The sequence below is a fragment of the Exiguobacterium sp. B2(2022) genome, from assembly GCF_028823655.1.
GTDB lineage: Bacteria > Bacillota > Bacilli > Exiguobacteriales > Exiguobacteriaceae > Exiguobacterium > Exiguobacterium aestuarii_A.
Genome location: NZ_JAPEHX010000011.1, coordinates 1 through 48,701, shown reverse-complemented (window position 1 = coordinate 48,701; position 48,701 = coordinate 1). Strand labels below are relative to the sequence as shown.

General features: G+C 49.4%; 45 protein-coding genes, 1 pseudogene and 1 riboswitch. Of the genes and pseudogenes, 35 read left to right on the top strand and 11 right to left on the bottom strand.

From position 1 onward, the window contains the following. Positions 1-476 precede the first annotated feature (476 nt). Together ON063_RS03585 and ON063_RS03580 are read right to left on the bottom strand one after the other, a co-directional pair. A complete protein-coding gene (locus tag ON063_RS03585) occupies positions 477-977 on the bottom strand; it encodes a hypothetical protein (RefSeq protein WP_274664265.1) in 501 nt (166 codons plus the stop codon). An 81-nt stretch (positions 978-1,058) separates the two neighbouring features. Continuing rightward, complete coding sequence (locus tag ON063_RS03580) at positions 1,059-1,247, bottom strand: hypothetical protein (RefSeq protein WP_214785813.1); 189 nt, start codon at positions 1,245-1,247, stop codon at positions 1,059-1,061. Positions 1,248-1,382: 135 nt separating this feature from the next. Between ON063_RS03580 and ON063_RS03575 the strand changes: the two genes are divergently transcribed. Beyond that, complete coding sequence (locus ON063_RS03575) at positions 1,383-2,795, top strand: NAD-dependent epimerase/dehydratase family protein (RefSeq protein ID WP_274664264.1); 1,413 nt, start codon at positions 1,383-1,385, stop codon at positions 2,793-2,795. Positions 2,796-2,823: 28 nt separating this feature from the next. Here ON063_RS03575 and ON063_RS03570 read toward each other — a convergent pair whose 3' ends face one another. Continuing rightward, complete coding sequence (locus ON063_RS03570; protein ID WP_274664263.1) at positions 2,824-3,477, bottom strand: hypothetical protein; 654 nt, start codon at positions 3,475-3,477, stop codon at positions 2,824-2,826. Positions 3,478-3,671: 194 nt separating this feature from the next. Between ON063_RS03570 and ON063_RS03565 the strand changes: the two genes are divergently transcribed. Continuing rightward, entirely contained in the window at positions 3,672-5,228 is a 1,557-nt protein-coding gene (locus tag ON063_RS03565; RefSeq protein WP_274664262.1) for a SulP family inorganic anion transporter, read from the top strand. Here ON063_RS03565 and ON063_RS03560 read toward each other — a convergent pair. Both ON063_RS03560 and ON063_RS03555 read right to left on the bottom strand, forming a co-directional pair. Further along, on the bottom strand, positions 5,225-5,554 hold the full coding sequence (locus ON063_RS03560; protein ID WP_274664261.1) for a YolD-like family protein: 330 nt from the start codon (positions 5,552-5,554) through the stop codon (positions 5,225-5,227). The two genes, ON063_RS03565 and ON063_RS03560, sit on opposite strands and share 4 nt — an antisense overlap. Continuing rightward, the gene (locus tag ON063_RS03555) at positions 5,551-6,846 is read right to left on the bottom strand and encodes a Y-family DNA polymerase (protein WP_274664260.1); all 1,296 of its coding nucleotides are present in this window, start codon (positions 6,844-6,846) and stop codon (positions 5,551-5,553) included. Before ON063_RS03555 ends, ON063_RS03560 begins: the two co-directional genes overlap by 4 nt. A 252-nt stretch (positions 6,847-7,098) precedes the next feature. Here ON063_RS03555 and secA2 point away from each other — a divergent pair, with 252 nt between their 5' ends. The 6 genes from secA2 to ON063_RS03525 all read left to right on the top strand — a co-directional run bounded on the left by secA2 (position 7,099) and on the right by ON063_RS03525 (position 16,637). After that, a complete protein-coding gene (secA2, locus tag ON063_RS03550; protein ID WP_274664259.1) occupies positions 7,099-9,465 on the top strand; it encodes an accessory Sec system translocase SecA2 in 2,367 nt (788 codons plus the stop codon). After that, positions 9,465-10,271, top strand: a complete 807-nt coding sequence (locus ON063_RS03545; RefSeq protein WP_274664258.1) for an SLAP domain-containing protein — start codon at positions 9,465-9,467, stop codon at positions 10,269-10,271. Before secA2 ends, ON063_RS03545 begins: the two co-directional genes overlap by 1 nt. Positions 10,272-10,401: 130 nt before the next feature. Next, positions 10,402-13,152 (top strand): bifunctional 2',3'-cyclic-nucleotide 2'-phosphodiesterase/3'-nucleotidase, encoded by a 2,751-nt coding sequence (locus tag ON063_RS03540; protein WP_274664257.1) that lies wholly within the window; start codon positions 10,402-10,404, stop codon positions 13,150-13,152. A 142-nt stretch (positions 13,153-13,294) separates the two neighbouring features. Further along, positions 13,295-14,737 carry a carbon starvation CstA family protein gene (locus tag ON063_RS03535; RefSeq protein ID WP_214820573.1) on the top strand — a complete coding sequence of 481 codons (1,443 nt, stop codon included), beginning with the start codon at positions 13,295-13,297 and terminating at the stop codon, positions 14,735-14,737. A gap of 95 nt (positions 14,738-14,832) precedes the next feature. Continuing rightward, entirely contained in the window at positions 14,833-15,504 is a 672-nt protein-coding gene (gene trhA, locus ON063_RS03530; RefSeq protein WP_051829405.1) for a PAQR family membrane homeostasis protein TrhA, read from the top strand. A gap of 215 nt (positions 15,505-15,719) precedes the next feature. Continuing rightward, positions 15,720-16,637, top strand: a complete 918-nt coding sequence (locus ON063_RS03525; protein WP_274664256.1) for a proline dehydrogenase — start codon at positions 15,720-15,722, stop codon at positions 16,635-16,637. A 15-nt stretch (positions 16,638-16,652) separates the two neighbouring features. Here ON063_RS03525 and ON063_RS03520 read toward each other — a convergent pair whose 3' ends face one another. The 3 genes from ON063_RS03520 to ON063_RS03510 all read right to left on the bottom strand — a co-directional run bounded on the left by ON063_RS03520 (position 16,653) and on the right by ON063_RS03510 (position 18,870). Beyond that, positions 16,653-17,225 (bottom strand): YcxB family protein, encoded by a 573-nt coding sequence (locus ON063_RS03520; RefSeq protein WP_274664255.1) that lies wholly within the window; start codon positions 17,223-17,225, stop codon positions 16,653-16,655. 70 nt (positions 17,226-17,295) lie between these two features. After that, complete coding sequence (locus ON063_RS03515; RefSeq protein ID WP_274664254.1) at positions 17,296-17,844, bottom strand: YcxB family protein; 549 nt, start codon at positions 17,842-17,844, stop codon at positions 17,296-17,298. Between the two features lie 123 nt (positions 17,845-17,967). Then, on the bottom strand, positions 17,968-18,870 hold the full coding sequence (locus ON063_RS03510; protein ID WP_214820570.1) for an SDR family oxidoreductase: 903 nt from the start codon (positions 18,868-18,870) through the stop codon (positions 17,968-17,970). 214 nt (positions 18,871-19,084) lie between these two features. Between ON063_RS03510 and ON063_RS03505 the strand changes: the two genes are divergently transcribed. From ON063_RS03505 to gcvH, 6 genes are all read left to right on the top strand, one after another. Continuing rightward, a complete protein-coding gene (locus tag ON063_RS03505) occupies positions 19,085-21,496 on the top strand; it encodes a 3-hydroxyacyl-CoA dehydrogenase/enoyl-CoA hydratase family protein (protein ID WP_274664253.1) in 2,412 nt (803 codons plus the stop codon). A gap of 18 nt (positions 21,497-21,514) precedes the next feature. Beyond that, complete coding sequence (locus ON063_RS03500; protein ID WP_274664252.1) at positions 21,515-22,687, top strand: acetyl-CoA C-acetyltransferase; 1,173 nt, start codon at positions 21,515-21,517, stop codon at positions 22,685-22,687. A gap of 13 nt (positions 22,688-22,700) precedes the next feature. Continuing rightward, positions 22,701-24,485, top strand: coding sequence for an acyl-CoA dehydrogenase family protein (locus ON063_RS03495; protein WP_274664251.1), 1,785 nt, complete (start codon positions 22,701-22,703; stop codon positions 24,483-24,485). A gap of 89 nt (positions 24,486-24,574) precedes the next feature. After that, positions 24,575-25,306, top strand: coding sequence for a hypothetical protein (locus tag ON063_RS03490; RefSeq protein WP_274664250.1), 732 nt, complete (start codon positions 24,575-24,577; stop codon positions 25,304-25,306). Positions 25,307-25,353: 47 nt separating this feature from the next. Next, on the top strand, positions 25,354-25,707 hold the full coding sequence (locus tag ON063_RS03485) for an arsenate reductase family protein (protein ID WP_214693491.1): 354 nt from the start codon (positions 25,354-25,356) through the stop codon (positions 25,705-25,707). A gap of 48 nt (positions 25,708-25,755) precedes the next feature. Then, positions 25,756-26,139 (top strand): glycine cleavage system protein GcvH, encoded by a 384-nt coding sequence (gcvH, locus tag ON063_RS03480; RefSeq protein WP_012726861.1) that lies wholly within the window; start codon positions 25,756-25,758, stop codon positions 26,137-26,139. 45 nt (positions 26,140-26,184) lie between these two features. Here the strand turns inward: gcvH and ON063_RS03475 are convergent, their stop codons facing one another. Continuing rightward, positions 26,185-27,240 carry a PTS transporter subunit IIC gene (locus ON063_RS03475; protein ID WP_274664249.1) on the bottom strand — a complete coding sequence of 352 codons (1,056 nt, stop codon included), beginning with the start codon at positions 27,238-27,240 and terminating at the stop codon, positions 26,185-26,187. A 180-nt stretch (positions 27,241-27,420) separates the two neighbouring features. Between ON063_RS03475 and ON063_RS03470 the strand changes: the two genes are divergently transcribed. The 13 genes from ON063_RS03470 to ON063_RS03410 all read left to right on the top strand — a co-directional run bounded on the left by ON063_RS03470 (position 27,421) and on the right by ON063_RS03410 (position 39,982). Next, complete coding sequence (locus ON063_RS03470) at positions 27,421-27,678, top strand: thioredoxin family protein (protein ID WP_214785793.1); 258 nt, start codon at positions 27,421-27,423, stop codon at positions 27,676-27,678. A gap of 450 nt (positions 27,679-28,128) precedes the next feature. Beyond that, positions 28,129-28,235: riboswitch (SAM riboswitch) on the top strand. A gap of 137 nt (positions 28,236-28,372) precedes the next feature. After that, entirely contained in the window at positions 28,373-29,401 is a 1,029-nt protein-coding gene (locus ON063_RS03465; RefSeq protein WP_214693486.1) for a methionine ABC transporter ATP-binding protein, read from the top strand. Further along, positions 29,391-30,053, top strand: a complete 663-nt coding sequence (locus ON063_RS03460) for a methionine ABC transporter permease (RefSeq protein WP_012726857.1) — start codon at positions 29,391-29,393, stop codon at positions 30,051-30,053. The genes ON063_RS03465 and ON063_RS03460 overlap by 11 nt, the downstream gene beginning before the upstream one ends. A 30-nt stretch (positions 30,054-30,083) precedes the next feature. After that, positions 30,084-30,917, top strand: a complete 834-nt coding sequence (locus ON063_RS03455; protein ID WP_274664248.1) for a MetQ/NlpA family ABC transporter substrate-binding protein — start codon at positions 30,084-30,086, stop codon at positions 30,915-30,917. Positions 30,918-31,017: 100 nt separating this feature from the next. Further along, positions 31,018-32,232, top strand: coding sequence for an MDR family MFS transporter (locus ON063_RS03450; protein ID WP_274664247.1), 1,215 nt, complete (start codon positions 31,018-31,020; stop codon positions 32,230-32,232). Between the two features lie 178 nt (positions 32,233-32,410). Next, positions 32,411-33,172, top strand: coding sequence for a Fe-S cluster assembly ATPase SufC (gene sufC / locus ON063_RS03445; RefSeq protein ID WP_143180266.1), 762 nt, complete (start codon positions 32,411-32,413; stop codon positions 33,170-33,172). 12 nt (positions 33,173-33,184) lie between these two features. Further along, the gene (gene sufD / locus ON063_RS03440; RefSeq protein WP_214693478.1) at positions 33,185-34,453 is read left to right on the top strand and encodes a Fe-S cluster assembly protein SufD; all 1,269 of its coding nucleotides are present in this window, start codon (positions 33,185-33,187) and stop codon (positions 34,451-34,453) included. 1 nt (position 34,454) lies between these two features. After that, the gene (locus ON063_RS03435; protein WP_274664246.1) at positions 34,455-35,675 is read left to right on the top strand and encodes a cysteine desulfurase; all 1,221 of its coding nucleotides are present in this window, start codon (positions 34,455-34,457) and stop codon (positions 35,673-35,675) included. Continuing rightward, entirely contained in the window at positions 35,665-36,099 is a 435-nt protein-coding gene (sufU, locus tag ON063_RS03430; protein WP_026825487.1) for a Fe-S cluster assembly sulfur transfer protein SufU, read from the top strand. The genes ON063_RS03435 and sufU overlap by 11 nt, the downstream gene beginning before the upstream one ends. A gap of 19 nt (positions 36,100-36,118) precedes the next feature. Beyond that, positions 36,119-37,516: a Fe-S cluster assembly protein SufB gene (sufB, locus tag ON063_RS03425; protein WP_047795116.1), complete on the top strand. Its 1,398-nt coding sequence runs from the start codon at positions 36,119-36,121 to the stop codon at positions 37,514-37,516. A 69-nt stretch (positions 37,517-37,585) separates the two neighbouring features. Further along, positions 37,586-38,020 (top strand): hypothetical protein, encoded by a 435-nt coding sequence (locus tag ON063_RS03420; RefSeq protein ID WP_274664245.1) that lies wholly within the window; start codon positions 37,586-37,588, stop codon positions 38,018-38,020. Next, complete coding sequence (locus tag ON063_RS03415; RefSeq protein ID WP_251126887.1) at positions 38,017-38,439, top strand: DUF6678 family protein; 423 nt, start codon at positions 38,017-38,019, stop codon at positions 38,437-38,439. Before ON063_RS03420 ends, ON063_RS03415 begins: the two co-directional genes overlap by 4 nt. Before the next feature lie 559 nt (positions 38,440-38,998). After that, positions 38,999-39,982 carry an L-lactate dehydrogenase gene (locus ON063_RS03410; RefSeq protein ID WP_274664244.1) on the top strand — a complete coding sequence of 328 codons (984 nt, stop codon included), beginning with the start codon at positions 38,999-39,001 and terminating at the stop codon, positions 39,980-39,982. A gap of 95 nt (positions 39,983-40,077) precedes the next feature. Here the strand turns inward: ON063_RS03410 and ON063_RS03405 are convergent, their stop codons facing one another. Next, entirely contained in the window at positions 40,078-41,460 is a 1,383-nt protein-coding gene (locus ON063_RS03405; protein ID WP_274664243.1) for an alanine/glycine:cation symporter family protein, read from the bottom strand. Between the two features lie 115 nt (positions 41,461-41,575). Here ON063_RS03405 and ON063_RS03400 point away from each other — a divergent pair. From ON063_RS03400 to ON063_RS03365, 8 genes and pseudogenes are all read left to right on the top strand, one after another. Continuing rightward, positions 41,576-41,791, top strand: a pseudogene (locus ON063_RS03400) (acylphosphatase); the annotation flags it as partial. 204 nt (positions 41,792-41,995) lie between these two features. After that, on the top strand, positions 41,996-43,315 hold the full coding sequence (gene brnQ / locus ON063_RS03395; RefSeq protein WP_214746231.1) for a branched-chain amino acid transport system II carrier protein: 1,320 nt from the start codon (positions 41,996-41,998) through the stop codon (positions 43,313-43,315). 105 nt (positions 43,316-43,420) lie between these two features. Continuing rightward, the gene (locus tag ON063_RS03390) at positions 43,421-44,602 is read left to right on the top strand and encodes an MFS transporter (RefSeq protein ID WP_274664242.1); all 1,182 of its coding nucleotides are present in this window, start codon (positions 43,421-43,423) and stop codon (positions 44,600-44,602) included. Between the two features lie 11 nt (positions 44,603-44,613). After that, on the top strand, positions 44,614-45,459 hold the full coding sequence (locus tag ON063_RS03385; protein ID WP_214746239.1) for a DUF72 domain-containing protein: 846 nt from the start codon (positions 44,614-44,616) through the stop codon (positions 45,457-45,459). 9 nt (positions 45,460-45,468) lie between these two features. After that, the gene (locus ON063_RS03380) at positions 45,469-46,815 is read left to right on the top strand and encodes a bifunctional metallophosphatase/5'-nucleotidase (protein ID WP_274664241.1); all 1,347 of its coding nucleotides are present in this window, start codon (positions 45,469-45,471) and stop codon (positions 46,813-46,815) included. A 48-nt stretch (positions 46,816-46,863) separates the two neighbouring features. After that, positions 46,864-47,232, top strand: coding sequence for a YutD family protein (locus ON063_RS03375; protein WP_074033531.1), 369 nt, complete (start codon positions 46,864-46,866; stop codon positions 47,230-47,232). Positions 47,233-47,387: 155 nt separating this feature from the next. Continuing rightward, positions 47,388-47,693, top strand: coding sequence for a hypothetical protein (locus ON063_RS03370; RefSeq protein WP_074033530.1), 306 nt, complete (start codon positions 47,388-47,390; stop codon positions 47,691-47,693). 103 nt (positions 47,694-47,796) lie between these two features. After that, complete coding sequence (locus ON063_RS03365; protein ID WP_274664240.1) at positions 47,797-48,468, top strand: DUF975 family protein; 672 nt, start codon at positions 47,797-47,799, stop codon at positions 48,466-48,468. A 42-nt stretch (positions 48,469-48,510) separates the two neighbouring features. Here ON063_RS03365 and ON063_RS03360 read toward each other — a convergent pair. Next, positions 48,511-48,701, bottom strand: a 191-nt coding sequence (locus ON063_RS03360) for a fructose-bisphosphatase class II (RefSeq protein ID WP_274664239.1), incomplete at its 5' end; no start/stop codon positions are given.

Genomic DNA, 48,701 nt, shown 5'->3' with positions numbered 1-48,701 from the left:
ATAAAACCTCAACCTTTCCCTTATGTAGATAGTTACTAATATTATTTTACTGAATAATTTACAATTGAACATTATAATTAGTTAAAAATGTAAATAAATTCTGTGAAAGTGTTTATTCGATACGTGATAATTTTATATTTAGATGATAGATGCTTTAGATAGATTCAATCTAACTGCTGTTTTTAATATCGAGAAACTAGAAAGATTTTAGTGTATAAATTGTTAACTCATTATATTGACGGGTTTTGAATTAGTAGAGATAGATAAAATATCCCGACACTTCACCGAGAACTAAAAACCGGGGATGAAGCACTCGTTAGAACATAGATGTCTTCGTGACAAGAGAGTGACTTTTACGTCAGGCTGATATTCGTGTCGACTACACCGCTAAAAACGGAGAAATTTTAGGTGACGGTATTGGTCTAGATTTATCGTCTTAACAATAATTCCACCTTCCAATTGGATAGTGGATTTATTCAATCCAATACTCGGTCGACCCAGCGTTTGAAAAAAGGTTGTTCCGATTGTGTCACACTATGATTATCAAGCTCGACTTCTTCTATTGCCTCATTCGGAGATCTCAATTGAATCGTCATCTCGTCACCAAGCCCAGTCGTTACACCGTTTTGGAATGTAAGATGTCTCGTCACATATGCATTCGCGTATAAGAAACCGCCTTTTTCCTCCACTTGCACATCCTGAATCGTATATTGGAATTGCTCGACCCAATCCCGCTGACCGAGAACGAGTCGGACGAGATCATCTTCGTGCGACAGTTTCGTTCGCTCGATATTTTCAAGAGGAGTATGTGCTTCAATCGCTACTCGTTGTGCGTCTAAGATCTCTTTGAAGTGATGTGTCGCAGCTTCCGTCGTCCATGCAGCGGATCCTGTCTTTGACTCTGTCGCATAGTGGAAAAGAACAAACCCAATCAAGGCGAATAACGCCATGGCACTTACTCGTTTGAACTGTTTCATCGTCGTGTTCCCTCCACATAAATTGAAGTCTGTTGGTTACCAATCTGATAACGGGTGATATCGATTTATTCCACTGCTGGTCTATCGACCCGTGATTTGATCAAACCAACTTGCGACCAAGTCCGCGCTGCCATCTTGGAACATAAATATGGATACTCCGATCATCACAAGCCCGACTAAAATCAATCCACCTTGTTTCGCGCTACTTACAATCCCTCTCACGACGAGGATCATTCCCAATCCAAGCAAAAGAAAATACCAGAATCCCATGAATATTCCTCCTTTTTCTAATTATTCTCATTTTATTACGTATCGAACGGGCAGGCTCTACATACTTAGACTGATTTATTTTTTCGAAAAGACGGGTACATTACCTCTATGTGAAAATGAAGGGGAGTGAGCTTTATGCGGAAAACGATTGTCATTGCGGGAGCGAGCGGCTATATCGGCTCGAATGTGATGGAACAGCTGAAAGAAGAGTACGATATCATCGCGTTGTCGCGATCAACGAAGAATAAAGAAGATGAAGCCCATATCAGATGGCGTGCCTGTGACTTATTTTCATATGAGGCAACCAAAGAAGCATGTGAGGGAGCAGACTACGCCATGTTCCTCGTCCACTCGATGATTCCGGACGGCGGCTTGACGCAGGCGACGTTCGAAGACATGGACGCACTCATTGCGGACAACTTCGCCCGAGCGACGAAGGCGAATGACATTGAGCAGGTCGTCTATTTGAGCGGCATCATTCCGAAACAAGAGAAGACGTTGTCACGTCACTTGAAGAGCCGACTCGAGGTCGAACGTATTCTCGGCGGACAAGGCGTACCGGTAACGACGATTCGGGCGGGGCTCATCATCGGTCCGGAAGGCTCATCGTTCCCGATTTTAGCGAAACTCGTCAAACGGTTGCCGTCGATGATCTTGCCACGATGGACGAAGACGGAGACGCATCCAATCGACATTCGGGAAGCCGTTCAGGCACTCATCTCGGTCGTCGGTGCCGAGTCGCTTTATGATCGTCATATCGACATCGGGGGTCCCGAAGTGATGACGTATCGGAAGATGATCGAACAGACGGCCGAGGTCATGGACAAGCGTCGCGTCCTGATCGACTTCCCGTTCCCGACAATCAAACTGTCGCGTCTGTGGGTCATGGCCGTCACAGGTGAACCGAAGGCAACCGTCTATCCGCTCGTCGAGAGCATGGGGCATGCGATGGTGGCAGAAGATACGGTGGAAGGCATTGGACAAGGTGAGATCCCGTTTAAACAGGCTGTCGAACATGCGCTTGAAGAGGAAGAGAAACAATCCTCAGGCGGCAAGAAGAAAAAGCAGCCAAAGTCATACACCGTCCGCTCGATTCAGCGGTTCGGTCTGCCGGAAGAGAAGTCGGCACTTTGGATGGCGGACACGTACTTTGAGTGGCTCGGTCGTTTTATGTATCCGCTCATTCAGACGACGAAAGAAGACGATGATTGGGAGATCGCGCTGCTCGATCCATCATTCGTCGCACTTCATCTATCCCTTGAACGAGAAGCGACGGACGATATGGCATCCTTTGCGATTGACGGAGGCAAGTTCGTCAAATTGAGTGAAGAGGATAAGACGGGACGTCTCGAGTTTAGACGTTTACCGAAGTCGGATGAAGGACTCGTCGCCATCCATGAGTTCGTACCAGCACTTCCGTGGTGGTTCTATACGAAGACGCAGGCGAAAGCCCATCTCGTCGTCATGTGGTTGTTCGGTCGTCACGTGAAGTTGCTGGCGAAAGACGCGGAAGACGGTGATCAAGTCGTAGAGGCTCCGACGAATTGAAGGGAGACGCATCGAAAGGTGCGTCTTTTTACTTTACTTTGATGATGTTAGAAGCTACCGTCGGAATGTCATCTCCATTTTGAACGATGAGATATACGTGTTTTGCTTTGAATGGAGTGTCGTACATGAACTTTGCTAAGTCCAAGAGAGAGGTATCAAACTCATTGTGAAAGATGACGGAAAATTCAAAAGTAGAAACTTCAAATAATAGAGATGCATGGGTATAATCCTTTTGAGATTTTTTCAGCATGTTCTTTTTTGTTTCTTCAATGTACGTGGCAGCCTGTTCCTTTAGCTGTTCATAACCTTTTAATCTTGAGATCCACATCCCTTGTTCATTTAAAGCTTGTGCAATTTCCACTTCCCGTGGTCCGTTTATGTAAGAACTCACTTCGAACTTTTCTTCGGTCCCGTTTGGATGCAGTATGACAAAGTCATAATTTTGATTCCCGATGATGATTTTCGCTTTAGCGTCTTTTGGGAAATAAGGCGAGAGGGAAAATACATAAGCGGGTACAAACTCCTCTTGAAACTCTTTGAATTCTCCTTTGCGTAACCTCGAAATCTTTAAAGCCATGCGGTCGTCCTTCAGTGCTTGAATCACCTCTTCAAAGTAATTTTTCATTTCAGTCGGTGTACGATATTCAGATAAATCTTTTAATATGGCAAACTGTTTTTCCATAGATTATATCTCCTTTGTTACGGAAGGTAATATCAGTTCAATGATTCTAACTTTTATCAGTGTGTGTCTAATGCCTATTGTACCATCTCGTTCTTTGTACATTCTGTTAACGTTTTTCTCAACCCGTTTACAAGCCTTCTTTCTAGGCGTACACTGAACTCGTTTTTGAACTGATTGGAAAGAAGGAATGTATGATGCAAGACTCACTCTCCACACGTGAGATGTGGCAAAAAGACATCTCGGCCGGAATCACGGTCGGTGTCGTCGCCATCCCGCTCGCCATGGCATTCGCCATCGCCTCAGGGGTCCCGCCGGTGTATGGGCTCTACACGTCCATCTTCGCTGGAATCCTCGTCAGCTTGTTCGGGGGTTCGACGTTCCAAATTGCCGGGCCGACGGGAGCGTTCATCCCGATTGTCTCGGGTGTCGTTCTCGCATACGGATATGAGGGGTTGCTCGTCACGACCGTTCTTGCGGGCATCTTACTGCTCCTCATGAGCGTGCTTCGGGTCGGACGGCTCATCCGTTTCATGCCTCGTGCCGTCACCATCGGCTTCACGGCAGGGATCGCCGTTGTCATCTTCGTCGACCAGCTCGATGAGTTGTTCGGGGTCACGTTTGAGAAGGCGCCGCACTTTCATGAGAATCTGCTTCGTCTCGGTCAGGCGTTGCCCGAAGCATCGATGTGGCCGATTGTCATTGCCGGGATCGGCTTTTTGACGCTTTGGCTCGTGCCGAAGCTGCCGTTTCGTTTACCGCTCTTACTCATGGCGATGCTCGTCCCGACGTTCGTCAGTCTCCTCATCCCAGGTACAGTCGCGACCATCGGAAGTGCATATGGCGGCATCCCGAGCGGACTGCCAGAATTCAACTGGCTCGCCATCGACATCGACTTGATCACGACGCTCCTTCCGTCTGCGTTCGCCATCGCCTTCCTCGGTGCGCTCGAATCACTTTTATCAGGAACGGTCGCCGATGGGATGGCGGGGACGAAGATGAAGCCGGACAAGGAACTGTTCGGGCAAGGGCTCGCGAACGTGATCACGCCGTTCTTCGGCGGAATCCCTTCGACAGGTGCCATCGCTCGGACGGCGACAAACATTCAAGCGGGAGCGGTCAGCCGACGCGCCGGTGTCATTCACGGCATCACGGTCCTCGTTGCGGTGCTCGTCCTCGCGCCGTTCGCGAGTTACGTGCCGCTCGCCGCACTCGCCCCAATCTTGATGCGGGTCGCTTGGAACATGTCCGAGCGTCATCACGTGATGGCGATGTTACGTCATCGTTCATCTGAGTCGCTCGTCCTTCTCGTCACGCTACTGTTGACGGTATTCGTCGACTTGGTCGTCGCCGTTGAGGTCGGGGTCATCTGTGCGCTCGCGCTCTTCGCGAAGCGGATGGCGGATACAATCGACGTGCGTGAACGGACAGAACGGTACGTCACGCGGGACGGACAAATCGTCTTCAGTGTAGAAGGTCCCCTCTTTTTCGGTGCGGTCGAGCTGTTCGAGCACGTCCTCCATCACATTCATCGGGAGCCGAACGTGTTCATCTTCAACTTCCACCGCTGCCCGGTCATCGACGTGACCGCGGTCGAGGAGTTGCGTCGTGTCGTCACCGAACTGAAAGCGGCCGACCGGCACGTCATCTTCGCGCATCTGTCGCCATCGGTCCGTGCGACGTTTGCTCACTATGGGCTACTTGACGGGATTGAGACGTTCGAGACAACACAAGAGGCGATTGAGGCGTCTTAACGAACGGACAAGATGTCACTGAACGGGACGCGCCGTACTTCACCGTCGAACAGTTCGACTTCGCGCTCGGCATAATAGATGGCGTGGACGTAGCCGCGCATGCTTTTCGTCAAGCCGTCCACGAACAAGGTCACCTCGACCTGATCGCCTTCACGAATGGCGCGTTCGAGCTCGGTTTGCCAGAGATAGAGGAGCTGTTCGTCCAAATCGGGTAGCTCGATCTTTTGGATTTGGGCATAATAACGTTTCAGTAGGGCGACGTGTTCGGGCATGAGAAATGGGATCCATTTCAACTCACCTCGGTCACGATAGCGGGTCTTACTCATGAAGAATCGCCTCCTTGTTTATGTCCGCCAATTAAGCGTTGGCGCGTCCGAAGCGGACTATCTTTCAGTAAGCTCGACGCCGGTCGGATCGTGCCGCGACCGAACCGGACGTTCAACCCGTCGATCAAATCGAGGAAGTCGAGCCGTTTCGCCTTCGCCCATTCGTCTTCGAAGAACGACAATTGGACGTGTTCGCTCCGTGGCTCGAGTTTGCCGAGGGCGACTGAGACGTAGCGGACGGCCTCTGTCTCTTCCCAGCCGTCTAAAAATAGTTGCAACAAGATGGGTAAAAACTCTTGCTCGTCCGCTGTGAAGCGGGGGAGCTTTTTTTGTTTGCTGAACCCGCCTCGGTCGCTCGTCCGCGTATAGCGTACCCCGAGATGAATCGTTCCCCCGACGAGTCCCGCTTGCCGGGTCCGCATCCCGACTTCGACCGCGATTGCTTGTAGGACGAGCCGGATCGAGGAGTACGTCGTGTAATCTTTCATGAGGGTGATCCCGTGTCCGATTGACTTCGGTCGCGTCCGTTTCGCCCCGAACAAGGAACTCGCCGGCAAGATGGTGGGGGACTCGTCGATGCCCCAGGCGTGATGCCAGAGTTCGGCACCGATGACGCCGAATTTTTCATGAAGAGACTCGAGCGGATAGCGGGCCAAATCACCAATCGTGAAAATGCCGAGTCGCTGCAAGTGGACCGCCATCTTCGCCCCGACGCCCCACATCTTCTCGATCGGCGCCGGATGGATAAGCCGTTCGACATTGTGGAGGAGACACGTGGCGACACCTTCTTTTTTCGCATGCAAGTCGAGAACGAGCTTGGCGAGGACGTTGTTCGGTCCGATGCCAATCGTCACAGGGATGCCCGTATAGCGAAAAATCGTCGCGCGCATGAGGTGGGCGACGTGCTCGTCACTTCCGAATAGCCGCTCCGTCCCCGTCATGTCGACAAGCGTCTCGTCAATCGAGTAGACGCGAATCGCTTCGGGCGGAGCGAACTGATGGAGGATGTGGATGATTTGGATGGAGACGTTCAAGTAATGACTCATCCGCGCCTCGGCATACAAAACATCCCGCCGTTCGTGCCAAGGAAGACGGTCGATGTGGAAGCGACGCGACCCGGTCTTGATGCCGAGCTGCTTCATCTTCGGGGTCGCCGCCAGGACGAGTGCCCCGCTATCCTGGAGATTCGAGAGGACGACAAGCTTCGTGCGGTAAGGATTTTTGTTGCGCGCGGCACACTCGCAACTGGCATAGAACGAGACGCTGTCGATACAAAAGATTCGTCTGCGCATCGTCACCACTCCTTTTTACGAACAAATGTTCTGTTTTTCTCATCGTAACACGGTCTCACGCCGTCTCAAATAGTGAATTGAAAATATTTTTACAAAGACTTTTTGAAAATTAACCAAAATTTATAGGTTTTTAACATGACAAAAACCAACTTTTAGGAAGTTTTCGTAAAAAAATCTCCGAATTCACTCGATTTTCGTTATAATAGACGAGTATGTAACAGATGAATTGACAGAAAGATGGAGGCTATTAGTGTGATCCAATTTGTAAAACAATTAACGAATGATCAAAGCCGGCGTTTGAAAGCGTACGAACGACGGGTCGCGCGAATCAACGAATTAGAGACAACGATGCAAGCACTCTCGGATGACGAGATGCGTACATATACGGAGACGCTCAAGGCACGTCTCCTAGATGGAAAGAAAGTCGATGACATCGCCGAAGAAGGGTTCGCCCTCGTCCGCGAAGCATCGGTCCGCGTGCTCGGCATGCGTCATTACGACGTCCAGCTCATCGGTGGATTCGCCCTTCTCGAAGGAAACATCTCGGAGATGCCGACAGGGGAAGGAAAGACGCTCGTCGCCGCTTTGCCGAGTTACGTCAAGGCACTTGAAGGAAAAGGCGTCCACGTCATCACCGTGAACGATTATTTGGCGAGACGTGACGCCGAACAAATCGGTAAAATTCATGACTTCCTCGGTTTGACGGTCGGCTTGAACGTGCCGGACATCGAACCAGACGAGAAGCGCGCCGCTTATCAAGCGGATATCACGTACGGGGTCGGGACCGAGTTCGGGTTCGACTATTTGCGTGACCACCTCGTCGGGAAGCCGGAAGAGCGCGTCCAGCGCCCGTTCCATTTCGCCCTCGTCGACGAAGTGGACAGCATCTTGATCGATGAGGCGAAGACGCCACTCATCATCGCGCAAAAGGACCGTTCACACATCCGCTTGAAACAACTCGCACAGCAAGTCATCTCGAACTTTGAAGAGACGGACTATGAAGTCGATTTGGAATCGAAGGCGGCCTCGTTCACCGAAGCGGGAATTACCAAGATCGAAGAGTTGTTCGCCATCGACAACTTATTCAGTGCGTCGCATCAGGTGCTCTATCACTATCTCGTCCAGGCGCTTCGTGCGAACGTGTTGTTCGAGCTCGATGTCGACTATATCGTTCGTGACGACAAGATCGAGCTGATCGACTTGTTCACGGGACGTATCATGGAAGGACGTAGTCTCTCCGAAGGATTGCATCAGGCGCTTGAGGCGAAAGAGGGCGTCACAATCACCGAGGAGAACAAGACGACGGCGGAGATCACGATCCAGCACTACTTCCGCATGTATCCGCTCGTCGGCGGGATGACGGGGACGGCACAGACGTCACGCCAAGAGTTCTTGAAGACGTACAACATGGACGTCGTGCAAGTGCCGACGAACCGTGAACGGAAACGAATCGACCATCCGGACCGCATCTTCATGACGATCGAGCAGAAGTATGCGGCCGTGACGGAAAAAGTCGACGAGTTGCATGCGATGGGACGTCCCGTCTTGATCGGGACGACATCGATCGCGCAATCCGAGGCGATCAGTAAACATTTGAAGAAGAAACGGATCAAACATGACGTGTTGAATGCGAAGACGGTCGCACAAGAAGCCGACATCATCGCCGACGCCGGGCAGTTCGGGAAAGTGACGATCGCGACGAACATGGCCGGACGCGGAACGGACATCATGCTCGATGCAAAATCGAAAGCTGCAGGTGGACTATACGTCGTCGGGACGGAACGTCATGAGTCGCAACGTGTCGACAACCAGCTTCGTGGACGCTCTGGGCGCCAAGGTGACCCAGGGGAGACTGAGTTCTTCGTCTCGCTCGAAGATGAGATTGTGAAACGATATGCCGCACAAAAACTAGAGCGCGTCGAGAAGAAACTGAAACCGAACGCGACAGGTGAGATCTCGTCAAAAGAAGCAATCGATGTGGTGGAATACGCCCAGACGACGATTGAAGGAATCGGCGTATCGATCCGTGACTACTTGTTCAAGCTCGATGACGTCTTGAACGAACAACGGAACATCATCTATACGATTCGCGACCAGGCCGTCAATGCCGATGCGGATGCCATCACGAAAAACGTGCTCAGCATGATGCGTCTCGCTCTTGAGAACAGTATCGACATGCACGTCTCGGACGAACTCGTTCCGGAAGAATGGCCAGTCGCCGAATTGAAAGAAGACTTGCGCTATTTGACGATGCAAGAGCCGACTTGGTCGAACGACATCGCGGATACGTACGAGTTGAAAGAAGCGTTAAAGGATTGGATGGAAGAAATCATCCAAAAAACAGAAGCGCGCCTTACGCGAGAAGACGTCGTCTTATTCACGAAAGAGTCGCTCCTTCGTGCCCTTGATACGAAATGGACGGACCACTTGACGATGATGAGTGGATTGAAAGAAGGAATCGGTCTACGGAGCTATGCCCAAGAAGATCCAAGTCGTCTCTTCAGCAAAGAAGGGTTGGACATCTTCGAACAGACGTATGTCAACATCGCCCGTGACGTGACGGTAGAACTATGCCAGCTCGACCTGTACTTCGTCGAGACGGCAGAGGAGGAAGTGTAATGTTAGGATTTCGTAAGCGAAAACAAATCGAGACAGGCAAAACGGAAGAAGGGCGTCAGTTGACGCTCGTCTTCGATGATGAGATGGGGATCCCGAAAGAAGATGAGTACGTCTTCCGTTATCATGCGAAACGACTCCCGGCACTCCTCGACAACCAGCTCTCAATCGAACTGTTGAGCGCCGAGTCGCTCGGTCAGGACTTGTCGATTGTCGCGTTGTTCCGCAACACGCTCCCGAGTTCGTTTGAAATCAACGAACTTCCGGTCTTATTGCTCGACGCGAACAACATGCCGCTCGGACGAAAAGTGTTGGAACGTTCGGCGCTCCCGAACTTCGAGCCGTGGACGAGTAAGCCCGTTTACCTCGATTTCCTTCAAGATGAATTGTTTGGCGAGATTGACACGTCTGCACCACTTCGTCTCGTCTTCCAAATGAACCCGATCGACGCGATCCAAGCCATCTCACGTGAGGCGATGGAACAGTTCTCGCCAGGGGCGTGGCAACAAGTGATGCGCACGAACGTTGCGACACCACCGGTCGGGGAAGACGAGTTCAACATGATGCTCGTCGCCGTCGAACAAGACGAGACGCGTGTCACGACGACACTCCTTCTCCGAAACGGCTATGCCCACGATTTGAATGTGGAACAACTCCCACTCGAACTCATGAGTGGAGAAGAAGTTGTCGGTCTCACGACAATCCGTCTTGAGAACCCGGTCCACAGCAAACATGCCTACCCGATTTCCGTCACGTTCGAGAACGTGGAAGGGGACGGCCCGTTCACCGTACGGATTAAACGCTCATAAGACGAAAGACCTAATTTCTGTAAAGGAAATTGGGTCTATTTTTATAAAAAATTTTAATGAGAGAGAAAGACAGCTGGTGGTATATTGAATATGGTTAGACATTAATCAACCAGACAAAGGGGACAATCACATGAAAACCGCATTAAAATGGTCGATCGCGACCGCGCTCGTGTTACCAACCGTTTTGCCGCTACAGGCACCAAACGTTTTGGCAGAAGTCGACGAGGATATCGTCAAGCTCCGTTTCTTAGAGACGACAGACTTACATACGAACATCACGAACTATGATTACTTCCAAGACAAGGTCGACAACACGATCGGGTTGACGAAAGTCGCAACACTCATCAATGAACATCGTACAGCCGCTGGGGAATCGAACACGTTCTTGTTCGATAACGGCGATACGATTCAAGGGACACCATTTGGCGACTATGTTCGTGAGCTTCAAGCTGGGAAAAATGAAGCGTTCGAACATCCGATGTATAAAGCGATGGCAGCACTCAACTATGACGCCGTCACACTCGGGAACCACGAGTTCAACTTCGGTCTCGAATTCTTGTACAACGCGATGGAAGGATCGAAAGGGAAGCTCCGTTTCGTCAACTCGAACGTCAAAGACTTAGAAGGCAACCCAATCGTCTCGAAGTTCAACGTGGATGGACAAGAGGTCCAAATCATCGAACGGACGGTCACGGACACAGACGGGGAAACACATACAATCAAAGTCGGTGTGTTCGGTGTCGTGCCGCCGAAAATCATGTCATGGGATTCAGGGAACCTACAAGGTCGTGTGACGGCAGAAGACATCATCCCATCGGCGCGTGAATCAGTTCAAAAGTTAAAAGACCAAGGAGCAGACGTCGTCGTCGCGCTCGCGCACTCAGGCATCGGCGAAAGTGCAGCACTCGCGGACGAACAGCTCGACAGCGAAGAGAACGTCGGATATGCGCTCACGAAGATTGATGGGCTCGACATGGTCATGACGGGGCACCAGCACGGTCGCTTCCCGGATGCGAAAGGTATGTTCGCTTCGTTCCCGAACGTCGATATGGCAAAAGGGACGATCAACGGCAAACCGGTCGTCATGGCGAACAACCAAGGGAAAGACCTCGGTGTCATCGATTTCGAACTCGAACTCGTCGACGGCAAATGGCAGATTCTTGACGCATCAGCTGTGCTCGACACGGTGACAGCCGATACGGCGGTCGACCCGACAATCCAGGCGTTGATCGAAGACGACCACTTGGCGACAATCGACTACATCAACCAACCGGTCGGGCAAATTCAAGACGATATTCAAAGCTACTTCGCGCTCGTCCGTGACGATGCGTCGGTCCAGTTCGTGACGAACGCACAGAAATGGTACGTCGAGAAAGAATTCGAGACGAACCCGGAGCTTTCACCTTATAAAGGTCTGCCACTCTTGTCGGCAGGGGCACCGTTCAAAGCGGGCGGTCGTGAGTTGACGGACGCGAGCTATTACACGAACATCCCGAAAGGTCAAATCGCCTTGAAGAACGTGGCGGATTTATATGTCTATCCGAACACGCTTGAAGTCGTCAAAGTGACAGGGAAGGACGTCATGGACTGGCTCGAGATGTCAGCGGGGGCTTACAATCAGGTCGATTCGGACGGGGATGAAATCCTCAACTTGCAATTCCGTAGCTATAATTTTGATGTTCTTGACGGTTTGACGTATGAGATTGACGTGACGGGACCAGCAAAATATGACGGGAACGGAAAAATCGTCAACGAGTCGGCGAATCGCGTGAAAAACATTGAGTATAACGGAAAAGCAATCACGATGGACCAAGAGTTCTTGGTCGCAACGAACAACTATCGTGCCGGTTCGTCTTCGTTCCCTGGCCTTGGTGGCGGGAAGAACATCGTCTATCGCTCAGCGTATGAGACACGTAACGTCATCTCCGACTATATCGTTGCGAGCGGGGACAAACTCGATTACAAAGCGGACAACAACTGGAAGATTGTCGCGGATGCGAAGCGGACTGTCAAATTCGACACAGCCGATGCAGGCAAACAATATGTGAACCTTTACGAAGGAATCGAAGCGACAGACGCGACTCGTACGGACGCGGCGAGTCGTCTCTTCCGGACGTATACGACGGAGCTCGAAGCGGCATCTGTTGACTTGACGCTCTCGGTCGATGTGATCAAGCCAGGTACAAAAGTCGTGACCGGTAAGACGACTCCATCTGCGAAAGTGACATTGAAAGACGGCAAGACGGTTCTTGCCACAACGACAGCCGATGCAAAAGGCCTTTACCGTTTGACGGTCAAACCGCTCAAACTTCGCCAGACATTAACGATTGTCAGTGAATTGAACGGAAAGTCGTTGACTGAGACAAAAGTGGTTGGAGATGGATTCGTTCGTAAACCGATGTTGTCAGAACGTTACACGTATACGAACACCCATGCGTTTTATGGAAAGACGTCACCAGACGCACTTGTCATTCTTCGTCAGAATGGAAAACGGATTGCTTCAGTCGTGGCAGATCAGAGTGGATCATTTAAGTTTATGAATCGCGCTGGCTTCCAAGCAGGGGACTATGAAGTGACGGCGACGATCGGCAAGGTCACAACGTCACAGAAATTCGCGCTCGATCGACTTGCTGTCGCGTCACCAGAACTTTTACGTGGCGTGAAAGTGAATTCAAAAGCGATTGGTGGTCGTACGACAAGAGGTGCGAAAGTGATTTTGACAGACAGCAAAGGGAAGAAATTAGCTGAAACAACAGCGAACTGGGCTGGCTGGTATACGCTTCAACCGAAGAAAGGGTTGAAAAAAGGAGCCTATCTTGTCGTTGCAAGCGAACAAAATGGAGCAAGTGCCAAACAAAAGCGTCTGTTTTTTGTCGAATAAAAGTGACGGAAATGTGAATGAAAGCCCTTACATTGTCATCTAGTCTTAATGTATAATCAATCATGTAATCGGTTACATGACACATGTAAACCGAAGAGCTGACGGGGATCAGCTACATATGGACGGAAAAGGGGACTGACAGATGATTACATTCTTTGTCGCACTCGCACTACTTTTGGTCGGGTATTTGGTATATGGTCGTTACGTCGAGAAGACGTTCGGCATCAAGGAAGAGCGGACGACGCCCGCTTACGCTTCCCAGGACGGCATCGACTACGTGCCGATGGGTAAAAAACGGAACTCGATGATTCAATTACTGAACATCGCCGGTGTCGGACCAATCTTTGGACCAATCATGGGGGCGCTCTACGGACCGGTCGCATTTCTTTGGATTGTCTTCGGGTCGATTTTTGCCGGGGCGGTACACGACTATTTGACAGGAATGATTTCCCTTCGGAATAACGGGGCACATTTGCCACAACTAGCGGAGAAGTTTCTCGGACGCTCGCTCCGCCATATCGTCAACGGATTCGCGCTTTTACTTCTTCTACTCGTCGGAACAGTATTCGTCACGTCTCCGAGTAACATGATCAACAACTTGTTTGATGGAAACGCATCGACGCTCATGTTCGTCATCTTCGGTGTGTTCGCCTACTATATCTTGGCGACGCTCCTCCCGGTCGATAAAATCATCGGACGCATCTATCCATTCTTCGGGGCATTACTCGTCGTCAGTGCCATCGGGATCGCGGTCAGCTTGTTCGCACAAGGCTACCAAATTCCAGAAATGACATTGACGAACATGCATCCGGACGGCTTGCCAATCTGGCCGCTCCTCTTCTTCACGATTTCGTGTGGGGCGCTCTCTGGCTTCCATGCGACACAGTCGCCGATTATCTCGCGGACGACGATGAAAGAAAGCAACGGCCGTGAAATCTTTTACGGTATGATGATCGCCGAAGCCGTCATCGCCATGATTTGGGCTGGGGCTGCGATGGCCATCTTCGAGCCAGGTGAATTGCTCGGACTCATCAACTCAGGGACGCCGGCACTCGTCGTCCAAGAAGTGGCGACACTCATGCTCGGTAGCATCGGTGGGACGCTCGCGATTCTCGGTGTCATCGTCTTGCCGATCACGTCAGGCGACACGGCATTCCGTAGCGCGCGTATGATCATCGCGGACTACTTGTCGATCGCACAGAAGAAGTTCTCATCACGTCTCTGGATTGCACTGCCACTCTTCGCGATCTCATATGTGCTCACGAACATGGACTTCCAGATGCTCTGGCAGTACTTCAACTGGGCGAACCAGACGACGGCGGTCATCGCACTGTTCGTCGGGGCGATGTACCTGTATATTAAAGGACGCAACCACTACATCGCGCTCCTTCCAGGGACGTTCATGTTGTATGCGGTCTGGTTCTATATTTTGACGGCACCGATTGGCTTCAAGCTGGACGGGGTCCTTCCGTATGTCATTTCGACACTCGGGACATTAACGCTGCTCGTCTTGTTCCACAAACGGGCACGCGCCATGCGGGCTGCACAAATGGAATGTGACATTCCGGTGAAAGAAGTCGCATAATCTCGACACGGGCTAATCGGTAGCCCGTGTTTTCGATTGCGTTTAAATCGGGAAATGTCCATACTAGAGGGAACAGTTATGGAAGGTGGGAGCATATGAAACAAGAACAACTCAAAGAGATGCTCCATGCCGACACGCTCGGGGAAGAGATCGCGAGCGCGATCACGCACGGCTTAGGGGTCATCTTCAGCATCGTCGCCCTCGTCTTACTCGTCATGAGTGCGACGGAAAGTGGGAGCACGTGGAACGTTACGGCGGTCAGCGTGTTCGGGGCATCGATGATTTTACTCTACTTATTCTCGACGCTCATGCACGCCATCCCGCATCCACGAGCGAAGCGGGTGCTACAAGTGTTCGACCACGCGGGGATTTACTTACTCATCGCCGGAAGCTATACGCCGTTCGCCCTTGTGACCCTTCATGGGACGCTCGGCTGGACGTTGTTCGGGATCGTATGGGGTGTGGCGATTCTCGGAATCGTCTGGAAACTGTTTTCGACCGGGAAGTATATGTGGGTGTCGAATGTGACGTATCTCGCACTCGGCTGGATCTGCATCATCGCCATCCGTCCGTTATATGAATCACTCGGTCATCAAGGGTTCATGCTTCTCCTCGCGGGAGGGATCGCTTATTCGGTCGGAATCGTGTTTTATGTGTGGCAAAAACTGCCGTTCAACCATGCGATTTGGCACTTGTTCGTCCTAGCGGGAAGTGTGTTCATTTTCCTCAGTATTTTGCTCTATGTCGCACCTTCGACAAGCCTATAAGACAGCCGTCCTACGGGGCGTCTGTCTTTTTTGAAAAGTTGGGAAGAAAGTGCTGCAAACGGTTACAAAAATACAGACGAATTGACGTTTGTGTGTCATAATAATTGCAGACATCATCAGTTACAAAAATACAGACGAATTGACGTTTGTGTGTCATAATAATTGCAGACATCATCATAGAGATAGATGGGTGTAAAAGTAAGGGGGAAAATCAGATGGAAAAAGTGTTGCGCGATGGATTTATCTACATGTCACAAAACAAAACACTCAACAGTTTGGCAAAGAAATATGGCCTACGATTTGGTGCATCACGCTTTGTAGCAGGGGAAGACTTTAAGGCTTCCGTTCCGACGATTCGCGAATTGAACGCGAAAGGGTTGTCGGTCACGGTCGACCACCTCGGGGAATTTATTAAGACGGTGGAAGAAGCGAATACGAATCGTGACGAAATCATTCGTGCGATTGAAATTATGGCAGAAGAACAATTAGACGCCTATATGTCCCTTAAATTGACGTCACTCGGATTCGACATCTCGAACGAGTTGATTGAAGACAACATGCGTCAAATCCTAACGGTCGCACGAGAAGTAGGGGTCTTTGTGGCCATCGATATGGAAGATGAGCAGCGTTGTGAGAAGACGCTCGAGTTGTTCAAGAAGCTGAAGGGTGAATTTGACGGTCTCGGAACGGTCATCCAGTCGTACTTGTATCGCTCGGAAGATGACATCAATCACCTCGCACCGCTCAAGCCGAACCTCCGGATCGTCAAAGGGGCATATAAAGAACCGGCGACGGTCGCGTTCCCTGAAAAAGAGGACGTGGACCATAACTACGTGAAGCTCGTCAAACTCCATCTTGCGAACGGAAACTACGCATCCATCGCAACACACGATGACCATATGATTGACGCCGTCATCGAGCACGTCAAAGAAAACAACATCCCGCTCGACCAGTTCGAGTTCCAGATGTTATACGGCATCCGCGTCGAGCGTCAACTCGAGCTCGTACGCCAAGGCTATAAAGTCCGCGTCTACGTGCCATACGGCCGTGACTGGTACGGATACTTCATGCGCCGCCTCGCGGAGCGTCCGGCAAACGTGGCGTTCGTGTTAAAAGGAATGGTGAAGAAATAAAACAAGCACACGAGTTCACGTTGAACTTGTGTGCTTTTCTGTGTGTAGATGTTTTTCGAGTATCCGATCGATTTCACTTTGTTCGACTTCGGTAATCCCATCTTTCATTTTCGGGATAATCAAAGCTTCATCCTCTTCATAATAAAGGAAGCGATACGACTCGTCTTGATATACGCGAAGAATAGATGTCCAAGGAACTTGTGTCGTACGGTGGATACTACCGCGAACGGCTTGCATTTCGACGTGAGTTTCAGAAAACTGAAGCTTAATGTCTTTTGGCCAAACGTTCTGTTTTTTGAGGGTGCGACGGATCTGCCAAAGGTAGAGTGGGGCATGTAAATCTTTAAACAGCGGTCTAAGTAATAGGGCGAACAACATCCCAATTCCAAATGTGATCAACAATCGGGTCATCGTCGATTCGAGATTAGGAAATAATAAGATTGTAGCAATGAACCCAAGCGCGAATAGCGGAATATTCATATATTTCAACCATACGCTGCGAATTCGTTTATGTTGATCAGAATGGTGAATCATGTCGTTTTGGAAAGCTGAAAAATCTTCAAGCGTCAGTTCGTACGTGGTGACCATAACATCTGCTCCTTTGTAGTTTGTCATATGCATGTATGTCTAGGGAGTATTGAACCTTGAATATAGTTGCTTAGAGAGTGATATTTAAGTGTTTTTGTAACAAGTGATTGATGGTTGTTTGATTAGTCTCACGCAACTTTCGCTTCGGTATAATAATTGCTTCCGTCGCTTCGATGTATAGATAGTAGTTGGTTTCGTCTTCACTTACTCTTTCAATTGCTTTCCATGAGACTCGAACCTGTTTATTGACGGCGTTGTGGAGAGAGTTGACTTCAATTCCGTTCTCATAAATTGATAATGTCAAGTCACGTGGCCATTTCGATTCCTGTCGAAATATGGAACGCAATAGTTTCAGCCTAATTGTAAAATGCACTTTCTTGAAGAATGGGAACAAGAGAAGCGGTGCTACAACAGCGGTACCGACAGCGAGTATGAGGATGATGGCGGCGGACATTGTTTCAGGTAACAAGGTGATTGCGAGGGCAAATCCATAAAAAGCTGTCAGCAACATGAGTACAATCGTGATAAGTAAAGATTTCCGTTTTTCCGAAACCGAGTTTTCAATAAAATTTTTTTGTAGCATGAAAAAATCATTTTTTGTCAATTGATAATGAATCATCTATCATTAACTCCTTCCTTTCATCTGATTAACGAAGTAATATCTGTTAACCACTGTATCATGTAGTGGATTAATTTCCCATAAAAACAGGCTCAGTACATGATGACTGAGCCTGTTTCAAAATTATCCATTAATCACTGTACCACCATTGACGTGAATGACTTGACCACTGACGTACGTCGAGTCATCGCTTGCAAGATAGACGTATGCAGGTGCGAGTTCAGCCGGTTGCCCCGGACGTTTCATACCGGAAGAATCCCCGAACGATTTCACTTTCTCTGCGTCAAATGTCGACGGGATGAGCGGTGTCCAAATCGGTCCGGGGGCGACCCCGTTGACGCGAATCTTTTTGTCCGCCAAGTTTTTGGCGAGCGAGCGAGTGAAGGCGGTGATGGCACCTTTCGTCGACGCATAGTCGATTAGCTGATCGTTTCCTTCATATGCCGTGATCGAAGTTGTATTGATGATGCTCGCTCCTTCTTTTAAGTAGGGGAGCGCGGCTTTCGTTAAGTAGAACATGCTGAAGATGTTCGTGCGGAACGTCTTCTCGAGCTGTTCGTCCGAGATGTCGAGGAGTGATTCCTGCGGATGCTGCTCGGCGGCGTTATTGACGAGGATGTCGATATGACCGAACGTCTCGAGCGTCTCTTCGACGATTCGTTGACAGAAGGAAGATTCCCCGAGGTCTCCTTGGAGCAAGAGGCAGGCTTGGCCCAAGTCTTCAATCCGTTCTTTCGTCGCTTCCGCGTCTTCGAGCTCGTTTTGATCCTTATAGACGATGACCGAGTTCGCACCTTCATGGGCGAAGAAGATGGCGACCGATTTCCCAATCCCGGAATCCCCGCCGGTGATGATCGCGACCTTGTCTTTTAACTTGTCACTTCCCTTATAGTCTTCCCGTTCATAGATCGGGAAGGGCTCCATCTTCGAATCGATTCCCGGTTGGTGCGCCTGTTCTTGTGCGTCCTTTTTAAACGACTCAAAATCCTTTCGACTACCTGCAGTGTTCAGACGATTATCGCGCATGCGTACATTCCCCTTTCTAAATTTGACTCTTTTTGTCTATACCACATCGATTGAAAACTAATCGTTCAATCAAAAAATGGAATGAAATTGAAAAATGAACGCTTGCGAATGAATGTTCATTCATTTATGATAGAAGAGTAAACACGATGGTGATTGCGATTTTTTTTACGCGTGAAATGAATCACTATTCATTCTCATTTTAGGGGGGAACACTATGACGAGTCACATCGAACAATCAACCGACCTCCGTTTGACGAACTCAATTCGTTTTGCGGTCGTCATCGGTTCAGGAGTAATGGGGGCGGGGATTGCGGCTCACTTGGCGAACGCGGGGATTCGTTCGCTCATGCTCGACATCGTACCACGTGAATTGACAGCAAAAGAGGAAGCGAAAGGGTTGACGCTCGAGTCACCAGAAGTACGAAATCGCATCGCCTCAGAAAACCGTCAGAAGCTATTGAAACAAAATCCGGCACCACTTGCGACAGCCGACCATCTCAACTTCATCGAAGTCGGGAACTTAGAAGATGATTTAGAGCGTTTGAAAGAAGCGGACTGGGTCATCGAAGTCGTCGTCGAGCGCCTCGATGTGAAGCAACAGCTCTTCGAGAAGATTGCACCTTACATCCGTGAAGATGCGATCCTCAGCTCGAACACGTCAGGGATCTCCATCGAAGCGATGGCAAGTGCCCTTCCGGAAGGATTGAAATCACGCTTCCTCGGGACGCACTTCTTCAACCCACCGCGCTACTTGAAGTTGCTCGAACTCATCCCGACGGAGAAGACAGCACGCCCGGTCATCGACTTCATGTCACGCTTCGCGGAAGACCGTCTCGGGAAAGGTGTCGTCGAAGCCAAAGACACGCCGAACTTCATCGGTAACCGCATCGGGACATACGGTCTCCTCGTCACGTTCGAAGAGATGCTCAAGCAAAACGCGTCAATCGGAGAGATGGATTCAATCACAGGTCCACTCATCGGTCGTCCGAAATCAGCGACGTTCCGCACACTCGATGTCGTCGGAATCGACACGTTCGTTCACGTGGCGGGTAACGTCTACGAGACGCTCGAAGCTGGGGAAGAGAAGGACACGTTCGACGTCCCTTCAGAAATGAAGCAACTCGTGGAAAAAGGCTGGATCGGACAGAAGGCCGGTCAAGGCTTCTATAAGAAAGAAGGAAAGGTCATTCAGGAATTGAATCTTCAAACGTTCGAATACGAACAATTGAAAGCGATTACAGGTCCTGAACTCGATCAAATCAAGTCACTTCCAGGCTCAAAAGCGAAGTTGAAAGGTGCCATCTTGAACAAAGGTCGCGTCGGACAACTGCTTTGGCCAATCACGGCGAAGACGCTCGCTTACTCGGCACGTCTTACTGGAGAGATTGCAGACACAATCATTGCGATTGACGATGCGATGAAGTGGGGCTTCGGTTGGAAATTCGGACCGTTCGAAATGTGGGATGCCCTCGGTGTTGAAAAATCAGTCGAGCGTATGAAAGCGGAAGGTTACGACGTCCCGGCATGGATCGATGAGATGCTTGCTGCAGGTAACACGTCATTCTATAAGGGAGACCAGTATTACGATAAAGCGTCGAAGGCGTATGTCGAGAAGACCGTCAACCCGAAAGAATTGAAACTCAAGCCACTCGCAAAATCAAACGGCATCATCTTAGAGAACGGTGGGGCACGCCTCGTCGATATCGGCGATGACGTCGTCGCACTCGAATTCACATCACCAAACAACGCAATCGGTGTCGACATCATGCAGATGATCGAACAGTCGATTGACCGTGTCGAGCAAGATTTCAAAGGAATGGTCCTCGCGAACGACGGCAAGAACTTCTGTGTCGGCGCAAACCTTGCGATGATGCTCATGGAAGCAGAAGACGAAAACTGGTTCGAACTCGATTGGATCATCAACAAGTTCCAACAAGTCGTTCAAAAGATTCGTTATTCAAGTCGTCCGGTCGTCGCCGCACCATACGGCATGACGCTTGGTGGCGGAACAGAAATCAGCTTACCAGCAGCACGTATGCAAGCTGCGCTTGAGACATACATGGGTCTCGTCGAAGTCGGTGTCGGTCTCATCCCAGGTGGGGGCGGAAACGTCAACACGTATCGTCGACTCCTCGAACAGACGCCAAAATCGATGCAAAACATCGAGAAGGCTGCACAACAGACGTTCGAGAACATCGCGATGGCGAAAGTATCGAAGTCGGCATTTGATGCGAAGACACTCGGTTACCACCGTGCGGTCGACGGAATCTCGATGAACCGTGATCACTTGACGTTCGATGCGAAACAGACGGTACTCGAACTTGCCGATGGATACACGGCACCGGTTCGTGAGAAGTTACCGGTCGTCGGTCAAACGGGTAAAGCGACGCTTGAACTCGCGGCATATGAAATGTTCTACGGCGGTTATATTTCAGAGCATGATTTGAAGATTGCGAAGAAACTCGCACATGTCATCAGTGGTGGCGACTTGGCATACGGTACGCTCGTCGACGAACAGTACCTCCTCGACATCGAGCGTGAAGCCTTCTTAAGCCTCATCGGGGAGCCGAAGTCACAACAACGGATGCAACATATGCTCGTGAAAGGCAAACCACTACGGAACTGATAAAGGGGGACATAACAGATGAGGGAAGCAGTCATCGTAGCCGGCGCACGGACGCCGGTCGGAAAAGCAAAACGCGGTTCGTTCCGTAACGTTCGTTCGGACGAGCTCGCGGGATATGCCATCAAGGCAACGCTTGAGCGTTCAGGATATAAAGGCCCGATTGATGACGTCATCATGGGTTGTGCGATGCCAGAAGCGGAACAAGGGATGAACATCGCTCGCTATGCGGCGGTCCGGGGGGGACTGTCGCACGAAGTTCCAGCGATCACCATCAACCGCTACTGCTCGTCAGGTCTTCAAGCCATCGCAGATGCGGCGGCAAAAATCATGATCGGTCAAGCAACGGCCATCATCGCCGGCGGTATGGAATCGATGAGCCAAGTACCGATGGGTGGTCACGTTATCCGTCCAAACCCACACATCATGGAGACGGCGCCTGAGTACTACATGAGCATGGGTCATACGGCAGAGCGTGTCGCGGCCGAATATAACATCTCGCGCGAAGACCAAGATGCGTTCGCTATCAACAGTCACCAAAAAGCGGCTGCAGCCATCGCGGGTGGAAAGTTCCAGGAAGAAATCGTTCCTGTGACGGTCATCGAGCACGTGCTCAGTGAAGACGGTAAAGTCGCAGAAGTGGAGAAAGTCGTGAAGCATGACGAAGGTGTCCGTGCCGATTCGACAATTGAAGCACTCGGTAAACTTCGCCCAGCTTTCAAAATCAAAGGATCGGTCACGGCGGGTAACGCCTCACAAGTGTCAGACGGAGCGGCAGCAGTCCTCGTCATGGACCGTGAAGAAGCAGAACGCCAAGGGTTACAACCGATGGCTAAGTTCCTCTCGTTCGCAGTCGGCGGTGTCCGTCCGGAAGTGATGGGAATCGGTCCAGTCGTCGCCATTCCAAAAGCACTCGAAATGGCTGGCGTGAAGTTAGAAGAAGTCGGATTGTTCGAGTTGAACGAAGCGTTCGCGAGCCAATCACTCGGTGTCATCCGTGAACTCGGAATCGATCCATCGAAGGTGAACGTGAACGGCGGCGCCATCGCCCTCGGTCACCCACTCGGCTGTACAGGAGCAAAACTTTCTGTCTCGATCTTGCATGAGATGAAACGACGCAATGAGAAGTATGGGGTTGTCACGATGTGTATCGGCGGCGGAATGGGCGCGGCTGGTGTCTTCGAATTACTTTAAGGGGGAATCGGATATGGAACGTACAGAACATGAATTGATTAAAGGCGGTAGCTTTGTCATTGACGCACTCGACGCAGAGCGTCTCTTCACACCAGAGGATTTCTCAGATGAGCATAAGATGATTGGGGACACGACGGCAGGATTCGTCGATGACCGCGTCATGCCAGTTCTCGAGCGCATCGAAAAACACGAGTTCGACCTTTCAGTCGAATTGTTGAAAGAAGCAGGCGAACTCGGTCTCCTCGGAGCAGACGTTCCAGAAGAGTACGGCGGCTATCAACTCGATAAAATCTCTTCTTCGATCATCACAGAGCGTTTCGCGAAAGCTCGTTCGTTCGCACTCAGCTACGGCGCACACGTCGGAATCGGGACACTCCCAATCGTCTTCTTCGGATCAGAAGAGCAAAAACACAAGTACTTGCCGAAACTCGCGACAGGTGAATGGATCGCAGCTTACGCGCTCACGGAGCCAGGCTCAGGGTCTGACGCACTCGGTGCGAAAACGACGGCTGTCTTGAATGAAGCGGGCACACACTACGTCTTGAACGGTGAGAAGCAATGGATCACAAACGCTGGCTTCGCGAACGTCTTCGTCGTCTACGCAAAAATCGATGGTGACAAGTTCAGTGCCTTCATCGTTGAGCGTGACTTTAAAGGAGTCTCAACTGGAGCAGAAGAGCAGAAGATGGGAATCAAGGGATCGTCGACACGTACGCTTATCCTTGAAGACGTCGAAGTACCAGTCGACAACCTTCTCGGTGAAATCGGAAAAGGTCACGTCATCGCCTTCAACATCTTGAACGTCGGTCGTTACAAACTTGCAGTCGGAGCAGTTGGGTCTTCAAAACGTGCGTTCGACCTCTCGGTACAATATTCGAACGAGCGCAAGCAGTTCAAGACACCGATCAGCCAATTCCCACTCATCCAAGAGAAATTGGCAACGATGGCAGCCAACATCTATGCGATGGAAAGCTCAGTGTATCGCACGGGTGGCTTGTTCCAAGATAGCTTGGATGCACTTGGTGACGAGAACATGCGTGACGGATCAAAAGTCGCACAAGCGATTGCTGAATATGCGATCGAATGCTCACTCAACAAAGTATTCGCTTCTGAAACGTTTGACTACGTTGTCGATGAAGCGGTCCAAATTCATGGTGGATACGGATTCATGGCAGAGTATGAAGTCGAAAACCTCTATCGTGACTCACGCATCAACCGCATCTTTGAAGGAACGAACGAGATCAACCGTTTGATCGTTCCGGGTACGCTTCTCAAGAAAGCGATGAAAGGTGAATTGCCGCTCCTCGCCGAAGCACAAAAACTTCAAAAAGAGCTCATGAGCTACATGCCACAAGAATTGGACGGCTCACCGCTCGCACGCGAGAAGATGCTCCTTTCGAACATGAAGAAGATCAACTTGATGGTCGCAGGTACAGCGGTTCAGAAGTATCAACAAGACCTTCAAAACGAACAAGAAATCTTGGCGAAGATCGCAGACATGATCAGTGCCATCTACGCGCTTGAAGCAGCCATCGCTCGTACAGACAAAGCGATCGCACGCTCAGGCGAAGAGAAGAACACGCTCAAAGTCCGCTACACAGAAATCTTTGCGGAACAAGTGTTCAAACAAGTCGAACTCATGGCGAAAGAAGTATTGTATGCAGCGGCGTCTGGTGACGAGCAGCGCATGCTTCTCTCGGCAATGAAGAAGTTCAGCCGCTACCAGCCGATCAATGTGATCGGGACGAAGCGTGAAGTTGCTGCGAGCCTCATCAAAGCGAACAAGTTTATCGTGTAATTCAATCGACAGAGAGGGTGGACCGGACGCGGTCGACCCTTTCTTTTTGGTCTGTTCGCCGCGTACAATAGAAACGAGGGGGAGAGACGATGAAAACACGCGATAGATTGCTTGAACGAATGGAACAAATAGGGGAATCGGTTGCCGCACACGAAGGAACGCTGATGTTGCTGGCATTAGGGTCGATCGGACTAGAGACGGAGCGACTGGATGATTATTCGGACCTCGATTTCTTTTTAATTGTCGAGGACGGGCAGAAGGCACGCTTTATCGACCGACTCGACTGGCTTGAAGTCGAGCCGCTTCACTATCAGTTTCAAAACACGAAAGACGGACATAAGATCATGTATCACGATGGCATCTACGGTGAATTCGCCGTCTTTGAAGTACATGAACTCGCAGCGATCGCCTATACATCAGGACGCGTCGTCTGGCGACGGGATGAAGCACTCGACGTGTTCGCGACACCGCGTCTTGAGATCGCGCGTGAAGCGACGGCTTATTACTATGAAGAAGCGTTGACGAACCTATATGTCGGCTTGCTTCGGGAACGCCGGGGCGAGATGCTCGCCGGGTTCGAACTCGTCCAAGTCGCGGCCGTTCAAAACGTCTTGAAGGCGCTCGGTGGACAAGGAGACCCGTTCAACCCGACACGTCGGGTCGAGACGAGACATCCAGAGATGATTCCTTTCCTGTCAGGCGGGGTATTAGGATACGGCAGGTCAAGTGAGGCAGCAGCGGTCATCCTTCGCTTTATGGAAGAGCGACATTCCGTCAATCCGACGATGAAGCGAGAGATTGAACGGTTGCTTGAGACGTGAATTGATTTCTCAAGATGTGCTACATTGATGAAAGAGGTGATGAACAGATGGTGACACTATACGGCTATCCACCATGCAGTACGTGTAAAAAAGCAGAAAAATGGTTGAAAGAGCAAGGGGTCGAGTATACATACGTTCATATCGTCGAATCGACACCGACGAAAGAAGAACTCGCCGAGCTGTGGAAACAATCGGACTTACCGCTTAAGAAATTCTTCAATACGAGCGGGCAAGTCTATCGAAACGAAGGCATCAAAGACAAGCTACCTAATCTATCAGAAGACGAACAACTCGAGCTATTATCAAGCAATGGTATGCTTTTGAAGCGTCCAATCGTCACAAATGGTGAAAAAACGACGGTCGGATTTTCAGAAAAGTCCTTTACGGACGTTTGGGGCTAAGTGCTATAATACAGATGTGAGTCTAATTTATTTGAGGGGGAAGTTAGGATGAGCAAAGTACCAGCAAATTTACGTTATTCAAAAGAACATGAGTGGGTAGAAGTGAACGGAACAAAAGCCCGCATCGGCATCACGGATTTCGCACAAAGCGAACTAGGGGATATCGTGTTTGTGGAACTCCCAGAAGTTGACGGTACGATTTTGCTCGACGAGCCATTCGGTTCAGTCGAATCAGTGAAGACAGTCTCTGAGTTGTATGCGCCAGTATCAGGACGCATCACAGCAGTAAACGAGGACCTTGCCGATTCTCCAGAACTCGTCAACGAGTCACCGTTTGAAAATGCATGGATGATCGAAGTTGAGTTGACGGAAGAGTCAGACCTCGACAAGCTCATGTCTGCAGAAGAATATGAAGCGATGATTCAAGGATAAGTAAAACCGGCCTCTCCTGATTGGAGAAGCCGGTTTTTTATATGTTTACTCGAAATCGAGTCGGTAATGATCCGATTTAACGAGCGTCGCCCGTTCGAACACACGATAGAAGAAAATCCCGAGTCCGACTGGAATAAGCCCGAACAAGACGATCACAAGAAGCACGTTGAACAAGGCGAATCCGCCCGGCATGAGATGTAGCGCATTTACCGGTCCAATGAGTCCAGATACGCCAAACCCTGCACTGATTGGAGTTCCCTCGATTCTTAATATACCAGCGAGCGCACCGAGGATGGCCGCATTCGCCAAAATCGGAAGCATCATAATCGGGCGTCGGACAAAGTTCGCCATTTGAATCTTCGGTGACCCGAGGAAGTGGGCGATCGATGTCCCGGTCGCGTTCGCCTGCCACCCTGCGATGGCGAGACCGAATCCAGCGGCGACGACGCCGAGGTTTGCCGCACCGGCCGCAACGCCTGATAGGCTAATCGCGGTCGCGATTCCGACAGTCGAAATCGGCGAGACGATGATGAGCGAGAACGCCATCGCGATCAAGATGCCCATGAGAACCGGTTGAAGATCCGTCATCGTCATGATGAGGTATCCGATGTATGTCGTGATCTGTGAGATATACGTCAATAAGAAGGCACCGATGCCCCCTGCGACGACAATGACTGTCATCGGCATGACGATGACCGTATACGTCTTCAAGTGGGGAGCGAGCTTCATGACAAGAATCGTAGCGATCGCAGCGGTCACACCGGCTGTGATCACGTCACCGATTTCGGCCATCACGAACGCACCTTCGTTAATTCGAACGGCGCCACTGCCGACATAGGTTGCGATGGCGATTGTTCCAGCCTCTAAAATCGATCGTCCGAACTGCATCGCGACGGCAAGACCGATAATGGCCGGGAGGAGTCGCATCGCAATCGTCGTCGCATCCAATATGAATTGAAGAGACGGAAAATAAGGGAGTATAGCTTTCGTGAGTTCACCGAGCAGCGCGCTCGGGATGAGGGCGATCAGAATCGCCATACTGAGACCGTTTAAGACGTTCATCGTAAATTGCTTTGTCGTACCTGTTGCCTGTTCCGTCATCATTCATTCACCTGTCCTTCTTCTTTGCTGTTATGTACAAAAGCGATAAAGTTAGAACCCATATTATTCCTATCCGACAGAAGAGTCAAGAGAATCATTGAAAAATTCTGAAATTTCACGAGAGCACGATTTTTGAACGGGACTCGAACGACCATTATAATGACAGGAGAGGTGAGAAAAATGATTACAGACGGATTCTTATATATATACGCCCCGATGTGTGGTACATGCGCTGTCGCGGAGAAAATGTTGACGGTCGTCGAGGCGGTCGACCCTGAAATTCAGATTGAAAAACGCGATGCGAACTATATCCCAAACGAGCTTGAAGCTTATCAGGTGATGAGTGTCCCAGCGCTGTTAAAGCTTGAAAATGGCGAGGTTCGGGATCGTCTTTACGCCTTTCAAAACGTTCAACACGTCCTCTCTTTCGTGAAGTGAGAGAGGAACATTAGAATAATCTGAAAATTTTAAATAATCAGTTGACACAGAAAGTTCACGAATGGTATATTCATTACAACATCTTACTTGAACACAAAATAGGACGCGATATTCCCGACATCAAGACGTTTTGGTGAAGCCGCTGCTACCTTTATACGAATACACGTCAGTCTTCCCTTCGATTGTCCCCCAAAAAAATCAAGCGAAGAAAGACGTTCCGTATAATCGCACGGTCCAAGTCAAGATCGAGTGATGATTGGTGAATCTCCCCCATATAAGGATGTAAATCTTGAACGGGCAAAAGATTTTCATCTATGGGCTGTCCTTCCGTGACTCAAGGTGCTACGTTCTGTGTCGTCCTCGGACGGCACCTTTTTTTGATTTTTTTGAAAAAATGATTTGACAGCAGAAAAAGCTGTCGCTATGATAAAGCTAATCGAATACACAACACTCTTATCAAGAGAGGCTGAGGGACTGGCCCTATGACGCCCAGCAACCGCGGAGCAATCCGAAATGGTGCTAATTCCAGCAAGGTGAGAAACCTTGACAGATGAGAGCAATCGTTGTCCGTACGATAAAGTGCGCACGTTTGCTCAAGAAACCTTGACAGATGAGAGCAATCGTTGTCCGTACGATAAAGTGCGCACGTTTGCTCAAACGTGCGCGCTTTTTTTGTTGTCAGGAGGGAAATGTATTGATTCAATTACGAAACGTCGCCAAATGGTTCGATACGAAAAATGGTCGTGTCCAGGCGGTCGATGATGTATCACTAACGATTGATCGCGGTGAAATTTTTGGAATAATCGGATATTCGGGGGCGGGAAAGTCGACGCTCATCCGATTGCTCAACCGTCTCGAATCACCGTCTAGCGGTGAAATCGAGGTCGCCGGGAGTGAGCTCACGAAGCTCAGCCCGAAAGAATTACGAGGGGTTCGCAAGAACGTCTCGATGGTCTTCCAGCACTTTAACCTTCTGTGGTCGCGCACGGTCGCAGAAAACATCAGCTTCCCACTCGAATTGATCGGGGTTCCGGCAAGTGAGCGGAAGCGTCGGGTTCAAGAACTCGTCGAGCTCGTCGGACTATCAGGTCGCGAAGACAGCTATCCGTCACAATTATCGGGCGGTCAAAAACAGCGAGTCGGGATTGCCCGCGCGCTCGCTACAAATCCAGAGGTGCTCCTCTGTGACGAAGCGACAAGCGCGCTCGACCCGAAGACGACGGATTCGATTCTTGAACTGCTCGTCAGCATCAATAAGAAGCTCGGATTGACAATCGTCCTCATCACACATGAGATGCACGTCATCCAAAAGATTTGTCATCGCGTCGCCGTGATGGAGGCAGGGAAAGTCGTTGAGACAGGTCAAGTCTCTGACGTGTTCCAACATCCGGAGCAGCCGATCACGAAAGAATTCGTCAAGCAAATCGGGGCGGTCGACGATCTGTCGCTCACGTTCGAACATTTGAAAGCACGCTATCCGAGTGGGCAAATCGTCAAATTGAAATTCTTGAACGAAACGGCAGAACAGCCGATTTTGTCTGACGTCCTTAAGACGCACGACATCGGATTCAACATCATCGGCGGGAACGTGACTCAGTCACAAGTCGGTGCGCTCGGCACGCTATTCATCCAATTGATTGGGGAAGCACGAGAAATCGAACGCGCCATCGCGTCGATTCGTTCGCAATCAGTAGAAGTGGAGGTGGAAAGCGATGTTTCCTAACGTAGACTGGCAAATCATGATGGAACAGACATGGGAGACGTTATACATGACGCTCGTCGCGGGTGTCGCGACGTTTGTGATTGGACTCGCTTTAGGTTTGATTCTTTATATTACAAACGAATCGCTATTATTGAAGAATCGTCCGATTTACGTCTTCGTCAGCGCGATCGTCAACGTGTTCCGTTCGATCCCGTTCATCATCTTAATCATCTTACTCATCCCGTTCACGTTGTTCCTGCTCGGTACGATGCTCGGTTCGACGGCGGCGCTTCCGGCACTTATCATCGGAGCTGCACCGTTCTACGCCCGTATGGTCGAACTTGCCCTTCGTGAAGTCGACCGCGGTGTCATCGAGGCAGCGGAATCGATGGGCGCGACGAAATGGCAAATCATTTATAAAGTGTTGATTCCGGAAGCACTTCCGGCAATCGTTTCAGGACTCACGGTGACCATTGTGGCAATCGTCGGTTATACGGCGATGGCCGGTGTCGTCGGAGGCGGCGGACTCGGGAACTTGGCCTTCTTGGAAGGGTTCCAACGCTCACAAAACGACGTCACGTTCGTGGCGACGGTGCTCATCTTGATCATCGTGTTCGTCATCCAGTTCATCGGTGACCGACTCGTCACAAAAATTGATAAACGTTCAGCTTAATTACACATACACCATTTGGAGGGATTCATAATGAAAACTTGGAAAACAGTACTCGGATTGACAGCTTTATCAGCATTCACAGTTCTCGCGGCTTGCGGCGGGGAAGAGGCAGAAACAGGTTCTGGCGATGAAAAAACATTGGTTGTCGGTGCGTCGAACGTACCGCACGCTGAGATTTTAGAGCACGTACAAGAAGAATATGAAGCAAAGGGCTACAAACTCGAAATCAAGAAGTTCCAAGACTACGTGCTTCCGAACAAGACGCTCGCAAGTGGTGAGCTTGATGCGAACTACTTCCAACATGAGCCATACCTCAAATCACAAATGGCTGAAAACAAAGACTATAAATTCGCATCTGCGGGTGGCGTTCACATTGAGCCAATCGGTGTCTACTCACAAGACTACAAATCGCTCGACGAACTTCCTGAAGGTGCGGAAATCATCATGAGTTCATCGGTTGCTGACCACGGACGTATCCTCACGATGCTCCAATCAGAAGGTCTCATCACACTTGCTGAAGGCAAGACAGTCGATGCGACAGTCTCTGACATCGTTGATAACCCGAAAAACTTGAAATTTAAGACGGACGTTGAAGCAGCACTTCTTCCGACAGCTTACAACAACGGAGAAGGCGATGCGGTCCTCATCAACACGAACTACGCGATCGATGCAGGCCTCAACCCACTTGAAGATGCCATCGCACTTGAAGGCGAAGACTCACCATACGTCAACTTGATCGTCACACGTGAAGGAGACGAAGAAGATGAGCGCGTCAAGGCACTTCTCGAAGTATTGACTTCTGAAGAGACACAACAGTGGATCTTGGACGAATACAAAGGTGCAGTCGTACCGGTACAACAATAAGCAATCTCGACTCAGGGGTCATCCCCTGGGTCTTTTTTTGTCTAGTGTTCTTTCATAAAGAGAAGTACACTACATATATGAAAGAAAAGGGGGGATTTGGATGAAGCTCAGACAGATTCATCCACTGACGTGGGGCGTCCTGTTCGGGACGTTTTTTGCACGACTGGCGACGTTTTTCGTCATGCCATTTTTTGCGATCTATCTGGCCACGCTCGGCTTTTCGGCGAGTGTGATTGGAACGATCTTTGCCGTGACGGCACTTTCGGGTCTGTTCATGAGCTTCTTTGGAGGAACTCTTTCTGACCGATATGGGCGAAAACAGCTCATGCTGATCGGCATCGTGCTCAATGCCGTCACGTTCGCTGGTCTCGCGCTCGCGACCGAGTTGTTTTGGTTTTATATGTTATCGATGTTGATGGGCATGTCGCGATCTTTCTTAGAACCGGCTTCGCGGGCACTTATCAGTGACACGACGCAGGCAGACCAACGGGTCATCGTCTATAACGTCCGTTACTTCATGATCAATATCGCCGCGGCCATCGGGCCACTCTTGGCGGTCGTCTTATCGCTCACAGGTGTAAAGACCGCATTCTTTGTCGTGACGGCAGTATACATATTGTATGGAATCATCATCTCGATCTTGTTTTATAAGTATCCGTTTGAAGAAGGAGACGGGGTCAAGGCACGGCCACGCTTGACGGAGACGTTTCGCGTTTTACGAGACGACCGGACATTCCGTGCGGTCATCATCGGGATGATTTTCGCGATTATCGGTTACAGTCAGTTCAATTCGACGCTTCCTCAATTCATTGCGTTACGCGACGGACTAGAAGACGGTTCGAGATTGTTCGCTTACTTATTGACGACGAACGCAATCACGGTGCTCATCGTCCAATATCCAATTATGCGTTTCGGGATTCGTGTCTCGCCGATCAAGTCACTCTTCTTCGGCATTTCGACGTTGTCGTTCGGTCTTTTATTGATTGGGTTTGCGACAGTTGAATGGGTGCTCTTTGTGGCAATGGCCATTTTCACGGTCGGCGAAGTGTTGATGTTCACGATGACGGACGTATTGACGGACGAACTGGCGCCCGAACATTTACGGGGAACTTATTTTGGGGCGATGGGATTGACGTCACTCGGTCAGACAATCGGACCGATTATCGGTGGGGTGTTACTCGATACGTTTGGCCAATCATCGCTTCCGGTGTTCGGAAGTTTGGCGCTCTTAACGGGATGTGGTGCCTTCTTCTTCGCGGCCGCAGTACGAGAGCGGAAAGCCGTCCTTGCACTTGTCGAAGAGAATGCCGGATAATGTCTTGATTTCCTACTATTAGCATTCTCAACTTTTATCATTCTATTGAGAATGAATTCTAAGGTGAGTCGCTTGAAATAAAAAAATGACTAGTCTAAGATTAGAATATATCTAATCTACGCCATTCACTATGGCGAGAAAATACGGAAGGGGTATCCGAATGTCTAACGTACCACAAATGAAAATTGATGACCTCCGCGTCTCAATCGAAGGAAAAGAGATTGTCAAAGGTCTTAACCTAGAAATTAAAGGTGGCGAAATTCATGCCATCATGGGTCCTAACGGGACTGGTAAATCAACACTCGCATCAGCACTCATGGGTCATCCACTTTATGAGGTCACTGGGGGAAGCGTCGAATTGAACGGCGAAGATGTCCTCGAGATGGAAGTCGACGAGCGCGCACAAGCAGGAATGTTCCTTGCGATGCAGTACCCGGCTGAAATCAGCGGTGTGACAAACGCAGACTTCTTGCGTTCAGCAATCAACTCACGTCGTGAAGAAGGTCAAGAAATCTCACTCATGAAGTTCATCCGTGAACTCGATGCGAAGATGGAACTTCTCGAAATCCCTTCAGAAATGGCACACCGTTACTTAAACGAAGGATTCTCAGGCGGTGAGAAGAAACGTAACGAAATTCTTCAAATGATGATGATTCAACCGAACATCGCCATCTTGGATGAAATCGACTCAGGTCTTGATATCGATGCGCTCAAAGTTGTCGCAAAAGGCGTTAACGAAATGCGTTCAGAAGAGTTCGGCTGCTTGATCATCACGCACTACCAACGTCTCCTCAACTATATTGAGCCAGACTTCGTACACATCATGATGGACGGGAAAATCGTCATGTCTGGTGGCAAAGAGCTCGCACAGCGACTCGAAGCAGAAGGTTACGACTGGGTGAAGCAAGAACTCGGAATGACAGTAGACACAGAAGCGTAAGGAGGCTGTACGATGACCGTACAATTTGAATTGGATGCACAAGCGTTGTCGGCACGTGCAGAAGCGCTCGGCGGACCAGCATGGATGGTCAACCGTCGTAAAGAGGCAGCAGAACTTGCGCCGACACTTGCTTTGCCAAAAGTTGAAAAGATTAAGATTGATAAGTGGGACTTCGCAGCGGGTGATGTCAATCTCGAACCGAAAGACGGTTTGACAGCTGACATCGAATCACTTCTCGGAGACCACCGGACAAACGTGCTCGTTGAACGCAACGGTCATGTCGTCTATAACGAATTGTCGATGCCAGAAGGCGTCTTATTCATGGGAATCAAAGAAGCGATGGAGCAACATCCTGAGCTCGTTGAGAAATACTTCATGACAGAAGGCGTACGTGTCGATGAAGAACGTCTTTCGGCGTTGAACGCTGCTCTTACAAACGGTGGTGCGTTCATCTACGTACCGAAAAACACACAGTTGAAAGATCCGCTTCAAGCGATCTTTACGATGGAACAGGCGAACGGTGCCCTCTATCACCACACGATTCTCGTCGCTGACGAAGGTAGTGAAGTGACATACATCGAAAACTTCCTTTCTGGTACGAACGAACCGCACACGGTCAACGTCGTGACGGAAGTATTCGCTGGAGAGAACGCAAAAGTCGTCTTCGGTGGTGTCGATCAGCTCGCTGAATCTGCACTCACGTTCATGAACCGTCGCGGTGTCGTCTATGCGAACGGTCGCCTTGACTGGGCGCTCGGTCACATGAACGACGGGAACTCGGTCGTTGAGACGAAGACTCACCTCGTCGGAGACAACACGTATTCGGATACAAAAGCTGTGACAATCGGTCGCGGTGCACAAAAACAAAACTTCAACATCCGTACCGACCACTTCGGAAAAGCATCTGAAGGGTTCATCTTGATTCACGGTGTCCAAAAAGACGCAGCTACTGCGATCTTCAGCGGGACATCGATGATTCACCACGGTGCGTCAAAATCGAACGGTGTTCAAACAGAGCGCGTCTTGATGCTCTCTGAAAAAGCACGTGGAGATGCCAACCCGATTCTTCTCATCGATGAAGATGATGTTATGGCAGGTCACGCGGCATCAGTCGGCCGTGTCGATGATGTTCAATTGTACTACTTGATGAGCCGTGGATTGTCTCGCCAAGAGGCAGAGCGTTTAATCATCCACGGATTCTTGACGCCTGTCGTCGAAGAACTCGCAATCGATTCGGTCAAAGACCGTCTCCGCGAAGTCATCGAAGGGAAAGTACGTTAAGATGTTGAACGCCTCGATTCGTGAACAGTTTCCGATTTTAGATCAGGAAATCAATGGACACCCGCTCGTTTATCTTGATAGCGCGGCGAGCTCACAAAAGCCGCTCGCTGTCATCGAGGCGATCGAGGACTATTATCGTCGCAATCATTCGAACGTGCATCGTGGCGTCCATACGCTCGGGACGCAAGCGACGGATGCGTATGAAGGAGCACGCGAACGCGTCCGCTCGTTCATCCATGCGACGGTTCCTGAAGAAATCATTTTCACACGTGGGACGACGACGGCAATCAACTTGGTCGCGTCGAGCTACGGAGATGCGAATGTCGGTGAAGGCGACGAAATCGTCCTCACTCCGATGGAACACCATGCGAACTTGATTCCATGGCAACAACTCGCTAAGCGGAAAGGCGCGACGCTTCGTTACGTCGAACTCACGCCGGACGGACGTGTCACATTGGATGCCGTTCAAGCCGTCTTATCGGAGCGGACGAAAATCGTCGCGATGAGCCACGTCTCAAACGTGCTCGGTACGATCAACCCGATTGCCGAAGTCGCTCGACTCGCGCATGAGTTTGGCGCCGTCATGGTCGTCGATGCCGCACAAAGTGCACCGCATCGTAAACTGGACGTTCAGGCGCTCGACTGTGACTTCCTTGCCTTTTCTGGACATAAGATGCTCGGACCGACTGGAATCGGTGTCTTATACGGGAAGAAACAACTTCTCAAAAACATGGAGCCGGTCGAGTTCGGTGGCGAGATGATCGACTACGTTGATTTGTATGAATCGACGTGGAAAGACATCCCGTACCGTTTCGAAGCGGGTACGCCAATCATTGCTGGGGCGGTCGGACTTGCGGCAGCCATCGATTTCTTAGAAGAAATCGGGCTTGAGAACGTCGAAGCACACGAACGTGAACTCGCGTCTTACGCGATCGAACAGATGAAAACGATTGAAGGGATCGAGATTTATGGTCCTGAAGATCGCGTCGGTCTCGTCACGTTCAACTTGAAGGACGTGCATGCGCATGACCTCGCGACCGTTCTCGATATGCAAGGCATCGCGGTTCGTGCCGGTCACCACTGTGCACAACCACTCATGCGTCTTTTGAAGCAATCATCGACGGCGCGGGCGAGCTTCTATTTGTACAACACAAAAGAAGAGGTCGACCGTTTCATCGAGGGATTACGTCAAACGAAGGAGTATTTCAATTATGAGTTTTAATAATCTCGACATGTTGTACCGCCAGGTCATCATGGATCACTATAAAAACCCAAGAAACCGTGGCGTCATCGAAGATGGCGTGACGGTGGACTTGAACAACCCGACATGTGGGGATTCGCTTCGTCTTCAACTACAAGTCGAAGACGACATCGTCAAAGATGCGAAGTTCGAAGGAGAAGGCTGCTCGATCAGTCTCGCCTCGGCATCGATGATGACCCAAATCGTCAAAGGAAAAACAGTAGAAGAGGCGCTTCAACTCGCTAACATCTTCTCTGAAATGGTTCAAGGCAAAGAGTACGACACGGATACGTTTGACCTCGGTGATATCGAGGCGCTCTCAGGCGTATCGAAATTCCCGGCTCGAATCAAGTGTGCCACGCTCGCGTGGAAGGCGCTTGAAAAAGGAGTAGACGAGGACGCGTAAGGAGAAGGAGGAGACCGATATGGCAAAGAATATGCCGGAAATTGGCGATTATAAATACGGCTTCCATGATCGGGACGTTTCGATTTTCCGTTCAGGCCGCGGCTTGACGACAGAAATTGTAGAGACGATCTCGCGCATGAAAGAAGAGCCACAATGGATGCTCGACTTCCGTTTGAAGTCGTTGGATCACTTCAATAAGATGGCGATGCCGACATGGGGCGGAGACCTCTCAGCACTTGATTTCGACGAAATCACTTACTATGTCAAACCATCTGAAAAGACAGAACGCTCATGGGATGAGGTACCAGAAGAAATCAAACGTACGTTTGACAAGCTCGGTATCCCAGAAGCAGAGCAAAAATACTTGGCAGGTGTCTCGGCTCAGTATGAGTCTGAGGTTGTCTACCACAGCATGCAAGAAGACTTCGAAGCCAAAGGTGTCATCTTCAAAGATACAGACACAGCACTCAAAGAAGACGAAGAAATCTTCAAAGAGTACTTTGGGAAGTTGATCCCGCCGACAGACAACAAGTTTGCGGCCCTCAACTCAGCTGTTTGGTCGGGTGGCTCGTTCATCTACGTACCAAAAGGTGTGAAACTCGAACAACCGCTCCAAGCTTATTTCCGCATCAACTCGGAAAACATGGGTCAGTTCGAGCGTACGCTCATCATCGTCGACGAAGGCGCATCGGTTCATTATGTCGAAGGATGTACGGCACCGGTTTACACAACGAACTCGCTTCACTCAGCGGTCGTTGAGATCTTCGTCAACAAAGACGCATACTGCCGTTACACGACAATCCAAAACTGGGCGAACAACGTCTACAACTTGGTAACGAAACGTGCAGTCTGTGAAGCGGGTGGATCAATGGAGTGGATCGATGGAAACATCGGATCGAAACTCACGATGAAATACCCAGCTGTCATCTTGAAAGGGGAAGGCGCACGTGGGATGACACTCTCGATCGCCCTCGCTGGTAAAGGACAGCACCAAGACGCTGGAGCGAAAATGATTCACCTCGCGCCGAACACGTCTTCGTCAATCGTCTCGAAATCAATTTCGAAACAAGGCGGAAAAGTATCGTACCGTGGAATCGTCCACTTCGGCCGTAAAGCGAAGGGCGCGCGCTCGAACATCGAGTGTGACACGCTCATCATGGACAACGAGTCAACGTCAGATACAATCCCGTACAACGAAATCTTGAACGACCAAGTGTCGCTCGAGCACGAAGCGAAAGTCTCAAAAGTGTCAGAAGAGCAACTCTTCTACCTCATGAGCCGTGGAATCTCGGAAGAAGAAGCGACAGAAATGATCGTTATGGGCTTCATCGAGCCATTCACAAAAGAATTGCCAATGGAATATGCGGTCGAAATGAACCGTCTCATCAAGTTCGAGATGGAAGGTTCGATTGGATAATCGTGACTTTGAAACCAGCGAAGCTAAGCTTCGCTGGTTTTTTGTATAATGAAATAAGGAGGCGATAACGTGACCCATCGATTTTTAGTAGAGAGCCGAGAGATTTATTCATTCATGAATCCCATGCTTGTCATTTGCCCGAGATGTGGGGGACAGGCTGATGTGTGGGAGAAGAATGATGAGGTGCGCCTCAGTTGTCTTCATTGCGGTCATTTGCAAATGAAAGAGAGCGGTACGAAGTACGTCGGAGAACCAATCGATGTTCATTTTGGTTTGCCGCTATTTTTACAAATAAGTTGCTATGGTCATGTGTTATGGGCTTACAACCGTGAACACCTCAACTATATTAAATATTATATCGAGGCAAAGATTCGGACGAGCGAGGGAACGAAACGTAGTCTCGAAAGTCGATTACCCGCTTGGATGAAACGCAAGCAGAATCGTAAAGAAGTATTACGAACGATTGAAAAATTAGAGCTTATGATAGAAGGTTCAACAGCATGAACCGACGAGAAGAACTGCAATACATAGAGAGACACCAATTGACATCGGTAATGAACGAAACAAAATGGCAACGTCTTAATCGAGCTGTCTCTGAAGCGTTGACGTATGCGCCGCCGTATCAAATGAAATACTTAGGGGAGGATACGTTATTTCCAAGTGATTTGTTATCCGAGTATGAAATATCGTGGGGAGAGTGGGATGAGATTTGGCTGGAATCCCGTTTACGCTCAATCGAATGGATTCGTTTGCGACCAAGCGTACTGCTCTATAAGGGAGTGATTCTTGACCCAGATGTTTGTGATATGTCCACCGAACTCATTTCAATTTTAGAGAGAGAAAAAATTCCGTTCATTCTGGAAAGTGAGACGATTCAAATTTTTGGTTATGTTCGGAATACAGGAATCTTTGAATCGAAGTAGGATATTTAATAAATAAAAGTAGTCATAACGAATATCGTTGCTTATGGAGGTTATATTGAAAAAAAATTTATTTATATTTCTTTCGTTTATTTTTTGGTGGATTTTAATTGATGAGTTAATTTTATTCATTCCAACTAAAAATTTTGCACTACTGTTTCTTTCAGCTCTTTTTTGGGCTCCAGTATTTTCTGTTTTGATTACATTTTTAAGTGTTTATTACTTTGAAAAGCTCAGTAATCCCAAATTGTACTGGAGTATTGTGGCAACATATTCATTTGTCTCATTATGGAGTATATTAAAAATTGTCCGTATATTGTATTTTTAAAAATCTTTGAAGTAAGATCTTAACATTGCTTCAAAACAGTGAAAAACCTCTGACTAAGTTTAGCTTAGAAAAGAGAAAAGGGCAGTGCTGAGTGACCCGATTGATGCTGGGTCACTCGCCTTTTGTACAATAAAATTTAATGTATTCGTGTATTTTTCATGCGGCTTTTGTCATTAAAGATGGAAGAGTCGGGTATGCTAAAAAGAGAATGATATATAGAAAGGAAGGATCTATATGACACGTATTCCGCATAAAGATGATATTGACCCGAAAGACATCACCCGCATCGCCGTCATCGGTGCCGGTTGGGTCGGGGTCAGTTTTGCTTATCAATTGTCAACGGCAGCCCTTTGTGAAGAGCTCGTCTTAATCGACTCGAATCATGCCAAAGCAGAAGGGGAGGCAATGGACCTGAATCACGGCATCTCCTTCGCCCCGACACCGGTCCGAATCTGGGCAGGGGACTATTCGGATTGTAAAGATGCAGATATCGTCGTCATCACGGCAGGCGCGGCGCAAAAACTCGGTCAAACACGGATGGACCTCGTCGAGCAAAACGCGAAAGTCGTCCGCACTGTGACACAAGACTTGATGAAGAGTGGATTTGACGGCATCTTAGTCGTCGCGACGAACCCGGTCGATGTCATGGCACACGTCGCTTGGAAAGCATCGGGTTTACCGAAAGAACGTGTCATCGGGTCAGGGACCGTCCTCGATACGGCGCGACTCCGTTACAAGCTCGGAGACTATTTCGAACTGTCGCCACGAAACTGCCACGCTTATTATATGGGGGAACATGGCGATACGGGATTTGTCGCATGGAACAACGCGCGCATCTATGGAAAGAGTATCGATGAACTGTTGGCAGAGAACGAAAAGTATCAGTTTGAGGACTTGGAATCCATCTATACAGATGTACGCGACGCTGCTTATCAGATTATCGAGTATAAGAGTGCCGCTTATTATGCGATTGGGGTCGGCTTGCTACGCATCATCCGGGCCATCGTTCGAAATGAAAACTCCGTCGTCACGATTGGGGCTCATTTAGACGGCGAGTATGGGGCGAGTGACGTGCATATCGGTGTACCGGCCTTGATTGACCGGAGCGGCATTCGCAAGATCATCGAGATTGAATTGACGGACGAAGAACAACAGAAGTTTGATGCCTCGGTACAGGCCATCAAGGCTGGAATCGAGAAAGTCGAACCAGCATCCTAAAAAAAGATCCGACTGCGTGAGCAGTCGGATTGTTGGTTAAGATGCTTCTTCTTCAGCGATATCTTTCTTATAGTACTTCTCGGACTCATTGTTGGTTAAGATGCTTCTTCTTCAGCGATATCTTTCTTATAGTACTTCTCGGACGTGAAGAATTCGGTCGTTAATCGCTTCACCTCGCTGCTGAGTAACAATACGGCAATCATGTTCGGGATGAGAATCATCGCGAGCATCAAGTCGAGGAAGTTCCAAATCATTTGTGCTCCACCGATTGAACCGATGACGATGGAGACGATATAAACCGCCTTCATGATTTTTCCTGCTGTCAAACCGAACAAGTACTCGGCCTGACGCGAGCCGTAAAAAATAATGACGATGATTGTCGAGAGCACGAAGAAAATGAGGGAGATCGTGACGAGTAAACTTCCCGTATACCCAAAGTATTCACGGAAGGCGATTGTCGTCAATGCTGCTGGGTCTTCCATTGCTCCCTCCGCCGTCCAGACACCTGAAGACAAGACGACGAAGGCTGTCGTGCTACAAATGATCAACGTATCGATGACGATTCCGATGACCGCCCAGAATCCTTGGCGTACCGGATGATCCGTCTGCGCAGCGGCATGGGCGATCGGTGCCGTCCCAAGACCGGCTTCATTCGAGTATAGACCGCGGGCGAAACCCCAACGAATCGTTTCGGCGACTGCGGCTCCGGCGAAACCACCGAACGCGGCCATCGGCTCGAACGCGTAAGAGAAGATAAGACTGAGCACGCTTGGAATCTCAGACAAGTTCATCAACACGATGATGAGCCCGGCCCCGACGTAGACGAGTGCCATCCCAGGAACGACGATCTCGGTCACTTTCGCGATCCGTTTCAGACCACCGAAGACGATGATGCCGACAAGAACGGCAACGATAATGCCGGTGATGAGCGTGTTTCCGTTGAACGTCTCACGGACCGCGGAGCTGACGGCGTTCCCTTGTACCATGATACTCGGGATGAGTTCGATCATGAGGGCGAAGGCGAACCAAGTCGCAAGCCACTTCCAACGAAGGCCTTTTGATATGTAGTAGACAGGTCCACCGACAAATTCGCCGGCGTCATTCTTTTCACGATAATGGACGGCCAGTACGCTCTCCGAGAACTTGATGGCCATGCCGATCATGGCAATGACCCACATCCAGAAGATGGCACCCGGTCCCCCGAACATGATCGCTGCAGGCACACCGATGATGTTCGCGGCCCCGACTGTTGAAGAGAGCGCTGATGTTAAGGCTTGTCTCGGGCTTATGTCGCCTTCACCTTTTGGTTTTTTAAAGATGCTGCCGAATGTTTGCTTAAATATGTAGATTGGATAGCGAAACTGAAAGAAACCAAGTTTGATCGTGAGAAACACACCGGACAGGACGAGTAACGAGATGATCGGCACGCCCCAAAGCCAATTCGAAAAACTCGTGACGATATCGATAACTGCATTCATATAACCACTCCAATTCCATTATTTTACTTAAATACTGTTTCCTAAAGTAAGGACCTCTAAACATCTTTGTCAAAATAAAGGAGGAATATAGAATGAGAGTCGCTACGGATTTCGATACTTTTCCCAAGAGACAGCTCGCCAATACGGAATTAAAGGATGGGTGCGAAACTTGAATGACGGAACGGTCGAACTTCATGTAGAAGGCACAAATGAAGACATCGAGTCATTTCAAAATGCTTTAAAAGACGGAAATCGTTTCGTCGGCGTCGAGCGAATTGACGAAGCGAAAACAGATGATCAAGGATTCCAGAAGTTTGACATTCGTTATTAAACGCTTACATTCTCCTTCGTGCTGAAGGGGGATTTTTTTGTGAAATCTACATTTCAAAAAATTAAACCTCGAATTTTGGAGATGGGGTGGTCAAACGATAGGAAGTGTGTATAATGAAATAGACCAAGCGATATATTGTCAGAAAATTTAGTTATTATTTTTTTGTTAAGTCGTTCGGAATATCAAGTGTATGGAGGTAGTTGTATGAAAAAATCGACATTGTTCCCGTTAGCGTTTACGATTTTTGCTTTATTCTTTGGGGCCGGGAACTTGCTGTTCCCACCAGAGCTCGGCGCCTTGGCGGGGGAAAACCTCGTACCGGCGATGATCGGGTTCGTCATTACGGGTGTCGGTTTACCGCTTCTTGCTTTGTTCGCAGTCGCTCGGGTAGGCGGCGGAACAGACCAAATTGCTCGTTATATTCCAAAACGTCTCGCGCTCGTCTTGACGGGATTGATGTATGTAGCCATCGGGCCATTCTTCGGAATCCCACGTACGGCTGCTGTCACGTATGAAATGGGACTTGTTCCGTTTCTCGATGCACCTTCAACTTTGACACTTGCGATGAGTTCGACCGTCTTTTTCGGGTTGACGTTCTTCTTGACGCTTCGTGCTCAAAAGTTGATTGAAGTCATCGGACGAATCATCACACCTATCCTCTTGTTCTTGCTCGCAGCGATTGGAATCACGAACCTTGTCGCTCCACTCGGAGAGCCAGGAGCTCCAGCAGAAGGGTTTGAGACATGGGTTGGCGCACTTGGCCAAGGTTTCCAACAAGGTTATTTGACGATGGATGTATTCGGGGCCCTCGTCTTTGGGGCAATCGTCCTCGTCACGTTGAAAGCCAATGGATTGAGTGACCAAAAAGAAGCGTCTTCACTCCTTCGCTCTGCAGGGATGCTCGCTGTTACCTGTTTGATGCTCGTCTACATCTCGCTCGGATCGATCGGTGCGAATATGACGGTCGCAGAAGGAACAACGAGTGGTGCAAGCCTTCTCCAAGCGTTCGCTGGTACGTCATACGGCCAAGTCGGAATGCTCGCTCTCGGGTTAGCGGTCTTCCTCGCTTGTTTGACGACAGCGGTCGGACTCATCTCAGAGTTCTCACGCTTCATCAGCAACCAGTTTGATTCACTCAAATACCACCATGTTGTCATCGCGACTACATTGTTCGGCTATTTGATCTCGCTCGTCGGATTGGGCACGTTGATCCAAATCGCGGTCCCACTTCTCACGCTTCTCTATCCGGTCATGATCGCGCTCGTGCTCGTGTCGGTGACAGAACGACTTCAACGCAACCCTGGTGTGGCGATGAAGGCTACGATTTACACGGCACTCGTTCTTTCGTTGTTTGAGACGTGGAATGGCATCCAGCCGTCTGCGGTCACTTCTTGGATCTCAAGCTTGCCAATGGCGGAAATTGGTCTTGCTTGGGCGGTTCCAACGATGATTGTCTATGCGATCACACTCCTTCTTCCGAAGGGTGCATCGCAAGAATCACTTGCTCAGTCACGCATCTCATAAGTCTAGCCCATCCTTTGGTCAAGGATGGGCTTTTTTCTGTCTTATTGTTTGCCCATATGTGAGCTCAAACAGTAAAATGGAAAGATGAAAAGGGAGTGACATGCGTTGACAACAAAACAAAAAAATCAATTGGCGATCCTCATGTTAAATATGTTTATCGCCGTCGCCGGCTTCGGGATCATCATCCCGATTATTCCGGATTACTTAAAGATGATTGGCGAAGGGGGAACCGCCGCCGGGTTGATGATTTCCGTATTTGCGGGTGCTCAGCTCGTCATGTCACCGATTGCGGGGAAATGGGCAGACGTGTACGGTCGTCGCTTGATGATTATTTTAGGTCTCATCGGATTTACCATCTCGATGGGCGTCTTCTACCTATCGGATAATTTAACAATCCTGCTCGTGTCGCGTGCCATTGGGGGAGTCGGGGCCGCGTTATTGATTCCGGCCATCTTTGCCTATGTCGCGGATATCACGACGCTCGAACAGCGAGCGCGAGGAAACAGTTATATTTCCGCGGCAATGTCATTAGGAATTGTCGTCGGACCAGGAATTGGTGGATTTTTTGCCGAGTTCGGGCTAAAGACACCACTACTCGTCTCAGCAATCGTTTCGTTCATTGCTGTCATTTCATCCGTTCTTCTTTTAAAAGAACCGGACCGTGCTCCTTACGTGGCACCGAAAATAAAGGAATCATTACCGACACAATTGGTCATGTCGACACGCAAGCCATACTTCTTCGTGTTATTGATCAACTTAGTCATGGCGTTCGGACTCATGGCGTATGAATCAGTGCTTGGATTATACGTCAGTGAAATGTTCAGCGCGACGCCTCAAGAGATTGCGATTATGGTGACGGGAACGGGCGTTGTCAGTGTCATCGTCCAACTGTTCGCGGTAGACCGTTTAGTCGAGTTGATGGGAGAGGTCAAAGTCGTTCTCGCCTTCATCGCGCTCGCGGCGTTTGGTTTCCTATTATCGCTCTTCGCGGGAACGTATATGTTGTTCTTTGCAGTGACACTCGTCATTTTCTTGTCAACGTCGATCTTGCGCCCGGTATTGAACACGCTCGTCTCAAAACTTGCCGGAAACGAGCAGGGACTCGCGATGGGGATGAACAACGCCTATATGAGCATCGGAAATATTTTAGGACCGACACTCGCGGGTATTGCGTTTGATATTGATATGCGCTATCCGTTCATCATGGGGCTGGTCTTGTTGCTCATTACGTATACAGGCACATGGAACTGGTCGAAACGGAAAACGACCGTCATTTCGGAGTCATAAAGGAGGACGCTATGATTTACGTTGGTGTGACTGGATGGGGTGACCACGATTTGTTATACACGACCCCAGAGGAACGAAAACATAAACTATCGACGTACGCGGGTCATTTCCCGACCGTTGAAGTCGATTCGACATTTTATGCGATACAACCCGTGAAAAATTTCGAGAAGTGGGATGCCGAGACGCCGGACCATTTCCAATTCGTCGTCAAAGTTTCCCGGGAAATGAGCGGACATGACCGTGAACCGAAAACACCACTTATTGAATTGTTTGAGCGTTATCGTGTTTCGGTCGATCCATTGAAACAGGCAGGGAAGTTGCGGGCGGTGCTCGTCCAGCTACCACCTTGGTTCGACGTATCGAAACCACATCTCGACTATTTACGAACACTCCGTGCCGAACTCTCTGATTATGAGATTGCCATCGAGTTTCGTAACCCGACTTGGTTCTCTGAAGCGTTCCGAGACCGTACGCTCCAATTTTTGAAGGAACAGCGATTCATCAATACGATTTGTGACGAGCCACAAACGAAAGAGAGCAGTATTCCGTTCGTGCCGGTCGTGACGCACCCTGAGGTAGCCGTCGTTCGATTACACGGACGTAATACATCAGGTTGGCTCAAGAAACCGGGAATGACGAGTCAAGAATGGCGGCACGTCCGTTGTCTATATCGCTATAGTGAGGAAGAACTTCAGGAACTCGCCGCCTCGCTCCGCGAGATTGACCGTGAAGCGAAAGACGTGTATGTATACTTTAACAACAACTCGGCCGGGGACGCGGCTCCGAACGCCAAACGTTTGATTGAAATTCTTGGGCTCGAATACGAGCTTGCACCTAGACAAATTAGTCTGTTTTAGAAGGAAGGGATGGCCGTGACGAAACTTACTATTTTTCATTACAATGATCTTCACTCAAAGTTCGACCAATGGCCGAAACTTGTTTCATTTCTAGAAGAACGTCGCACGGACGATACCCTCTACTTTGATTTAGGGGATCATGCCGATCGCACACATCCGGCGACTGAAGTGACGCGTGGGAAGTTGAACGTTCGCTTACTCGAGCGACTTCAACCGACGGCCGTCACGATTGGAAACAATGAAGGCATCACGTTTCCACACGATTGGTTAGCCGATCTATATGAAGAGGCGACGTTCCCGATTTTGCTTGGGAATGTGTATGAAGCAGACGGGTCGCGACCAGATTGGGTCGAAGAAACGCTTGTTCTTGAGCGTGATGGGTTGAAAATTGGCTTATTTGGTGTCACAGCCCCTTATGAAGAGTTGTATCCCGAACTTGGTTGGCAAATCGAATCGCCTTACGAAGCGACAAAGCGAGCGCTAGAGCGGTTGGCACATTGTGATGTCATCATCGCACTCAGTCATCTCGGTTTCTTCGGGGATGAACGATTAGCAGACATGTATCCTGACATTGACGTCATCCTCGGGGCCCATACGCATCACGTTTTAGATGAAGGCGTGACGACGAACGGAGTGCTCATTGCACAAGCAGGGAAATATGGAAAGTATGTCGGGGAAGTGACGCTGACGCTCGATGAGTCAGGAGTCGTGTCGAAAGAAGCTCGCCTCCACGAACTGTCACAACAATCAGATAGTCCAGATACGTTGGCTTTGTTAGATACAGAAGGGGCAGATGCCGAACGCCTCCTTGATATCACAATCGCAGAAACAGAAGGATATGCATCTGATTGGTTCGGGCATTCTCCGCTTAGTGAGTTGCTTGTAGAAGGGATGGTCGAATGGTGTGCAGCCGATGTCGGAATCATTCCGTCCGGAGTCGTCCTAGACGGTCTCGCTCCAGGAAAAGTCACGCTGAACATGTTGCATCGGATCTGTCCACATCCAATCAACCCATGTGTCCTGACGCTTGACGGTAAGACGCTCGAACGATTTTTACATGACGTAAATGAGGAAACGTTCACGAATATGCACGTCAGAGGTCTAGGATTCAGAGGCACCGTACTCGGTGAGCCGAGTCTGTATCAAATCGAACAGCGGGACGGTCAGTACTACGTCATGGGAGAAAAGCTAGAACCGAATCGGACGTATCGCGTCGCGACGGTCGATATGCTGACGTTTGGACCGCTCCTTCCATACTTAGCAGACCAACCGAAGCGATATTTCATGCCGGAATTACTACGGGATGTGTTGCGAGAGACAATTGTCGCTCGTCATGAGGTGATTCGAAAAGGATAGAGCCGTCATAGCGGGACATGCTATGATAGTAGAGTGGAGGTGGGAGCGATGATTCGAGTGAATCGCCACGGATATACCGTTTTAGAAGAGAAGCGCGACGGATTTGATGAAGAAGCGTTTATCGCAAGGTATAGTGACGTGCTTGATAAATACGACTATATTGTCGGCGACTGGGGACACGGGCAGCTACGTTTGAAAGGGTTCTATGAACCACAATCAAAGTTAGCGACGTATGAGAACCGGATTGATCACGTGATGGACTATGTATACGAATATTGCAATTTCGGATGTCCTTATTTCGTTCTGAAGAAGGAGACGGACATTAACGAAGAAGAGAGTGGTCCTGTCTTTGGTGGAACGAAGCAGAAACTGAAATTGAAGCGGAAGTTCAACAAGACTGAAGAGACAAATGCGTAAAGTGCTGAGTAATCAGCACTTCTTTTATTACAGTTAATTTCCAAATATTTCGTTTAGGTAAAAAGTCATGACTTCGAGTTTAAGGGTTGGAAAAATGTGATAAATTGTCATTAAGGATAGTTACGTAGTTTTGGTTTTTAGAGTGAGGTGATTGGATGCAACATGTACAAACGACCGTCGGGGATCGGGATGACGTCCATAATCGAATTCATAATCTCGGACTAGGGATACTGGCCATGTTCTTTTTTGGCTTTCATATCATGATGACTTTTTATTTTACGGCGGCAGTCATTCTTTTTGAACTCATTCATGTGTTGATCGTCCGTCGCTTTGAATACAGCCACTCTTTTTTACGGAGTCGCGTTTTCAAAGTTACATCTCACCTAGCGTTTTCGCTCGGAGTGCTCTTGTTGATCTTATCCATGTCTCAGTTCTTTTTAGGTAACGTAATGATTCGTTAAGCGGAAAGGGAAAAATCCTTTCCCTTTTTTTATGTTTTTTTGAAACGTCCTTCAACCTTTTCACGTACACTGTAGAGAAGACTATAAAAAAGGGTGGGTTACAATGAGATCTGAATGGAAACAACATGCACGACAAGCACTGAAAGGAAAATGGTGGCTCATGGCTGGATTGGCACTCTTGTTCATGATCATCAACGGGATTCCACAAGGATTTGCTCCACCTGTGGACCCGAATTCTACAGAGCCGCTCACATCGACAGACGTCACGTTAAGTTTCGTGTCGAACGTTCTTCAAATCTTGATTGCACCACTTGCCATCGGTTGGTCATGGCTCGCTCTTAACGTATCACGCGGAAATGGCGCATCACTCTCGACATTGTTCAAGCCGTTCCAAAAACGTTATGTGAAACATGTCATCACGTCTTTCGTGATGGGTGTGTTCCTCGTATTGTGGACATTATTGCTCATCGTACCTGGAATCATCAAAGGATTCTCGTACTCGCTTACGCCGTATATCTTACGCGATCAGCCTGAGCTTTCAGCACTTGAATCGATCACAGAATCGCGTCGTCTCATGGACGGGCACAAGTTGGAAGCATTCATGCTCTTCTTGTCGTTCTTCGGATGGTTCCTCGTTGGTATTTTGACACTAGGGATTGGGTTCTTCTTCATCGGGCCTTACTTCTCGACAACGTATGCGACGTTCTATGACTCGATTCGCGACAATCAAGTTGGTTCGGACGAGCCGGTACACGGAACGGAACAAGGATTCTAATCAACAAAACGCCTCGCTCATTTTATTGAGCAAGGCGTTTTTTTAGGCATTGACTTCAGTTTTTTGTAAGTATGGCTTCAATGACAAGTGATGTTCAGCCACGACTTTACGAATCGTGCGTGTCTTCGAGCGCATGACGAGTGACGTCGTCTCGACGATATCATCCGTCAAGAACTTGACGCCATCGAGCAACTCACCTGACGTGACACCCGTCGCAGCAAAGATGCAGTCGT

Bases quoted from the DNA above. Each gene is read 5' to 3' on its own strand.
- ON063_RS03585 (WP_274664265.1), bottom strand. From the start codon at position 977: ATGAAACAGTTCAAACGAGTAAGTGCCATGGCGTTATTCGCCTTGATT.
- ON063_RS03580 (WP_214785813.1), bottom strand. From the start codon at position 1,247: ATGGGATTCTGGTATTTTCTTTTGCTTGGATTGGGAATGATCCTCGTC.
- ON063_RS03575 (WP_274664264.1), top strand. From the start codon at position 1,383: ATGCGGAAAACGATTGTCATTGCGGGAGCGAGCGGCTATATCGGCTCG.
- ON063_RS03570 (WP_274664263.1), bottom strand. From the start codon at position 3,477: ATGGAAAAACAGTTTGCCATATTAAAAGATTTATCTGAATATCGTACA.
- ON063_RS03565 (WP_274664262.1), top strand. From the start codon at position 3,672: ATGCAAGACTCACTCTCCACACGTGAGATGTGGCAAAAAGACATCTCG.
- ON063_RS03560 (WP_274664261.1), bottom strand. From the start codon at position 5,554: ATGAGTAAGACCCGCTATCGTGACCGAGGTGAGTTGAAATGGATCCCA.
- ON063_RS03555 (WP_274664260.1), bottom strand. From the start codon at position 6,846: ATGCGCAGACGAATCTTTTGTATCGACAGCGTCTCGTTCTATGCCAGT.
- ON063_RS03545 (WP_274664258.1), top strand. From the start codon at position 9,465: ATGTTAGGATTTCGTAAGCGAAAACAAATCGAGACAGGCAAAACGGAA.
- ON063_RS03540 (WP_274664257.1), top strand. From the start codon at position 10,402: ATGAAAACCGCATTAAAATGGTCGATCGCGACCGCGCTCGTGTTACCA.
- ON063_RS03535 (WP_214820573.1), top strand. From the start codon at position 13,295: ATGATTACATTCTTTGTCGCACTCGCACTACTTTTGGTCGGGTATTTG.
- trhA (WP_051829405.1), top strand. From the start codon at position 14,833: ATGAAACAAGAACAACTCAAAGAGATGCTCCATGCCGACACGCTCGGG.
- ON063_RS03525 (WP_274664256.1), top strand. From the start codon at position 15,720: ATGGAAAAAGTGTTGCGCGATGGATTTATCTACATGTCACAAAACAAA.
- ON063_RS03520 (WP_274664255.1), bottom strand. From the start codon at position 17,225: ATGGTCACCACGTACGAACTGACGCTTGAAGATTTTTCAGCTTTCCAA.
- ON063_RS03515 (WP_274664254.1), bottom strand. From the start codon at position 17,844: ATGATTCATTATCAATTGACAAAAAATGATTTTTTCATGCTACAAAAA.
- ON063_RS03510 (WP_214820570.1), bottom strand. From the start codon at position 18,870: ATGCGCGATAATCGTCTGAACACTGCAGGTAGTCGAAAGGATTTTGAG.
- ON063_RS03505 (WP_274664253.1), top strand. From the start codon at position 19,085: ATGACGAGTCACATCGAACAATCAACCGACCTCCGTTTGACGAACTCA.
- ON063_RS03500 (WP_274664252.1), top strand. From the start codon at position 21,515: ATGAGGGAAGCAGTCATCGTAGCCGGCGCACGGACGCCGGTCGGAAAA.
- ON063_RS03495 (WP_274664251.1), top strand. From the start codon at position 22,701: ATGGAACGTACAGAACATGAATTGATTAAAGGCGGTAGCTTTGTCATT.
- ON063_RS03490 (WP_274664250.1), top strand. From the start codon at position 24,575: ATGAAAACACGCGATAGATTGCTTGAACGAATGGAACAAATAGGGGAA.
- ON063_RS03485 (WP_214693491.1), top strand. From the start codon at position 25,354: ATGGTGACACTATACGGCTATCCACCATGCAGTACGTGTAAAAAAGCA.
- gcvH (WP_012726861.1), top strand. From the start codon at position 25,756: ATGAGCAAAGTACCAGCAAATTTACGTTATTCAAAAGAACATGAGTGG.
- ON063_RS03475 (WP_274664249.1), bottom strand. From the start codon at position 27,240: ATGACGGAACAGGCAACAGGTACGACAAAGCAATTTACGATGAACGTC.
- ON063_RS03470 (WP_214785793.1), top strand. From the start codon at position 27,421: ATGATTACAGACGGATTCTTATATATATACGCCCCGATGTGTGGTACA.
- ON063_RS03460 (WP_012726857.1), top strand. From the start codon at position 29,391: ATGTTTCCTAACGTAGACTGGCAAATCATGATGGAACAGACATGGGAG.
- ON063_RS03455 (WP_274664248.1), top strand. From the start codon at position 30,084: ATGAAAACTTGGAAAACAGTACTCGGATTGACAGCTTTATCAGCATTC.
- ON063_RS03450 (WP_274664247.1), top strand. From the start codon at position 31,018: ATGAAGCTCAGACAGATTCATCCACTGACGTGGGGCGTCCTGTTCGGG.
- sufC (WP_143180266.1), top strand. From the start codon at position 32,411: ATGAAAATTGATGACCTCCGCGTCTCAATCGAAGGAAAAGAGATTGTC.
- sufD (WP_214693478.1), top strand. From the start codon at position 33,185: ATGACCGTACAATTTGAATTGGATGCACAAGCGTTGTCGGCACGTGCA.
- ON063_RS03435 (WP_274664246.1), top strand. From the start codon at position 34,455: ATGTTGAACGCCTCGATTCGTGAACAGTTTCCGATTTTAGATCAGGAA.
- sufU (WP_026825487.1), top strand. From the start codon at position 35,665: ATGAGTTTTAATAATCTCGACATGTTGTACCGCCAGGTCATCATGGAT.
- sufB (WP_047795116.1), top strand. From the start codon at position 36,119: ATGGCAAAGAATATGCCGGAAATTGGCGATTATAAATACGGCTTCCAT.
- ON063_RS03415 (WP_251126887.1), top strand. From the start codon at position 38,017: ATGAACCGACGAGAAGAACTGCAATACATAGAGAGACACCAATTGACA.
- ON063_RS03410 (WP_274664244.1), top strand. From the start codon at position 38,999: ATGACACGTATTCCGCATAAAGATGATATTGACCCGAAAGACATCACC.
- ON063_RS03405 (WP_274664243.1), bottom strand. From the start codon at position 41,460: ATGAATGCAGTTATCGATATCGTCACGAGTTTTTCGAATTGGCTTTGG.
- brnQ (WP_214746231.1), top strand. From the start codon at position 41,996: ATGAAAAAATCGACATTGTTCCCGTTAGCGTTTACGATTTTTGCTTTA.
- ON063_RS03385 (WP_214746239.1), top strand. From the start codon at position 44,614: ATGATTTACGTTGGTGTGACTGGATGGGGTGACCACGATTTGTTATAC.
- ON063_RS03380 (WP_274664241.1), top strand. From the start codon at position 45,469: ATGGCCGTGACGAAACTTACTATTTTTCATTACAATGATCTTCACTCA.
- ON063_RS03375 (WP_074033531.1), top strand. From the start codon at position 46,864: ATGATTCGAGTGAATCGCCACGGATATACCGTTTTAGAAGAGAAGCGC.
- ON063_RS03370 (WP_074033530.1), top strand. From the start codon at position 47,388: ATGCAACATGTACAAACGACCGTCGGGGATCGGGATGACGTCCATAAT.
- ON063_RS03365 (WP_274664240.1), top strand. From the start codon at position 47,797: ATGAGATCTGAATGGAAACAACATGCACGACAAGCACTGAAAGGAAAA.